The 54,757-nt window shown below is 41.8% G+C and carries 68 protein-coding genes, 1 pseudogene and 1 other annotated feature (2 of these 70 cut by a window edge); of the genes and pseudogenes, 13 read left to right on the plus strand and 56 right to left on the minus strand.

The genetic code is table 11. The features are described from left to right. Positions 1-112, plus strand: partial view of an SET domain-containing protein gene (locus AZ46_RS07170; RefSeq protein ID WP_029280620.1) — the final stretch only. Its footprint begins 278 nt before the window's first position; the window shows 112 of its 390 coding nt (coding positions 279-390); the start codon falls outside the window, past its left edge; its stop codon occupies positions 110-112. A gap of 28 nt (positions 113-140) precedes the next feature. On the opposite strand, the gene AZ46_RS07175 is transcribed toward AZ46_RS07170, so the two are convergent. The 14 genes from AZ46_RS07175 to AZ46_RS22615 form a co-directional block, all read right to left on the minus strand. After that, complete coding sequence (locus AZ46_RS07175) at positions 141-497, minus strand: glyoxalase superfamily protein (RefSeq protein ID WP_029280618.1); 357 nt, start codon at positions 495-497, stop codon at positions 141-143. 437 nt (positions 498-934) lie between these two features. Continuing rightward, positions 935-1,663, minus strand: coding sequence for a hypothetical protein (locus tag AZ46_RS07180; RefSeq protein ID WP_029280616.1), 729 nt, complete (start codon positions 1,661-1,663; stop codon positions 935-937). After that, positions 1,647-2,516: an ABC transporter ATP-binding protein gene (locus tag AZ46_RS07185; RefSeq protein WP_029280614.1), complete on the minus strand. Its 870-nt coding sequence runs from the start codon at positions 2,514-2,516 to the stop codon at positions 1,647-1,649. The genes AZ46_RS07180 and AZ46_RS07185 overlap by 17 nt, the downstream gene beginning before the upstream one ends. Before the next feature lie 24 nt (positions 2,517-2,540). Beyond that, positions 2,541-2,885 carry a DUF2178 domain-containing protein gene (locus AZ46_RS07190; RefSeq protein WP_407656364.1) on the minus strand — a complete coding sequence of 115 codons (345 nt, stop codon included), beginning with the start codon at positions 2,883-2,885 and terminating at the stop codon, positions 2,541-2,543. Then, positions 2,875-3,114 carry a helix-turn-helix transcriptional regulator gene (locus AZ46_RS07195; protein ID WP_029280610.1) on the minus strand — a complete coding sequence of 80 codons (240 nt, stop codon included), beginning with the start codon at positions 3,112-3,114 and terminating at the stop codon, positions 2,875-2,877. Before AZ46_RS07195 ends, AZ46_RS07190 begins: the two co-directional genes overlap by 11 nt. A gap of 246 nt (positions 3,115-3,360) precedes the next feature. Next, positions 3,361-5,043 (minus strand): arginine--tRNA ligase, encoded by a 1,683-nt coding sequence (gene argS / locus AZ46_RS07200; RefSeq protein WP_029280608.1) that lies wholly within the window; start codon positions 5,041-5,043, stop codon positions 3,361-3,363. A 39-nt stretch (positions 5,044-5,082) separates the two neighbouring features. Next, positions 5,083-5,303 (minus strand) — a binding site (T-box leader). Positions 5,304-5,423: 120 nt separating this feature from the next. Next, the gene (locus tag AZ46_RS07205) at positions 5,424-5,876 is read right to left on the minus strand and encodes a VOC family protein (RefSeq protein WP_029280606.1); all 453 of its coding nucleotides are present in this window, start codon (positions 5,874-5,876) and stop codon (positions 5,424-5,426) included. A gap of 241 nt (positions 5,877-6,117) precedes the next feature. After that, on the minus strand, positions 6,118-6,666 hold the full coding sequence (hxlB, locus tag AZ46_RS07210) for a 6-phospho-3-hexuloisomerase (protein ID WP_029280605.1): 549 nt from the start codon (positions 6,664-6,666) through the stop codon (positions 6,118-6,120). After that, entirely contained in the window at positions 6,663-7,280 is a 618-nt protein-coding gene (gene hxlA, locus AZ46_RS07215) for a 3-hexulose-6-phosphate synthase (RefSeq protein ID WP_029280603.1), read from the minus strand. The genes hxlB and hxlA overlap by 4 nt, the downstream gene beginning before the upstream one ends. Before the next feature lie 51 nt (positions 7,281-7,331). After that, positions 7,332-8,345, minus strand: coding sequence for a LacI family DNA-binding transcriptional regulator (locus tag AZ46_RS07220; protein WP_235728207.1), 1,014 nt, complete (start codon positions 8,343-8,345; stop codon positions 7,332-7,334). Positions 8,346-8,400: 55 nt separating this feature from the next. Continuing rightward, positions 8,401-9,066, minus strand: coding sequence for a bifunctional 4-hydroxy-2-oxoglutarate aldolase/2-dehydro-3-deoxy-phosphogluconate aldolase (locus tag AZ46_RS07225; RefSeq protein WP_029280598.1), 666 nt, complete (start codon positions 9,064-9,066; stop codon positions 8,401-8,403). Positions 9,067-9,084: 18 nt separating this feature from the next. Next, entirely contained in the window at positions 9,085-10,365 is a 1,281-nt protein-coding gene (locus AZ46_RS07230) for an MFS transporter (RefSeq protein ID WP_029280596.1), read from the minus strand. A gap of 13 nt (positions 10,366-10,378) precedes the next feature. After that, positions 10,379-11,326, minus strand: a complete 948-nt coding sequence (locus AZ46_RS21880; protein WP_029280595.1) for a sugar kinase — start codon at positions 11,324-11,326, stop codon at positions 10,379-10,381. Positions 11,327-11,332: 6 nt separating this feature from the next. After that, positions 11,333-12,082, minus strand: a complete 750-nt coding sequence (locus AZ46_RS22615; RefSeq protein WP_051865331.1) for a sugar phosphate isomerase/epimerase family protein — start codon at positions 12,080-12,082, stop codon at positions 11,333-11,335. A 259-nt stretch (positions 12,083-12,341) separates the two neighbouring features. On the opposite strand from AZ46_RS22615, the gene AZ46_RS07245 reads away from it, so the two are divergent. Then, entirely contained in the window at positions 12,342-12,560 is a 219-nt protein-coding gene (locus AZ46_RS07245) for a hypothetical protein (RefSeq protein ID WP_035319148.1), read from the plus strand. A gap of 126 nt (positions 12,561-12,686) precedes the next feature. Here the strand turns inward: AZ46_RS07245 and AZ46_RS07250 are convergent, their stop codons facing one another. From AZ46_RS07250 to AZ46_RS07305, 12 genes are all read right to left on the minus strand, one after another. Beyond that, positions 12,687-13,001: a hypothetical protein gene (locus AZ46_RS07250; RefSeq protein WP_029280592.1), complete on the minus strand. Its 315-nt coding sequence runs from the start codon at positions 12,999-13,001 to the stop codon at positions 12,687-12,689. Between the two features lie 163 nt (positions 13,002-13,164). Continuing rightward, a complete protein-coding gene (locus AZ46_RS07255) occupies positions 13,165-13,461 on the minus strand; it encodes a putative quinol monooxygenase (RefSeq protein WP_029280590.1) in 297 nt (98 codons plus the stop codon). Between the two features lie 20 nt (positions 13,462-13,481). Further along, on the minus strand, positions 13,482-14,117 hold the full coding sequence (locus AZ46_RS07260) for a nitroreductase family protein (RefSeq protein ID WP_029280589.1): 636 nt from the start codon (positions 14,115-14,117) through the stop codon (positions 13,482-13,484). Positions 14,118-14,138: 21 nt separating this feature from the next. Then, a complete protein-coding gene (locus AZ46_RS07265) occupies positions 14,139-14,579 on the minus strand; it encodes a MarR family winged helix-turn-helix transcriptional regulator (RefSeq protein WP_035206795.1) in 441 nt (146 codons plus the stop codon). Between the two features lie 159 nt (positions 14,580-14,738). After that, the gene (locus tag AZ46_RS07270; protein WP_029280586.1) at positions 14,739-15,272 is read right to left on the minus strand and encodes an NTTRR-F1 domain; all 534 of its coding nucleotides are present in this window, start codon (positions 15,270-15,272) and stop codon (positions 14,739-14,741) included. 125 nt (positions 15,273-15,397) lie between these two features. Further along, positions 15,398-16,234, minus strand: a complete 837-nt coding sequence (locus AZ46_RS07275) for a hypothetical protein (RefSeq protein WP_235728208.1) — start codon at positions 16,232-16,234, stop codon at positions 15,398-15,400. A gap of 45 nt (positions 16,235-16,279) precedes the next feature. Next, on the minus strand, positions 16,280-16,549 hold the full coding sequence (locus tag AZ46_RS07280; RefSeq protein WP_029280584.1) for a hypothetical protein: 270 nt from the start codon (positions 16,547-16,549) through the stop codon (positions 16,280-16,282). A 277-nt stretch (positions 16,550-16,826) separates the two neighbouring features. Then, positions 16,827-17,084, minus strand: coding sequence for a hypothetical protein (locus AZ46_RS07285; RefSeq protein ID WP_029280582.1), 258 nt, complete (start codon positions 17,082-17,084; stop codon positions 16,827-16,829). Between the two features lie 160 nt (positions 17,085-17,244). Beyond that, on the minus strand, positions 17,245-18,111 hold the full coding sequence (locus AZ46_RS07290; RefSeq protein WP_029280580.1) for a PPK2 family polyphosphate kinase: 867 nt from the start codon (positions 18,109-18,111) through the stop codon (positions 17,245-17,247). 140 nt (positions 18,112-18,251) lie between these two features. After that, positions 18,252-19,211, minus strand: a complete 960-nt coding sequence (locus AZ46_RS07295; protein WP_029280578.1) for an ABC transporter permease — start codon at positions 19,209-19,211, stop codon at positions 18,252-18,254. Beyond that, entirely contained in the window at positions 19,208-19,912 is a 705-nt protein-coding gene (locus tag AZ46_RS07300; protein WP_029280576.1) for a hypothetical protein, read from the minus strand. The genes AZ46_RS07295 and AZ46_RS07300 overlap by 4 nt, the downstream gene beginning before the upstream one ends. Further along, positions 19,912-20,763 (minus strand): ABC transporter ATP-binding protein, encoded by an 852-nt coding sequence (locus tag AZ46_RS07305; protein WP_029280574.1) that lies wholly within the window; start codon positions 20,761-20,763, stop codon positions 19,912-19,914. Before AZ46_RS07305 ends, AZ46_RS07300 begins: the two co-directional genes overlap by 1 nt. Before the next feature lie 116 nt (positions 20,764-20,879). Here AZ46_RS07305 and AZ46_RS20950 point away from each other — a divergent pair, with 116 nt between their 5' ends. After that, entirely contained in the window at positions 20,880-21,476 is a 597-nt protein-coding gene (locus tag AZ46_RS20950) for a TetR/AcrR family transcriptional regulator (protein ID WP_051865333.1), read from the plus strand. A 45-nt stretch (positions 21,477-21,521) separates the two neighbouring features. On the opposite strand, the gene AZ46_RS07315 is transcribed toward AZ46_RS20950, so the two are convergent. The 3 genes from AZ46_RS07315 to AZ46_RS07325 all read right to left on the minus strand — a co-directional run bounded on the left by AZ46_RS07315 (position 21,522) and on the right by AZ46_RS07325 (position 24,301). Continuing rightward, on the minus strand, positions 21,522-23,282 hold the full coding sequence (locus AZ46_RS07315; protein ID WP_051865338.1) for a M3 family metallopeptidase: 1,761 nt from the start codon (positions 23,280-23,282) through the stop codon (positions 21,522-21,524). A 105-nt stretch (positions 23,283-23,387) separates the two neighbouring features. After that, positions 23,388-24,053: an HAD family hydrolase gene (locus AZ46_RS07320; protein WP_029280570.1), complete on the minus strand. Its 666-nt coding sequence runs from the start codon at positions 24,051-24,053 to the stop codon at positions 23,388-23,390. An 11-nt stretch (positions 24,054-24,064) separates the two neighbouring features. Then, positions 24,065-24,301 carry a hypothetical protein gene (locus tag AZ46_RS07325; RefSeq protein ID WP_029280568.1) on the minus strand — a complete coding sequence of 79 codons (237 nt, stop codon included), beginning with the start codon at positions 24,299-24,301 and terminating at the stop codon, positions 24,065-24,067. A 275-nt stretch (positions 24,302-24,576) separates the two neighbouring features. On the opposite strand from AZ46_RS07325, the gene AZ46_RS07330 reads away from it, so the two are divergent. Beyond that, on the plus strand, positions 24,577-24,861 hold the full coding sequence (locus tag AZ46_RS07330) for a hypothetical protein (protein ID WP_029280567.1): 285 nt from the start codon (positions 24,577-24,579) through the stop codon (positions 24,859-24,861). 148 nt (positions 24,862-25,009) lie between these two features. Here AZ46_RS07330 and AZ46_RS07335 read toward each other — a convergent pair whose 3' ends face one another. The 3 genes from AZ46_RS07335 to AZ46_RS07345 form a co-directional block, all read right to left on the minus strand. Next, positions 25,010-26,176, minus strand: coding sequence for an iron-containing alcohol dehydrogenase (locus AZ46_RS07335; RefSeq protein WP_029280566.1), 1,167 nt, complete (start codon positions 26,174-26,176; stop codon positions 25,010-25,012). 60 nt (positions 26,177-26,236) lie between these two features. Then, complete coding sequence (locus tag AZ46_RS07340) at positions 26,237-27,658, minus strand: NAD-dependent succinate-semialdehyde dehydrogenase (RefSeq protein WP_029280558.1); 1,422 nt, start codon at positions 27,656-27,658, stop codon at positions 26,237-26,239. Between the two features lie 171 nt (positions 27,659-27,829). After that, positions 27,830-28,681: a LysR family transcriptional regulator gene (locus AZ46_RS07345; protein WP_029280556.1), complete on the minus strand. Its 852-nt coding sequence runs from the start codon at positions 28,679-28,681 to the stop codon at positions 27,830-27,832. Between the two features lie 145 nt (positions 28,682-28,826). Between AZ46_RS07345 and AZ46_RS07350 the strand changes: the two genes are divergently transcribed. Then, on the plus strand, positions 28,827-29,492 hold the full coding sequence (locus tag AZ46_RS07350; protein ID WP_029280555.1) for a type 1 glutamine amidotransferase domain-containing protein: 666 nt from the start codon (positions 28,827-28,829) through the stop codon (positions 29,490-29,492). Positions 29,493-29,607: 115 nt separating this feature from the next. Here the strand turns inward: AZ46_RS07350 and AZ46_RS07355 are convergent, their stop codons facing one another. The 4 genes from AZ46_RS07355 to AZ46_RS07370 all read right to left on the minus strand — a co-directional run bounded on the left by AZ46_RS07355 (position 29,608) and on the right by AZ46_RS07370 (position 33,023). Next, positions 29,608-30,618: an ROK family transcriptional regulator gene (locus AZ46_RS07355; protein ID WP_029280554.1), complete on the minus strand. Its 1,011-nt coding sequence runs from the start codon at positions 30,616-30,618 to the stop codon at positions 29,608-29,610. Positions 30,619-30,629: 11 nt separating this feature from the next. Next, entirely contained in the window at positions 30,630-31,835 is a 1,206-nt protein-coding gene (locus AZ46_RS07360; RefSeq protein WP_051827251.1) for an MFS transporter, read from the minus strand. Beyond that, positions 31,832-32,431, minus strand: coding sequence for a DUF1349 domain-containing protein (locus tag AZ46_RS07365; protein WP_029280550.1), 600 nt, complete (start codon positions 32,429-32,431; stop codon positions 31,832-31,834). The genes AZ46_RS07360 and AZ46_RS07365 overlap by 4 nt, the downstream gene beginning before the upstream one ends. Positions 32,432-32,591: 160 nt before the next feature. After that, positions 32,592-33,023, minus strand: a complete 432-nt coding sequence (locus AZ46_RS07370; RefSeq protein WP_029280549.1) for a hypothetical protein — start codon at positions 33,021-33,023, stop codon at positions 32,592-32,594. 92 nt (positions 33,024-33,115) lie between these two features. Between AZ46_RS07370 and AZ46_RS07375 the strand changes: the two genes are divergently transcribed. Further along, positions 33,116-33,670 carry a TetR/AcrR family transcriptional regulator gene (locus AZ46_RS07375; protein ID WP_029280547.1) on the plus strand — a complete coding sequence of 185 codons (555 nt, stop codon included), beginning with the start codon at positions 33,116-33,118 and terminating at the stop codon, positions 33,668-33,670. A gap of 51 nt (positions 33,671-33,721) precedes the next feature. Here AZ46_RS07375 and AZ46_RS07380 read toward each other — a convergent pair whose 3' ends face one another. The 8 genes from AZ46_RS07380 to AZ46_RS07415 all read right to left on the minus strand — a co-directional run bounded on the left by AZ46_RS07380 (position 33,722) and on the right by AZ46_RS07415 (position 39,598). Continuing rightward, on the minus strand, positions 33,722-34,801 hold the full coding sequence (locus AZ46_RS07380; RefSeq protein WP_029280545.1) for a HAMP domain-containing sensor histidine kinase: 1,080 nt from the start codon (positions 34,799-34,801) through the stop codon (positions 33,722-33,724). Continuing rightward, a complete protein-coding gene (locus AZ46_RS07385; protein WP_412768596.1) occupies positions 34,798-35,505 on the minus strand; it encodes a response regulator transcription factor in 708 nt (235 codons plus the stop codon). The genes AZ46_RS07380 and AZ46_RS07385 overlap by 4 nt, the downstream gene beginning before the upstream one ends. After that, a complete protein-coding gene (locus AZ46_RS07390) occupies positions 35,459-36,058 on the minus strand; it encodes a class I SAM-dependent methyltransferase (protein WP_029280541.1) in 600 nt (199 codons plus the stop codon). Before AZ46_RS07390 ends, AZ46_RS07385 begins: the two co-directional genes overlap by 47 nt. Before the next feature lie 204 nt (positions 36,059-36,262). Continuing rightward, the gene (locus tag AZ46_RS07395; protein ID WP_029280540.1) at positions 36,263-37,291 is read right to left on the minus strand and encodes an alpha/beta fold hydrolase; all 1,029 of its coding nucleotides are present in this window, start codon (positions 37,289-37,291) and stop codon (positions 36,263-36,265) included. A 70-nt stretch (positions 37,292-37,361) separates the two neighbouring features. Then, complete coding sequence (locus AZ46_RS07400) at positions 37,362-37,814, minus strand: NUDIX hydrolase (RefSeq protein ID WP_029280539.1); 453 nt, start codon at positions 37,812-37,814, stop codon at positions 37,362-37,364. 7 nt (positions 37,815-37,821) lie between these two features. Then, a complete protein-coding gene (locus AZ46_RS07405; protein WP_029280538.1) occupies positions 37,822-38,508 on the minus strand; it encodes an HAD family hydrolase in 687 nt (228 codons plus the stop codon). Between the two features lie 22 nt (positions 38,509-38,530). Then, a complete protein-coding gene (locus AZ46_RS07410; protein ID WP_029280537.1) occupies positions 38,531-38,998 on the minus strand; it encodes an NUDIX hydrolase in 468 nt (155 codons plus the stop codon). Positions 38,999-39,106: 108 nt separating this feature from the next. Then, complete coding sequence (locus AZ46_RS07415) at positions 39,107-39,598, minus strand: lactoylglutathione lyase family protein (protein ID WP_035319273.1); 492 nt, start codon at positions 39,596-39,598, stop codon at positions 39,107-39,109. Between the two features lie 132 nt (positions 39,599-39,730). Here AZ46_RS07415 and AZ46_RS07420 point away from each other — a divergent pair, with 132 nt between their 5' ends. Both AZ46_RS07420 and AZ46_RS21890 read left to right on the plus strand, forming a co-directional pair. Beyond that, entirely contained in the window at positions 39,731-40,057 is a 327-nt protein-coding gene (locus AZ46_RS07420) for a winged helix-turn-helix transcriptional regulator (RefSeq protein ID WP_029280535.1), read from the plus strand. A gap of 13 nt (positions 40,058-40,070) precedes the next feature. Further along, positions 40,071-40,223 (plus strand): hypothetical protein, encoded by a 153-nt coding sequence (locus AZ46_RS21890; RefSeq protein WP_161781202.1) that lies wholly within the window; start codon positions 40,071-40,073, stop codon positions 40,221-40,223. An 84-nt stretch (positions 40,224-40,307) separates the two neighbouring features. On the opposite strand, the gene AZ46_RS07425 is transcribed toward AZ46_RS21890, so the two are convergent. The 3 genes from AZ46_RS07425 to AZ46_RS07435 all read right to left on the minus strand — a co-directional run bounded on the left by AZ46_RS07425 (position 40,308) and on the right by AZ46_RS07435 (position 41,873). Then, a complete protein-coding gene (locus AZ46_RS07425) occupies positions 40,308-40,751 on the minus strand; it encodes a PaaI family thioesterase (protein ID WP_029280534.1) in 444 nt (147 codons plus the stop codon). Between the two features lie 131 nt (positions 40,752-40,882). Next, positions 40,883-41,452: a hypothetical protein gene (locus tag AZ46_RS07430; RefSeq protein WP_029280533.1), complete on the minus strand. Its 570-nt coding sequence runs from the start codon at positions 41,450-41,452 to the stop codon at positions 40,883-40,885. Positions 41,453-41,462: 10 nt separating this feature from the next. Next, positions 41,463-41,873, minus strand: coding sequence for a DUF2975 domain-containing protein (locus AZ46_RS07435; protein WP_161781203.1), 411 nt, complete (start codon positions 41,871-41,873; stop codon positions 41,463-41,465). A gap of 265 nt (positions 41,874-42,138) precedes the next feature. Here AZ46_RS07435 and AZ46_RS07440 point away from each other — a divergent pair, with 265 nt between their 5' ends. Further along, positions 42,139-42,921 carry a polysaccharide deacetylase family protein gene (locus AZ46_RS07440; RefSeq protein WP_029280531.1) on the plus strand — a complete coding sequence of 261 codons (783 nt, stop codon included), beginning with the start codon at positions 42,139-42,141 and terminating at the stop codon, positions 42,919-42,921. On the opposite strand, the gene AZ46_RS07445 is transcribed toward AZ46_RS07440, so the two are convergent. Continuing rightward, positions 42,898-44,124 carry an MFS transporter gene (locus AZ46_RS07445; protein ID WP_029280530.1) on the minus strand — a complete coding sequence of 409 codons (1,227 nt, stop codon included), beginning with the start codon at positions 44,122-44,124 and terminating at the stop codon, positions 42,898-42,900. The genes AZ46_RS07440 and AZ46_RS07445 overlap by 24 nt on opposite strands. A gap of 183 nt (positions 44,125-44,307) precedes the next feature. Between AZ46_RS07445 and AZ46_RS07450 the strand changes: the two genes are divergently transcribed. Both AZ46_RS07450 and AZ46_RS07455 read left to right on the plus strand, forming a co-directional pair. Next, positions 44,308-45,099: a hypothetical protein gene (locus AZ46_RS07450; protein WP_029280529.1), complete on the plus strand. Its 792-nt coding sequence runs from the start codon at positions 44,308-44,310 to the stop codon at positions 45,097-45,099. Between the two features lie 189 nt (positions 45,100-45,288). After that, positions 45,289-45,747, plus strand: a complete 459-nt coding sequence (locus tag AZ46_RS07455) for a divergent PAP2 family protein (protein ID WP_029280527.1) — start codon at positions 45,289-45,291, stop codon at positions 45,745-45,747. Positions 45,748-45,961: 214 nt separating this feature from the next. Here the strand turns inward: AZ46_RS07455 and thrS are convergent. The 5 genes and pseudogenes from thrS to AZ46_RS20955 all read right to left on the minus strand — a co-directional run. Then, positions 45,962-47,632: pseudogene (gene thrS, locus AZ46_RS07460) on the minus strand (threonine--tRNA ligase); the annotation flags it as partial. Between the two features lie 921 nt (positions 47,633-48,553). Beyond that, a complete protein-coding gene (locus tag AZ46_RS07465) occupies positions 48,554-49,174 on the minus strand; it encodes a hypothetical protein (RefSeq protein ID WP_152554729.1) in 621 nt (206 codons plus the stop codon). Between the two features lie 67 nt (positions 49,175-49,241). After that, positions 49,242-50,051: an alpha/beta fold hydrolase gene (locus AZ46_RS07470; protein WP_029280521.1), complete on the minus strand. Its 810-nt coding sequence runs from the start codon at positions 50,049-50,051 to the stop codon at positions 49,242-49,244. A 17-nt stretch (positions 50,052-50,068) separates the two neighbouring features. Further along, positions 50,069-50,752, minus strand: coding sequence for a hypothetical protein (locus tag AZ46_RS07475; protein ID WP_029280520.1), 684 nt, complete (start codon positions 50,750-50,752; stop codon positions 50,069-50,071). 30 nt (positions 50,753-50,782) lie between these two features. Continuing rightward, positions 50,783-51,580 carry a TIR domain-containing protein gene (locus AZ46_RS20955; protein ID WP_051865344.1) on the minus strand — a complete coding sequence of 266 codons (798 nt, stop codon included), beginning with the start codon at positions 51,578-51,580 and terminating at the stop codon, positions 50,783-50,785. 295 nt (positions 51,581-51,875) lie between these two features. On the opposite strand from AZ46_RS20955, the gene AZ46_RS07490 reads away from it, so the two are divergent. After that, positions 51,876-52,430, plus strand: coding sequence for a peptidoglycan-binding domain-containing protein (locus tag AZ46_RS07490; protein ID WP_051827255.1), 555 nt, complete (start codon positions 51,876-51,878; stop codon positions 52,428-52,430). Positions 52,431-52,534: 104 nt separating this feature from the next. Here AZ46_RS07490 and AZ46_RS21445 read toward each other — a convergent pair whose 3' ends face one another. From AZ46_RS21445 to AZ46_RS07500, 3 genes are all read right to left on the minus strand, one after another. Next, on the minus strand, positions 52,535-52,669 hold the full coding sequence (locus AZ46_RS21445) for a YjcZ family sporulation protein (protein ID WP_081414138.1): 135 nt from the start codon (positions 52,667-52,669) through the stop codon (positions 52,535-52,537). A 99-nt stretch (positions 52,670-52,768) separates the two neighbouring features. Further along, positions 52,769-53,551 (minus strand): GNAT family N-acetyltransferase, encoded by a 783-nt coding sequence (locus AZ46_RS07495; protein WP_051865345.1) that lies wholly within the window; start codon positions 53,549-53,551, stop codon positions 52,769-52,771. Continuing rightward, the gene (locus tag AZ46_RS07500) at positions 53,544-53,930 is read right to left on the minus strand and encodes a VOC family protein (protein ID WP_029280510.1); all 387 of its coding nucleotides are present in this window, start codon (positions 53,928-53,930) and stop codon (positions 53,544-53,546) included. Before AZ46_RS07500 ends, AZ46_RS07495 begins: the two co-directional genes overlap by 8 nt. Before the next feature lie 215 nt (positions 53,931-54,145). Here AZ46_RS07500 and AZ46_RS07505 point away from each other — a divergent pair, with 215 nt between their 5' ends. Further along, positions 54,146-54,757 carry the 5' portion of a DUF4397 domain-containing protein gene (locus tag AZ46_RS07505; protein WP_029280508.1) on the plus strand. Its footprint extends 195 nt past the window's final position, so the window shows 612 of its 807 coding nt (coding positions 1-612); the start codon lies at positions 54,146-54,148; the stop codon falls past the right edge of the window.

The following is a 54,757-nucleotide window of genomic DNA, read 5'->3' on the forward strand; positions in this document are numbered from 1 at the left end:
TTTCAGCGCCTACAAAGACATCAAAGCCGGAGAAGAAATTCTCATTAACTACAACGGCGATGAAGAAGATCAGGAACTCCTCTGGTTTGACCGGGAAGACGAAAATAACTAAAAAAACTGACTCTCAGGAGTCAGTTTTTTTACATGAATTCATAAAACACAATCCGGTTTCCAAATGGATCCCCAACCCTGACTTCACGGGTATTCCATGGCGTCTCTTCAATCCCCGGCCTGGCGTATTTATACTGTTTAGCTGTCAGGCTGGCATGAAGTGCCTCTATATCTGAGACTTCAATTCTCACAGCTGACCCCGGACAGCAGTCCCCATAGTTTTCCGAAAGTTGAAGAAGACAAGCCCCGAAGGATATTTGCATGTAAAGAGGCAGTTCTTCTTCAAAACGGTGCTCCCAGTCCACTTTAAACCCCAGAAATGAGAGATAAAACTCTCTGGCCTTTTCCTCATCAAATATGCGGAAAATAGGAGTTGGACTTTTCATTTCAAATGCTGGATTCAATAGCTTCCTCCCCTTTTTCAATTGACTATTTTCACCCGCTAAAGCTATTCATAAGTGAAACTGGTTTGGCGGTTCTTCACTGGTTGATAAGTGCCATAAACAAGAGAGATTCCTCGTTTGATGGTTCCGTTCTGCCTGATAAGTGCCATCAACAACAGAGATTCCTGGTTTGGTGGTTTCTTTTTGCCTGATAAGTGCTATCAACAACAGAGATTCCTGGTTTGGTGGTTCCGTTCTGCCTGATAAGTACCATCAACAACAGAGATTCCTGATTTGGTGGTTTCTTTCTGCCTGATAAGTGCCATCAACAGCAGAGATTCCTCGTTTGCTGGTTCCTTTCTGCCTGATAAGTACCATCAACAGCAGAGATTCCTGGTTTGATTATTCGAAGCTAGTTATGTCCCAGCCCTTTTTATTAACTATATTTCTATTTTTTCACTTTTTTTAAGGACTAGCATGAGAAGTACAATTAATGTTAAGCATCCAATAAAGTACTGCAGAGGCGAAAGTGGATTTGAGCCAACCATGACTGGATAGAAATAACCAGGGAAATTTTCAACTAATTTTGAAAAAAATACGTTGTTAGTGCTCTCCATCACATTGGACATAATATTGTGAAAAAATAGCAGGGACGCTGTCAAAATCCCATAAACTGCACCACTTACGACACCATAAAGTAATAAAAAATATCCGAACAAGAAAAAAGTCAGCACTAGAAGGAACACGTTAGCAGAGAATCCGAGAAGAAAGGAAATCTTCAACTCTCCAGACACCCCAAGTTGTTGTGCAACTAAAAGTAAGGCAATTCCTACTGTCACATATATGAAACTGACCCATAGCGCAATTACGACATTTGCCAGTACATAGTTTTTTCTGTTTAGTTTTGAGTTGTTAATCAATGAGACTGTCTTTGATGAATAGTCTCTGTTAACAAAATAAAGGGGGTGTAATACAGCAGCGAGCATTCCCAACATACAATAAAAGTTTGAGACATGCTTAATGCTAAACGATGCAGCAGTTCCTGTTAGGATGAGATAACTTATGAGTATTGCTGGCCCTAATGCTCCCAATACTCCAACAATCAAATGTCCCCTCTTTACTAACTCACTTAAATTGCAGTTAACATAATTTTTAATATCCAATTCCACGTTCTTCACCCCCAAGTTTTTTCATGTAGACATTGCGAAGCGTTTTCTTTTCACTAGTAAAATCAACTAATTTTAACCCTAATTTATTTAAGAAATGGAAAATATCAGCGTTTTCTGAAGTTGTTTCAATTTCAATTGTTTTTTCACACGAATAAATGATACTACCAAACTTTTGATGTTCAATAAAAGTGGCTAATTCATTAGGATGATCGAAAACTAGTTTTAATATATACTGGGTTTTGTCATTGAATTGCTCTTCTTCAAGAATGTTCCCTTTTTCTAAAAATAAGACACGATTACAGACTCCCTCAATATCTTCTAACTTATGGCTGGATATCAAAACACCCACATTCCGCTCCTCAGCCATTTTTTTCAATTGCTGTAATACTTGGATGGATGTTTCAATATCCATACCATTTGTCGGCTCATCCAGTACCACGTACTTGGGGTTATTCAATAGACTTATAACAATCCCCAACTTTTGCTTCATTCCAAGCGAATATTCCTTTACTTTTTTATTCAATACATCAAATAAATGTAAACTCTTCAAAAGCTCCTCGTATTCACTAAGCTTGAATTTGTTCCCGTAAATTCTCGAAAAATAAGATAAATGTGCTAGCCCAGTCTTATTACTAAACAGCTTAGGTTCCTCAATCAAGTATCCTACGTGATTATTGTCTTTAACTGATCCATCAAATTTTTGAATTGTTTGAGCAATTATCTTCATTAGCGTACTTTTTCCAGCGCCATTATTACCAACTAAACCAACGATTTCCCCTTGTTTGAAATAAAAAGACAACTCATTTAAAGCGACAGTGTCCTTGTATTTCTTGGAAATTGATTGAATATGCACTTAACCATCCCCCTGTTTTTTTCATTAATTTGATATATCTTTCCAGTATCGAACGGCAAGATATACTGCTGAAGCCATGAAAGCGATTGAATATTTAAACAAAAAGAAAATCTGCCACATATAATCTTTCGGAAAAAACATATCGCACAAAATGATTCCACCCAACATGATAAAAGAACTTTTTAAATAAATTTGGTTTGTTCTTTCGTCCTCTTTACCTATTTTGTTTCGAAGGATAAATATAAGCCCTATGCCCACAAACAAAAGCAGAAAACCGCTAACAATCAGTATGTTCCAATTACCATTTGATTGTTCCACCCATGCTTTTAATGGCAAAAAAAGTGTATTTGTTACATAATCAAACATCATTTCCATGATCCCCTTTCTCATAAGTAAAAATTTCGTTTACATCAACATCAAAAAAATCGGCAATCCGGAAAGCGAGCAGCATGGTGGGAACATAATTTCCTTTTTCCATTACAAAGATGGTTTGTTTGGAAACTCCGACTTTCTCTGCTAATTCTTGCTGGGACATTCTTGCAAGTACACGGTACTCGTAAACCTTGTTGGAAATGGAATCTCCAAAATCTTTCTTCATTCTCAACACCTCTTGAGTCAAATTATAAACTTTGTTTTTATAAAAGTAAAGTAAACTTATACAAAATAATAAAATGTTTTTATTTTTTATTTTATTACTTTGATTAAATAAAGGTCACAAAAAAAAGAACCTAACGAAGCATTTTGATTTCGTCAGGTTCAACTTAAGCGATTAATATTTTTTTTCAGTGAATACATCCTATGCCAGTTGCGTTTATTACCCCTTTAGACGTCTGGACTCTCTTTGCTACATTTCCTCAGGGGCCTGTATTCCCAGCAGACGAAGCCCCTCTTTAAGGATAACGGCAGCACAGCAGACAAGTGTCAGCCTTGCTTGTTTTAACTCGTTATCATCCAGAATTCTGACTGAAGCATAATATTTGTTAAATGATCTGGCCAGTTCAATAACGAATTTTGCAAGCAAGGAAGGATCGTATTCCTCCATTGCTCTCTTAATCACTTCCGGAAATGACAGGAATGAAGTAATAATCGGCCAAGCTTCAAGATCTGATATAATGGCCGCATTGTCCGTTTCTGCAAAGCCCCCCTTCTTTAGAAGAGAAATTGCACGCGCATGAGTATATTGAACATAAGGGGCGGTTTCCCCCTCAAATTTCAGCATATCTTCAAAAGAAAATTCAATATCATTTCGACGATAATGTTTCAGGTCCTGAAATATAACTGCCCCGGTCCCTACCTGACGGGCAACTTCTTCCTTATCAGCAAGATCAGGGTTTTTCTTGTTTATTTGATCCAATGCCAGTTTGATGGCGTCGTTCAGCACTTCTTCGAGCAAGATAACTTTTCCTTTTCGAGTAGACATCTTCTTTCCATCTTTTAAGATCATTCCGAAAGGTACATGCTCCATTCCCTGCTTCCACTGAAATCCCATCTTTTGCAGCACAGCGAACAGCTGTTTAAAGTGCAGGCTTTGCTCGTTGCCTACTACGTATAAGGATTTTACAAAGTGATAGGTTTCATGACGGTAAATGGCAGCCGCCAGGTCCCGGGTTGCATAAAGTGTCGTTCCATCCTTCTTCTTAATCAGACATGGCGGAAGATCTTCGAGCGGAACGACCATGGCGCCTTCAGACTCTTCTGAAAGGTTCATGTCTGCAAGCATTTGAACGACATTATCCATCTTGTCATTGTAAAAGGCTTCCCCTTGAAAAGAATCAAATGGGATTCCCATCAACTCGTAGATGCCTGAGAACTCCTTTAAGGATTCTTCACGAAACCATTCCCATAATAGAATGGCCTCTGGATCGGCATCCTCCAATTTTTTGAACCATGCACGAGCTTCATTTTCTAACTCAGGATTCGTTTCTGCTTCTTCATGAAACGTGACATAAAGTTTCAGCAGCTCTTTGATAGGCTGTTCTTTTACTTTCAGTTCATCTCCCCACATTTTGTAAGCGGTTATCAATTTGCCGAATTGCGTTCCCCAGTCGCCTAAATGATTAATTCTTACGGGTAAGTAACCGCATTTTTCCGTGATCAGTGCCAGGGAATGACCGATAACGGTTGAACGCAGATGCCCCATTGAAAAAGGTTTGGCGATATTAGGAGAAGAAAAGTCAATTGTCATGACACCGCCGTTTCCATGCTCCATATCTCCGTAATGGTTCTTTTCAGACACTATTTTTTTCAGCACAAGGGATGATACCACTTGCTTATTAAGGAACACATTTACATATCCGTTCACTGCTTCTGCCTTTTCAAAAAGTGACAGATTCATATTACCGGCAAGTTCACGTGCAATGTGCTGGGGTGATTTTCTTAAAGTTTTTGCAAGATCATAACAGGGGAATGCCAGATCCCCCATATGCTCATATTTTGGCTTTTCAATCATTTGGACCATTTTGTTTTTTTCAAACTGTCCATTCAGCGCCTCAAATAAAATGTCTACAAAATCATTTTTGAAGTTCATACATTCCCTCCTCAAAATAAAAAAAGCTTCCGTCTCTTAAATAGAGACGGAAGCTTTCAATTTCCGCGGTACCACTCTGCTTGTTTTTCCATACAGAAAAACCACTTTACATGAATAACGGGGTCTTAACCCGGCTTTCCCTACTAATTTCAGGCAAGCATCTCAAAAGTCCGGTTCATTACTTGCTTCATGACAGGCTCACACCATCCCTGACTCGCTTACTTTCCGCAAATAATTACTCTCTTTATCAACGATTTTATTTTATATTAATGTATATTATATCCATTCTATTATAAAAAACAATCTTTATTGAAAAAAATTCAAGCTAAGCTGCATCTCTGGATGCTGAGCCAGACCAAAAATGATCAAGCTTCACTTCCTCACTTATTCCCCAGCTGCTCCGCCAAACCGATTAGAAGCCCTTCAGTTCCGCGGATGTAGCAGAGCCGGTAAGATTCCTCGTACTGAACTACTTCCCCTACGAGCTGAGCACCCAGTTTAGTCAGTCTGGATACCATTTCGTCAATGTCTTCTACAGCAAACATGAGACGCAGATAACCAAGGGCATTCACAGGAGAATTCCGGTGATCTGATACAACTGCTGGGTTGAGAAATTGCGAAAGTTCAAGCCGGCTATGGCCATCCGGGGTGACCATTACTGCAATCTCAACACACTGATCACCCAGTCCTGTGACGCGGCCAGCCCATTCACCTTCTACAGTTGCTCTGCCTTCAAGTTTCAGGCCAATCTCTTCAAAAAAAGAGATGACGTCATCGAGGGATTCTACAACGATGCTGACATTGTCCATTCTTAGTAAATTGTTATTTTCCATAGTTTTATCTCCTTATGTAACACAGTTGCTAATAAAGTAAATAACTTCGACTTTCCAGCAAACTATTCCTTCTCTTTGCTTCATCAAATGGTTCGATTCTCTTTAAGCTCAGATAACGGGATAAATAGGTAAGAAGATTTTCATAAAAAACAGCAGGTGCACCTGGTGAATGATTTACGAAATACAGTATCTATTGGAAACGGAAGCAACAGTTCATTGTTCACTGCTTCATTGTATTTCCCTACTCCACATTACTGTGCTTTAAAAAAGCCTGCTCATTTGAAACCTTCTTCAGATCAGCGTATTTCAGGCATATTGCATCAAAAAGAAGGTGGACACATTGATCGAATAATGAACCCAGAGGCTGGACCGTCGGCTGTTCGCCTTCTTTGCGGTACTTAGTGGCTGCGGGTACATGGAGAGACATGAATGCTGTTTCTGCAAGCGGACCTTCTGAATCAGCTGTAACTACCAGAACGAAGCAGCCTAGTTCCTTTGCTTTTTCAGCTGTCCACAGAACGCTTTTCGTTTTGCCTGAACCGGATACCGCAACTAGGATATCATCATCAGACATGCCTGGTGTGATCGTTTCTCCGACAGCATAAACCTCCGCTCCCAGATGCATCAGGCGCATGGCAAACGATTTTGCCATTAGTCCCGAGCGACCTTCTCCTGTGACAAAAATCCGCTTATTATTGTTTAATTCCTCAGCGATGGCGATCAACTCACCATTGTCTATTTTGCCTAATACGGTTTCAATCTCTTTTAAAATCGTGTCCGTTCCGCTCATTGAATTGCCTCCTTTTCAAGAATCAGGGCTCGCAGTTTTTCTGCTGCAAGACCGGGATTTTCTGCTTTTGTAATAGCCGACCCTATGATGAGAATGTCAGGAAGCTCTTTCATCCCCCTGATGGATTCAGGCGTCAGTCCGCCTGCTGCAGCTGTCTTAAGTCTTCCGCCAGTAAAGGTAAGTCTTGTTCCCGTCAGCTCTTGTTCATCCTTGCTCACATGCTCGCAGAAAACCGCATGTTTAAACACAGCAAGTTTTTCCCGCTGTTCTGCCGTGGTGTTCAACAGGTCAATCATTATCTGTTTCCCTCTTTTTTCAGCTTCTTTCACGCATGCTTCCACTGTTTGAATGGGACTTGCCCCCATCACGGTCATTATGTCAGCTCCCGCATCAAAGCACAGACCGCACTCGTATACCGCGTTGTCCATGGTTTTCATGTCCGCCAATACATGCTTGTCCGGAAAAGCTTCCTTCAATTTCTGGACGCTGCTCATGCCAAATTCTTTAATTAGGGACGTTCCAGTCTCCAAAATATCAACATGCGGTGCAGCTTTAGATGCTACTTCTATTGCTTCTTCTATCGTCATTCGGTCTAACGCAAGCTGTATCTTCATTTACACCCTCCTAAACCGGTTTAGTATTTCCGTTTTAAAAAAAGAGAATCATCAGGAAGATTCTCTTACAATTAATTCGCAGTCAAACACTTCTTCGGCAGGGGCAACATGTTCACCATTGATTTTTTTCAGCAGGAGCTCTGCAGCTCTCTGTCCCATTCTGTACCCTGGCTGGTCAATCGTCGTCACCCCTGTTTCAGCCAAATGGGCAAGCGGAATATTATCGAATACGACCAGTGCCGCATCCTTTCCGATCTTCAGCTGATTGTCTTTGAAAAATTCAAGAGTTTCCATAAAAACCAAGTCATTTCCTGCAAACAGCGCGGTCGGGGGATTCTTCAGCGAGAACAGCTTTTTAAGTTCTGTTTTCATCTGCTCTCTTTCTGTATGGATCATAAACTCCTGTTTAAGCGGAATGCCTGCTTCACGAAGGGCTTCTTTGTACCCGCTCAGTCTATCGATCCTTGGACTGATGACAAGGGGCTGGGTTGCGATGGCGATTTCCCTGTGGCCGCCAGAGAGCAGATGCCTGATGGATTCCGCAGCTGCAGCTTCATTTGCCGCCAGCACGTAGTTTGCTTTCAATCCTTCCACTCTGCGGTCCATAAATACGACAGGATAGTTCTCTTTGATCAATTTTTGATACAAATCCAGATTTCTGCCGGTCGGAAAAATGATCAGACCATCCACCTGCTTGGCGTGGAGCACTTCTATGTACTTACGCTCTTTTTCCGGATCATCGTCTGCATTGCAGAGAATGGCGTGTATATCATGTTTATGGCAATAGTCTTCAATTGAACGGCTGACTTCAGTCGACAGCCTGTGCATAATGTTTCCCACGATAATGCCGATCATGGACGTGCGTTTTTGCTTCAGGCTTCTGGCCAGATAATTAGGCTGATAGCCAAGGTCATTAATCGCTGCTTCTATTTTCTTTTTTGTGTCTTCTCCCATATATTCATAGCGCTTGTTGATAAACTGGGAAACCGTGCTTTTCGAAACTCCGGCTTTTCTGGCAACATCCGCCATTGTAATACGTGCCATTTTCATCACTCTTTCAAACATGTCTTCCCCTTCATTCTATCCGATAGATGAGGGGGAATCCACTGCTTTAGCCGATTCAGCCTCCCCTGACTTGCGAGTATTTCTCCGTGTGGCGGGCTTTGTTCACTTCTTCGATAAAGGCTGCAGCTTTTTCTGTCATTTGATAAAGTACCTTATCAGTAAGCTCTGCTTTTGTATTGACAAGTGTGCTCCCCACTCCTACGGCAATGGCGCCTGCTCTGATGTAATCCCCTGTGTTGTGGAGATCAACCCCTCCGGTCGGCATGAGCGGAATATGCGGAAGCGGTCCGGCAATATTTTTCAAGTAGCCTGGTCCGACTGAATCTGCCGGAAACACTTTTATCAGGTCGGCTCCATATTCAAATGCCGTCAAAATCTCTGTTGGTGTAAAGGCTCCGGGCACGCTGATGACTCCGTATCTTTTCGCCATGGCAATCGTTTCTTTTTTGACAGTTGGCGAAAAGATGAATTTTGCACCCGACATAATGGCAGCGCGCGCTGTTTCAGGGTCAAGAACGGTTCCTGCTCCTACAAGCACATCGCTTCCGAAATGAGAAGCTGCTGACTCAATTACGCTGGAAGCTTTCGGTGTTTCCATCGTAATTTCAAGGGCCGTTACCCCTCCTGCTTTCAGAGCACTTCCGATTGATAGAATGGATTCCGGTGTAGCCCCTCTTATGACTGCTACAACTCCGCGTTTTCTGATTTCTGCTGCTCCCATATAATTGGCCTCCTTTTATTATGAAACGTTTAATGCATTGTTTTTCATCTGTTTGTTACCGGACTGTTTTGTTGCCAGAATAGTTAAGATAGCTGAGATGAGCAGCGACCCTGCCATAAAGAGATAAGAAGCTCCAAATCCTCCTGTAGAACCATTCAAATAACCCACGACATATGAACCGACAAATGATCCTAGTGCCCCCATGGAATTAATCAGGGCCATGGCGCCGCCTGCAACATTTCTTGGAAGTATCTCCGGAATAATGGCAAAAAACGGACCGTACGGAGCGTACATGGCTCCTCCTGCTAAAACAAGCAGACCGAAGCTTAGCCAGAAATGATCAGGACCGATTAAATAGGATGCGTAAAAAGCAATCGCTCCAATGAATAGAAATGGCCAGACAAACTCTTTCCTCTTTTGAAGCTTATCTGAGTAATGCGAAGCTAGAAGCATCAGAAGAACGGCCAGCACATAAGGAACAGCCGAAAGCCATCCTGTTTGGACAATGCTCATATTCGGAGCTGCTTTTATGATCGAAGGCAGCCACATCACAAAACCGTATAGTCCGACGCTCCAAAGAGCATATTGTGCAGCCAGTAAAATAACAACTTTTGATTTAAACGCCTCTTTATAGTTTTTAACCGGCTTGATGCCCTGCTGTTCCCGTTCCAAAGCATACTGCAGGTCCGCTTTTTCTTTCGCGCTCAGCCATTTAGCATCTTTTGGATGGTCAAATACGAGTTTCCACCAGAGGAACGCCCAGATGACCGCAGGCAGGCCTTCGATAATAAACATCCATCTCCATCCGTAAGCTTCAAGCAGGTAACCTGAAACAATCGACATCCACAGCACCGTCACAGGATTTCCAAGAATCAGGAACGTATTGGCTCTTGAACGCTCTGCTTTGGTAAACCAGTGACTTAGAAAGACCAGCATAGCAGGCATAACGGCACTTTCAACTACTCCTAGCAAAAAACGGATCGCAAACAAGTAGTTGACATTTGAGACCATTCCGGTCAAGGTGGCAAGAATCCCCCAGCCGATAAGCGACCAGAAGATTAATACCTTGGCACTCTTTTTTTCCGCATAATGCGCGCCGGGCACCTGAAAGAAAAAGTAGCCGAGGAAAAACAGGGAACCGAGCAGAGATGAAATGGCAGGCGTAATCTGCAGATCTTCTGCAAGGCCCCCCGCTGCTCCGAAAGCGTAATTCGCCCTGTCCAGATAAGCAAGGCTGTAAGTAATAAAAACAACGGGTATTAAGCGGATCCATCTTTGCTTTGCAAGCGGCTGATTCATGGAAACGTCCTCCTCAAATAGTCTGATTCATATAGTCAAATAAAGCATGCCTGTCAGGGTAGCCATCATTATCTCCCTGGGACTGAACAGCAAGTGCGCCAATTGCATTTCCCCGCAGAACAGCATCGTGCAGGCTGAGGTTTTCGAGCAGACCGCTGATGAGCCCGACTGCAAAACCGTCTCCCGCACCTACGGTATCGACAACGGCTTCTACCGGGAAGGGACTGACAACCCCTTCTTCTTTAAAGGTTTTGTAATAGGCTCCATCTTCTCCAAGCTTGATGACAACTGCTTTTACACCTTGATTTAAATAAAATGCAGCAATTTCCTCCGGACTGCTCAAACCGGTCAAAACCTTTCCTTCCGCTAAACCGGGAAGGACATAATCTGCTTGAACGGCCATTCTGTTCACGGTTTCAATCATTTCCTCTTCGGAAGCCCATAATGCCGGCCTCAAATTCGGATCAAATGTTATGCTTTTTCCAAGTGTTTTCATGTACCTCTGTGCTTTTTCCGCAAATGAACGGGTATGAGAAGAGACGGCAAGCGGAATGCCTGTCATATGTAAATGCGCCGCACGGCTGAAATAGTCAGGCCTGAAATCTTCTTCGTTCATATAGCTTGCTGCGGAGCCCTTTCTGAAAGACTGAACGAAAGGATCACCCGACAGAACTTTTTCCTTCAGCTGGAACCCTGTCGGATACCGCGAATCTTTAAAAACATGCTCTACATCCACTTTTTCCTCTGCGAGCCTTTTCATAATGTATGTGCCAAATGCATCTTCGCCGACCTTGCTTGCCCATCCGGCATTGAGACCAAGTCTTGCAAGTCCGATCACTACATTCGTTTCTGCGCCTGCAAGCTCTCGTGTAAAGTGCTTTACTTCATCAAGCGGTCCCGTCTCATCAGCCATGAACAGCGCCATCGCTTCACCAAACGTCACAACATCCAATGGTTTCATACCCTCTCACCCTTCCATCTGATTTTCTCTTGCTAAACCGATAAATTCTTTTAATCTTTCGTGGGGCTGTATTGGGAATTCCAGTGCAGCCGGCACAGATTTCCCCGTCCTGTTCTGAAACATCCTCCACCCTGCATGTTTTGCCGCTGACAGTCCGGCTGGGTGAAGCTCTCCATCTCTTAATGCCACTTCTTTTAAATGTAAATAGGAAATGTACTCTCGTAATCTGCTAAATGCTGATTCCGGCTTCTCACCTGTAAAGTGCCAGTTTCCAATGTCAAACGTCATCCTGACTGGAATCTCTATCTTCGAAGCGCTTTCAAAAAAGTTGGCCAGATGCTCAATTTTACCTCCGTGAGGTGTCTGATCATTTTCAATCAGGAGCTGTATCTCTTGATAATCCTTTAAAAATAGATCCAGTTCTGTAAGATCAGAAACTCCGTGTAAATATTCACCGAGAGGGAGTTTCAGCCATTTTGCCCCAACTGCAAGAGCCTCACCGAACACTTTTACTAGTTCATAAGAATTTAAGCGTCCCCCCTCACTCCATACCTCAGACGGCGCAGAGTAAACTGTGAACATAGCTAGACGAGAAAGTTCTTCTTTCAGATGCAACAATGAGTCATTTTCTGAAAGCAGCTCCTTGCGTATCTCAATTCCATCCGCTCCTGCTTCGGCTGCTTTCCGGATAAAATCCAGCTGGCCTCTCTCTAAAACTACTTTTCTGTCAAAAACATTCATTGGAATGATAATCAAGCAGCGATCAGCCTCCTAATTTATTGATAAATCGGTTTAGTAAATCGGTTTAGTGAAAGTATAATCTTTTTGAAAGCGTTTTACAACTACTATTCACAATTTTTTAAAACAATGAATCAGCCGCAACTTATTTTCATCATTTATAAACCTTGAATCCTTCCTGCAATTGTGCAGATTTTCAATATCCTGATAAGTCTTATGGAATTCATGTTAAAATCAGGTAACGATAATATGATTAAGTGCGGACGGTGATCGAAAAGTGGCTAACATTAAAATACGAGTTCAAGATACGATTATAGAAATGGAAGAAAACGAAAGATATTTTATTGAAGTTAAAGATAAGAGCTTTACCGGTTCGATCCTTGAGAATATGAATTTTGAGTTCGGCGGACGCGTATTCTTTTACATCCTCATTGATGCAGAAAACGAAGATTATCAACTAGCAGAAGACGAAATTATAACCATTAAAAAACTTTAAGTTTGCAAGAGTGGAATCATATCCAAAATCTTTACGAAAACAGACTTTCAAAAGTACTGTTTTCACCTAAGAAAGCCTCTGCATGAAGAAATTGAAAAGGGACCGCACAAATGCAGTCCCTTTATTTTATCTATAATATTTTAAGTACTTGGTTTCAAGGTATTTTCCATTTTTATCGTAATAGACGTTTTTTATGTAGTGCCATACCGCATCAAAATCTTCGTAGACCTTATAGTAACCAGCTGAATGATATTTAGTCGTAACATACGTCCAAGTATATCCTCCGCCGCCCGGATCTTCTACCGCCTGAATAGAAACGCTTTCTCTATTTGGGTTAGTTGATGCATTCAGCTGCTTTGCCGATGCGCTCTCGCCCGCAAATCCTGCAGTCAAAATCCCTACTGATAGAAAAGTGACTGTCTTTGCAATCATTTTTTTCATATCTTTCTCCTCCTCTAAAGCATTTTACTTCTTTTTCCAGTTTAATATGTTACTAAATACAATCAAAGGGCATATTATACTATTTTGTATTATTTTTCTATCTCTCTCTTATTTTTCTATTTAAAAACCCAGTCCTTCTAAAGGACTGGGTTTTTAAATAAAATTATGATTTTACTTGCTCACCATTGAAAACTTTAACCTCAGGCGGTGCAGCCAAAAACTGCATCGCTTTTCCAGAAAACACTTTAAAATGCTCGCTGCTGTTATGAAGTTCAACTGCTTCTGCATCCTTCCACAGCTCGATCATTTTGTACGCTCCTGCTGTTTCAGTGTCTTTCATTAAATCATAAGAAATGTTGCCATCCTCTTCTCTTGAAGCTGCAACAAGCGGACGAATTTCGCTTAGAAAGTCAGCTTCCTTTTCAGATAATACCTTAAAACCTGCATGTATAATGATCATTTTTATATCCTCCTCTTTCGTTATTTCCACTCTGTAATTTTTTCAACAGGAAGTCGGACAGACTGATAGCCTTCATCTGCTGCTCTACCAATTGAAATGAGCATAACAGGATAGTAGCGCTCTTTATCGAGTCCGTAAGCTTCTGCAATCTTATCTTTTTCAAAACCACCAATCGGATTTGTATCAAAGCCGTGTGCTCTTGCAGCAAGCATCAGCTGCATGGAAACGAGCCCTGCATCAATTAAGTTCATATCTTTTAGCTGATCAAATGTCATTACCTCAAAAAAGCCTTTTATGGCCGCAACCTGCTGATCGCGTACATCCGCAGGCATAAAGCCTTTTTCCACAGCAGTGCTGTAGATTTCTTCAAGATATTCATCGCTTTTCATATCTGCAAAAACAGCAATTACAGCGGCTGACGTTTCAACTTGTCTCTGATTAAATTTGGCAAGCGGCGCAAGCGTTTCTTTTCCTTCTTTAGTGTCAATGACAACAAAGCGCCATGGCTGAAGGTTAACTGATGACGGAGCAAGTGCTGCTTCTTCAAGAATCTCAGCCATTTCCTCTCTGCTGATTTTAACGGACGGATCATAATTTCTGATGGATCTGCGGCCTCTTACAATTTGCTGGTAGTCATTAATAAGTGTTTGATTCATGATGTATGTTCCTCCCTGATGCTATTCGTTTATTTTTTCAACATTCTCTTTAATGCGGGAAAGCATTCCCAGCAGGACTTTACGTTCATCTTCTGAAAAGTCTGCGAGCACATTTGAGATAAATCGCTGTTTTTCTGAGCGGTATGCAACAATTTTCGATCTTCCTTCTTCGGAAAGACTTACGTAAGTAAATCGCTGATCGTCAGGGTTTTTCCTCCGGACAACCATTCCCTTTTCCTCAAGCTGCTTAAGGTGCCTCGTCACAGCTGCATGATCAATGTGAACAAGCTTTTGCAGAGCCCTCTGACTGATCTCGTCCACTTCATAAAGCTGGTGGAGCAGATCGAGACGGGCCTGGCTGATGCCTGTACAGCGTTCAAACTTGCTCATCGTCTGTTTTGTAATTTCAAAAACCCGGTACAGTATCTCTTCTTCTTCTTTGCAGAAATGAGGCAATCGCATCCTCCACCTTATATAATTGATAAGTCAATCATTGACCTGTCAACTACTATAAACCATCTATTTTCAAAAGTCAAAAGAGAAGATTTTTGTTTTGACTTCATTAAAAATAGCGCTCCGCCAGGGAACGCTCATTAGTTTTTTCCGACTTATACATATAATTTATTTTTGACCTCTTCTCTGAATCTCCTTGTACAAGTTCACAAAAGTTGTACGGCCATTGCGAAGGTTTTCAGGTCCGTCAATTCCAATTGGATAGAGCTCAAGATTCTCCACAATAACATCAGGCGCCCCTACTTGCGGCATTTTATTGATCATGACAAGCGCCTGGGTTGTTCCAGGAGGTGCAGGTGATGCAATCCATACCCACTCTCTGCTTCTTTTATCATTCAGTCTTCCAGCAGGAATCGTTCTGATTAAACCGTGTCCAAGAAGCTTAAATGCCGCATTATAGTATGCTATGGATACACTGATCTGCGGGCTGCTGAAAGCCCCGCCATTTGATAAAGCTGCATTGAGTTCAAAACTTTCCCCCGGAAAAGCTTTAACATATTGAGTAATGAAACTGTTTAATTCCCCGCCAAGCAAACGGACAGCATAGATTCCGCTGCGTTTGGCAATGACCGCATGAAATCCTGTCCATGGTGAAAGGCCGCCTGTTTTAAAGTTGCCGTTTACAATCCGATTATCTGTCACGCTGGTTCCCCCGAATCCATCAAACTTAATTCTTATTAATGTATGTCCATTAACGGGAGTTGACAGTGCGTATGACTACTTGAGTTAGTTGAATAAAAAATAGATATAAAATCTCTGATGAGTTATTAAATCTTGGCAAGAATCCGTGAAACGGAATCGCTATTTTCATCAATCTTCATGTGAGCACACAGCCTTTTATGAACAGCTATGAATTCAGGGGTCATTTCATGAAGGACACAAAGAATTTGCTCTTTTTCTCTCCCCGTGTACCACCACCCATTTAAAAGCAACCGCTGATTTTCCGTAAGCTTACCCCTTGCCCCTTCTATTTTTGCCCAGTCTCCAGGATTATTAGGCGGATATCCCTTTTCCATATACCAGCCGGCAGCAATCGACCATCGCATCATGTCCAAACAGTGTAAAGCATAATAAATTTCATTCCTCATACATCTCCGGTAAGCTTCATGTGCATATGCAAAAAACTTGTTTCTCCAAATGTCAAATTCAGCCTCACTGGCCTTATACTTTAGAGGTTTTGATTGACTGCGAAGATTTTCCAGAAAACACTCATGATCTTTAACTATTTTTATATCTCTCAACCACACAGAAGGAGATAAATCACCGCTCTTGTAATAAAAGGAATCAACTTTAATAAAACAGTCAAAGTGAGCAATACTGTATACTGTCCACGGAAAGTCTTCAAAAAACAAAACATTTCCCCATCTTTCTGCCCGATTCTTTTTATTTTGCCGGTACTGCTCAAACTCGTCATCTTTAACCACAATACGCAGATCGATATCTGAATAGAGGTCTGTGTTTCCGGCTCCTATTGATCCCCCATAAAAGACCGCTGAGACGCTATCATCGAGAAGAAGATCCTGCTCTACTTCTGCCATCAATTCTTCCCGCCATTTTGGCAGATTTGAATCCCTCTCTTCAAATTTCATTATTGACATAGTCATAAAAAAGTACTCCCTCCCATATTATTCTTCCTTTCTGTTTAAGGATTAAACAGCGAGATAAAAACTCATAAGTATACACATTATACCCGCGGTGAGTAAGAGGATGAAAAACAGCCTGCGCCATAATCCGCCGAGGAAATAAAGTCCAAGCAAGAGATAATAAATCCCAGCTATAATTGCTAAAAACAACAAAAATTCAATTTGTTCATTTGGAGGAAGAGGATTTGTCAGGGCTGTCAACGCTGAACCTCCAATTAAGAGGATGCCAAAAAGCATCAATAGGTTCTTCATACTTTGCTCCCTGGATGTATTCATTTTATCAGTCTCCCAGTTTTTAAGTTTGCCAGTGCTGCAAAACTCTTCACTTTTCCAATTATGCAAGATAGGTGGTGTCAGGAACAATCCTTACTGGAAAGAACGGTCTAGATTCATTGAATGCGGTGTAATAATTAGCCGTTCTTAAGTACTTGGCCTTTGAAATACAAATCAAGCTAATGCTTATTTCAGCCTGTCTAAAATCGAGCAGTAAAATTGTTGATATGATAAGAAAAGCATAATAAAAAGCCACTTCAATAGAAGTGACTCTATCGTTTTATGGCGTGTTCCAAAATAGGGTAGAAGCAGTCGGGATTACAACAGCCCATAATAGCACAAACGAATTCCCAACCAGACCCACTATTTTAAGAGATGTTATCTTAGTAAGCAAGGCTGTCATGATTCCGATAATCGGCAGTACTCCTGCTATAATTATGGCTGAATTTGAGAATAAATCTTCGTTAAAAAACCAAGCTGTATACACAAGCATAGAAATTAAAAAAGCCGTAATTGATATGATGCCTGACTTTCTCATATCCATCCCCCTCTCAGGTATAAATCAATTTGTTACCCTTACTTATTTTACCACTTGTTATTTGTTATTAAAATCAAAACAACAGCAATTTTCAAAAAACAGTCTATATAAAACATAAAAGAGCCCGTCACATGGATGGCGGGCTCTTCCTGACTAAAATTCATTCTTTTTCACTTTCAAGCATCTCAATGTAGTGATCCAGCTTCTCTTTGTTCTCCTGAGAAATTTCAGGGAACTGCGGATCTATCTTTTCCAGGCATTTATTCATAACTTCAGAAATGATGTAGCGTGAATACCATTCATCATCTGCAGGGAGTATGTGCCAAGGGGCATATTCCGTTGATGTATGGTTCAGCATGTCTTCAAAAATGTCCTGGTAGCTGTCCCAATGCTTCCGCTCTTCCACATCGCTGAAGGAAAACTCCCAGTTCTTCTTTGGGTTTTTCATCCGCTCGAGGAGTCTTTCCTTCTGTTCTTTTTTCGACATATGAAAGAAGAATTTCACCACTTCAAAGCCATTTTCCGTTAAATAGCGCTCAAAGTCATTGATTTGTCTGTAGCGGACTGCCCATGTTTCTTCTTTCTCCTTCTCATCAGGCACCGATTCTTCTTTAAGCAGATCATGAACTCTCGGAGCTATAACTTCTTCATAGTGGGAACGATTCAGAATCCCGATTTGACCTCTCGCAGGAAGCGCTTTATGGATTCTCCAAAGATAATCATGCTTTTGCTCTGAGTCCGACGGCTTTTGAAAGGAAGTCGTTTTCAGGCCCTGAGCGGTTAAGTTAGAAAAAATGTAGCTGATGGCTTCATCTTTTCCTGCAGCATCCATAGCCTGCAAAACGACGACAATGCCCTTCTTCTCTTCCGCATGAAGGCGCCAGTGCAATTCCTTCAGCCTGTCTATGCTTTCAGGAATAAGCTTCTCCAGCAGTTCTTTTTCTGAGTAATCATGCTTCTCACTCGGTGAGTAATCTCTTAATTTTAATTGTTTATTGCCTTCAATTCTGTATTTGTTTACGTTCATTTTTTCCTCCTAGGTCCGCTGAACAACCATTTCCTGATGCCGCTGAAAAGCTAGCGCATTTTGTGTTCATTCCTCCATCTTTACCCAAGTTCATGAAAGCGTAAACGGGAAACGCAAATGGTATCTCTGCCTCATAACTTTCAATAAGTTTTTGCCTTCTTTATGCCATATGGCGTCCTATGCCAGTTGGCTGCAATCATGCACAAAGCAGCGGCGGATAAACCAAGGCTCAAGTATACATACGTGTAGTTCAAGTCATTCATATACAACCCATAGACTAGCTGCAGCAGCCAGTAGAATGGGTCTGCCATCGCAATATTATGCATGATTTCTCCCTCTAAAAAGAATCCCAGTCCGGGAATCGCCATTAAAAAGACAAGTGTGACAGGTTTTAATATAGCAAGTGCCTGCGTTTCAGTTGATGCGTAAAAAGCCATTGCCATTCCAAGAACGGTCCCAAGCAAAATACCGATTAGGATGATAAGTCCCGCTGTCTCCCAAACAAAAGGCAGTTTTAATAAATAACTGCAGATCACAAAATCAAATAATGTAATGAATGAGGCAATAGTTATTTTGGAAAGAATTGGTACTGACGGATGTACAGGCTGGACATTTTGAAGCTCTGTTGTTTTATTCTTCCGTTCTTCTACCAGACTGAACAAAATGATGATGCCAAAGAAAAGAAAGGACCCATAAAGGTTAAAAGCATACACTTTTTCAAATAGACTGGAACTCAGGCTGTCTGATTCAATAGGTTTTTCTTCAAGGATCCGCTTTGCTTTCTCAACCGCTTCAGCCGGTTCACGGCCGTCTGTAACCAGCTTTCCTTCAATAAAGCCGATCTTGGCATCAATATCGTTTACCTCCTGAATTAAATCTTCCTGAGTAGCTGAAATCAAAACTTGAACTCCATCCGGAATGCGAAATTGATTTTTTTCTTCTTCAAGAACGACAATTTTCGGAGTATCCGAATAGGTTTCTGTGATGCCGGAAGCCCCAAATGCCGTAATGATTGGGAAAAGGACAATAAGCCAAATGAGCATATTTCTTCTTGAAAGCGCAAAATCTTTTCTTATATAAGCTGTAAACCCTGTTTTCATAGCCTGAACCCTCTCTCGAACGTTACTTTTTTAAAAATCAAAAGACTGATAACGTAAAACACTACGGCAAAAATAGTGAGTTCGATATAAGTACCTGCAGAAGGCCCTTCCGGCAAATATAAGGAATAGTATGCCCCAATGAATGGTTCAAATGGGTTAAATGGTACAGGCTTAATATTCCACATCGGCAAAACGAGACGAATCATAACCGCAAATATGAACCCTGTCACAACACTTCCGGCAAGCATGACAACACTTTGTTTTTTAACAATCATCGCCAGGAGCACCCCGCTTGCAATTATAACGATTGAAAGAATGAGGGTTAAAAACAGGAATTGCAGCAAAAACGCGATTTGATTCACTGCAGGTATGAGTGCCAGGAAGGCTGCTGCAACAATAATCATCAAAAGCAAAACATGCTTACTGAAAAAATAGTGTGCGACCGTTCTGCTTGTTCTCATAACTTGAATCATATTTGTCTCCATATCCTCTGAAATCTGCATAGCCGCCATCCAGAATAAGAGGTCAATAAGAATAATGATATAGAAAATTGTTAAAACCGGAAGCCACGATTCAACCCATGAAACTTCCTGAAATCCAAATGCCAGAATGTTGATTCCAAGCGACATTAAAAGGATGTAGCCGAATATCAATGCGACGATATTATTCCGAATAAGCTTAATCCATTCCATTTTCAGCATCACGATTCCCCTTTCAGCCCCCGGCCGACAACCTTGATGAAAATTTCTTCCAGGCTTGCCTCCTGAGTATGAATGCTGTCGAAGTGCCTGCTTTTAATGATTTCGGTCAGTTTCGTCAAATCATCCTCTTTAGAAAAAGTTATCTTCTTTCCGCTTTGTTCAATTGACACAGTCTGCTTGCCAAAACGCTTCTTATAGTTTTCAGGAGTATCGAGTTCAACAATCTTTCCATTATTAAAAAAGGCAATTCTGTCACAAAGTTTTTCTGCTTCATTCATATCATGAGTTGTCAGGAACATGGTGGTGCCTCTTCTATTCATGTCCTTTACCACCTCACGTACATAGGCTGCAATTTCAGGATCCATACCTGATGTCGGCTCATCCATGAACAGGATTTCCGGATTAGTGACAAGCGCTCTTGCCAGAACAAGTCTTGTTTTCATTCCTTTCGAGTACTCGCCTGCTTTTTTATCTTTCGATTTATAGAGATCCATTTTTTTCAGTATGTCATAAACCTCGTCTTTCCCTGTCCCGTACAATCCTGCATGAAAAATCAAGTTCTCATAACCGGTCAATGTCGGGTAAAGGACATCATTTTCAAAAGCAATGCCGATTCTTTTGTAAAAAGAGTGATTTGCTTTTGACATATCCTGTCCCAGAATAAACACTTTTCCAGGCGGAGGTGCAATCAGTCTGGTTAACAATTTTATCGTAGTGGACTTCCCAGCGCCGCTCGGGCCCAGGAAACCAAAAACCTCTCCCTTCTTCACTTGGAATGATAATTGATCTACCGCATTGCTTTTTCTGTCATATGAATAAGTCAATCCTTTTGCTTCAATTGCAAAGGTCATCTCTCCACTCTCCTTTTTGAAACAATTTAACTAATTTGTTTCATTTGTTATAAAATCAGTATAGTACTTTTTGAAACAAAGTCAACAATTTGTTATAATATTTATGAGGTGAAGGAATGGACGGCTTTAAAGCAAGAACAGATAAAAAAAGAGAACTGATTATACAATCAGCTCTCATGCTATTTACACATTTATCTCCAAGTAAAGTTTCTATCAGGGAAATTGCTGCAAAGGCACAGGTCTCGGTCGTAACCATATACAATTATTTTGGAAGTAAAGAAGGGCTGATGCTTGAAGTTGTCAGGTCTGTACTGGCATCGCAATTACAGCTGGCAGAAGAAATCACGCAATCAAATGACCCTGCTGATAAGAAGATATCAAGACTGATTTTTACAAAAACCGAGCTGCTCAGTCAATTTCATCCTGATTTTATATCTTTTATCATGAATGACTCCAGCATGAAAAAATTAACAGAAGAAGAATTTCTCACCAGGACTTACGAGCTGATTAAGAATTTTATCCACCAGGCCAAATCCGAGGGCGCTTTTTCCAAAGAGCTGCCGGATGAAATGATCATGAAAGTGATTGAACTTTACCGAAAAGATATCTCATCTGAAAACAGTATTCTTTTTTCAAGTCAGGAAGAGATAAAAAGCCATGAAACCATATTAAAAATTCTGCTGTACGGAATAGCAGGCTATAAGAATCTTTAATATAGACAGACTTGAAACAGCCTCCCTAATAGGAGGCTGTTTCAGTTATTTCGAATGAACAGGCAACTCTTTATATTGATCAATATCTTTTATCATGTTTTTCAACGGTCTGATCCAAAAATCTGACTCTGTTAAATCAATAGCAAAATGTTTTTTTACTAGCTGTTCTAGCGGAAGTGTTCCCGTTTCACCTAGAAACTTCAGAAATTTCCCATCAAAATCCTCATCTATTTTTGATTTCTCCAAAAGACCTGCACTCAATAAGAAACCAAATGTATATGGATAATTATAAAAAGGAACATCCGCCTGATAAAACTGCCCATATTTTATCCACACGTAAGGTTCATATTCACTCAAAGCTCCGCCAAACGCTTTTTTCTGGCACTGCAGGGAGAGCTGCTCCATTTTCGCTGCATCAATGTTTTCTGTCTTACTGAGCTCGTAAAAACTTTTCTCAAATAGAAAGGCACCTCTGATTGACATAAGATAATTTAATTGACGTTCAATTTTCCAGCCTAGAATGGCTTTTTTTGTTCGATTATCTTTTGTGTTTTCAATGACGTAATCAATAAATGCTGTTTCAAATAAGATAGAAGCCGTTTCTGCAGCAGTCATTTCAAACGTCTCATCTGAAAAGTTCAGGGAAGGAAAAGCTCTCATTTGTTTGAAATGCCAGGCATGGCCTAATTCATGAGAGAGTCTTCTCGCACTTTCTAAGCTGTTGTCAAAGGAGAGAGAGATTCTTGACTCACCTTCTGAAAGAAATGGTGCACAAAATCCCCCCGGCGGCTTTTCTTTCCGCTGTTCCAAATCCACCCACCCATTGGTGATCACATGATGGATAAATTCAGGAATTTTACCGTCAATCCTTTCAAGAGACTTCGAAATTGCGTCAACAGCGTCAGAAACCGAGAATTCAAGGTGCACATCTTGTGTTGAAGTCATTGCCTCATGCCATGTGAGCTTCTCCTTATTAGCTTCCTCCGCTTTTACCAGTAAATACTCTGAAAGTTCAGCTGAACATTCATCCACCGCAGCCCACATTGCTTCTAGTGAATGCTTTGAAATTCCGTTCTGTTCGAGAGAGTGTTCAAAGAAATGAATATCTTTTACTCTATATTCATTTAATCTTATTTCAGCCATTTGGCCATAGATAGCCGCAAATCTTTCTCGTTGTTTTTCCAGTGTTTTATTCAAACTTTTGAATGCATTGGTTTTCACTTTCAAATCTGAATGAGACATGGCCATATAACTGGCTTCCCCGAAAGTGAACGTTTTTTCCCCATCACCGGCATGAATACTTATGTTCAATTGATTCCGCAGCTGTTCATAGTTGTATTGAAGCCCTCTCAACTTTTCTTTAGAAAGACGTGTGTTTTTATCTTCTTTACGATTTATCTTATTGCTTCTCAATTGACCTATAAATAAGTCTTTCTCAGTCATTCGTATGGGCAATACTCCCTTCTCCTGACGATCCTTATTGAAAAGGTTTTCCGCCAAATTGAACCGAATATGAAGCAGTCTTGTTTTCAGAGCTGAAATTCGGCTGTATACGTCTGCTAACAAAGAAGACTCTCCTTTCTCTGTAGTCAAACAATAATAAAATGACTCCAACGATTCAATTTGACGGATGCTGTTCGAAAAATCGGAAAGTGTGTCTTCATTCATATTTTCCGATCTAGAAACTGATTCCAGAAACGATACTGTTTCTTCCTTATTACCGATATACAGGCTGACCTTTTCCAGGTCTGGCCCAGAAAGAAGAGTGTCTAGATTCCAACGGGTTTTATAATCGGCGGTCTTCAATCCCAATCCTCCCATTTAAGCGTTATCATTTTCATCCAGTTTAAAAAACGCATAACACTTTATGTCATGCGTTCTTAAGAGTTGAATTTTTCCGGTCTTATACTCTCAGTTATTTCTAACAAACAAACGATTTAAAATCTGATCTGCTTCCATTAAATCGTCCACTATAAAATCCGCCTGCGCTAATTCTTCCCTGTCGGAAAAGTCAAACCTGCACCCGATTGCTTTTAGGTGATTGTCTTTCGCAGCAAGGATATCTGACAATCTGTCGCCGACAACAGCGCCTGCATTCAGATTGTATTTAAGCAGGATCGATCCTACGAGGTCTGATTTGTTTTGGGAATCAATCTGCTGGATGCTGAAGGTTTCTGTGATACACTCCGCAAGTCCATAGTGATCAACGATTGTCTGAAGGTAACGTGTCAGCCCGTTGCTTGCAATAAACAGCTGAAATCCAGAACAAGCAAGCTTCTCCAGCAATTCCTTCGCATTTGGATATAATGCCCCCTGATCCGTTTGTATCGCCACAAGCAGTTTGTCGAGAAAATATCCGTCTGCAAAATCACGGTCTTCCTGCGGATGATTCGGCAATAATGTCTCCCATACAACCGGAAGAGGCACACCCATGATTTTTCTGTAAAGCGCAATCGGAGTCTCGTTCTCCCATTTTCCAAGTTCCCTAAGCTGTACAAACGTCTCCTCAAGAGCCCATTCCAAAATAAGATCGGTTTGAAAAAGTGTTCCGTCCATGTCAAAAATCACAGCTGTCATATGTATACTCCCTAAGCTTTTTTATTTAAGTCTTCTTTTTCAGCAGCAAGCAAATACAGGATTCCTGCAATCAGTGCCAGAATGCTGAATGTGTTCAGTGTAAATCCCACACTTTTAATCATGGCATCATAAATTTTTTCATCCCATGTGGTAACTCCTGACCCGAACATGGCCGCGCTGATATACTTAGCGGCAAGCAAAAAAGCGGAAATAGCTAAAAAAGAAACACCGGCACCCCGTTTGTTCATCTCACATTCCCCCAGCACTTTTATAAAGACTTGTTTTCTCTCATTATAGCATTTATTTCCACTTTATTTTCAGAAAATTTTCATATAGAAAAAACCAGTGGCATGTCCCTGACTGGTTTTCTTAAGATATGAAAACAAGTGTTATATCGATTGTCAAATGAGTATTAGTTTCTATTCAAACGCAGGAAACTAGAAAAATATGTTAATATGATAATTGTACCTTTTAAATATGTTAGATTGTTCCGTTTAAATAAATAGATAATGGAGGCATCATGATGTGGTTACTATTAGGACTTATTGCCATTGCAGCAACATTTATTAATCTTTATATGTATAAAACAGGCAAAGATTATAAACTTGCTATGGCTGCAGGCTTATCATTTACAGCATTAACACTTTGTTCAGAATACAGCCTTGTATCCCGGTGGGTAAAAGCGGAAGATTGGTCAGCTCTGCTTGATGTAGTTCCTGGCATGGAAAGGGCATTATGGTTTTTGACAATTGTTTCGATCTTGCTGAATATAGCACCTGTTCTTTTAGAACTAAGGAATAAAAAATAATCATTTAACGGTAAATGATAACTAACTATGATACCTATATAGTAAAAGGCTTAGAGAAAAATCCTCTAAGCCTTTTTGAGTGATTTGGTTGTTTGCACCTCACAAATAAACTCTCTTAACGTGTGCTTCACTCGTTATTTTGTTTATCTTATAAGGAATTCACTAATATCGTTCTAACATCATCTTTGTTTAACGGCACATAGCTTCCAATCGTGTCTCCCACCATGGAGCGCTCAACCATCAATTCTATTTCACGGCTGTCAATCCCGTAATCTGACAGATTTTCAGGGGCGCCAATTGATGCCCAAAACTCTTTAACACGCTGAATTGTTTCTGCTGCAAGATCATTCAGTGATTTGCCTTCAGTGTTCAAATCAAATACACGAATACCGAGCTGAGCGACTTTTTCAGGCTTTGTCTGTGCGACAAACTCCATCCAGCGCGGGAATAAAATGGCTAGTCCCCCTCCGTGCGGAATATCATGAACAGCAGAAACCGCATGCTCAATCATGTGGGTAGCCCAGTCTGTTTTGACTCCCATTGTTAAAACCTTGTTTAATGCAAATGTCGCATTAAGCATAATCACTTCACGGTAGTCGTAATTTTCAAGATCCTTGATCAGTTTAGGCGCAACATCAATGGTAGTTTTGAGAATAGACTCTCCGAAACGTTCCTGAAGTGGTGCGTTTTCTGATGCATGGAAGTATTGTTCAAATACGTGTGACATCAAGTCAACAATCCCGTATACCGTCTGATCTTTAGGAACAGTATATGTGTTTTGCGGATCCAGGACACTGAATTTAGGGTATGTGTGGATGGAGCTGAACGCACGCTTGTCTTTTTCCTCCCAATTTGTGATCACGGAATTTCCGTTCATTTCTGTTCCTGTTGCAGCCATAGTCAGAACCGTTCCAAGCGGCACAGCTGATGCCGGAGCTGCTTTTCCGGTCACAATGTCCCAGACATCTCCATCATAATGAACGCCTGCTGCGATTGCTTTTGCACAATCAATGACGCTTCCGCCGCCGACAGCAAGGATGAATTCCAGATTATTTTCTCTGATTAACTGGATTCCCTTGTTTACTGTTGAAAGTCTCGGATTTGGTTCAACTCCGCTCAATTCAACTATTTCCGCTTCTGGAATGGCTTTCAGCTGCTCCATGACGGTATCATATAAGCCGCTTTTTTTGATGCTGCCTCCGCCATACACAAGCAGAATTTTATTTCCATACTGAGCTGCCTCGTCCTTGATGGCAGCTGTCTGATTTTTTCCAAAGATAAGTTTTGTAGGGTTTACATATTGAAATTGATCCATTTTTTATTCCTCCAACGGGTATTTTTTAGTGATTGGCGTTGCATAAAACTTTGAGATTTTTTAAAAACCAAGGGATACATATTTTACTTCCAGATAATCATGGATGCCATGATCTCCGCCTTCACGGCCAAGTCCGCTTTCTTTATAGCCTCCAAACGGAGCCTGGGCTGTTGAAGGAGCACCATCATTTACACCGACTATTCCATATTCAAGCGAGCCTGACAGTTCCATGATTTCAGCAATGTTTTCTGTGAAAACGTATGCGGCAAGCCCATACGGCGTATGGTTTGCACGGCTGATTACCTCATCCATTGTTTTAAAGGTTGTAATCGGTGCAAGCGGGCCAAATGTTTCGTCATACATGCAGAGCATGTCATCTGTCACATTGCCAAGGACGGTTGCTTCGTGGAAAAAGCCGGCTGAGGATTTACTTGATCCTCCTGTAAGCACAACAGCTCCTTTAGCGGTGGCATCTGCAATGTGTTCTTCTACTTTTTCAACTGCCTTCTGATTAATAAGCGGCCCAAGAGTTGTGCTTTTCTCCATGCCGTTGCCGGTGCGGAGTTTTTTCACTTCCTCAACAAAACGGTTTGTAAACTCCTCTGCCACACGTTCATGTACGTAGAAGCGGTTGGCAGCAACACACGCCTGACCTCCATTGCGGAATTTCGAACTCATGGCCCCTTGCACAGCTTTATCAATGTCTGCATGTTCTGTCACAATAAACGGCGCATGTCCGCCAAGTTCCAGTGAAATTTTTTTCATGGTATCGGCAGCGTCTTTCATGATTTGCTTGCCAACTGGTGTAGATCCCGTAAATGTAATCTTTCTCACTCTGCTGTCTGCCTGCCACACACAGGTAATCTCTCTTGAACTACCTGTAAGGATATTGATGCCTCCTGCCGGAACGCCTGCCTGCTCAGCAAGTTCTACAAGTCGGATTGCTGTTAGAGGTGTTTCCTGTGACGGTTTGAGCAATACCGTATTTCCTGCTGCAAGTGCAGGAGCAAGCTTTCTTGTAATCATGGCAGCCGGGAAGTTCCATGGTGTGATCGCAGCAACAACTCCGACAGCTTCCTTTTGCACGAGAATTCTCTTATTTTTAGAAGAAGCTGGGATGATTTCACCTTTTATCCGGGTTGCTTCTTCTGCGTAGAATTTTACATACTGATTGGCATAATCCACTTCTCCGAGAGCTTCATCAAATGGTTTTCCCTGTTCCATCGTCATAATCTCTGCTATCTCTTTCCTGTGCTCCGTTATGAGCTGATGCCATCTATATAAAACATTTGAACGGGTTTCTGCTGTTTCTTTTGACCATTTCAAAAAGGCTTCATAAGCTGCATCGGCTGCTTCAGCCGCCTCGGCTTCTCCGCTCAGAGGAACGCGGGCAAAGACTTCTTCAGTAGCTGGATTCGTCACTTCCATGTAATCAGAAGTGCTGAACCATTTGCCATTTATTAAATTGAATCCTTGTTTCATTTCGTTCATCTCCTTCGCTTAATTACACTCCCTATTAAACACCCGAAAAGCCTTCTTTTGTACTTCCAAGATATTTGAAGGGTAAAACAGAACGTTATGGCCCATTATTCCATGTGGTGGTCTTTGCCGTTTTTAGGTGCCATTAAAAAGAGACGCCCCAATTGGAACGTCTCAGTCTTTCAAATAGTTTTTGATGATTTTACCTGTCTCTTTATTATTACTGATTAGAGAAATATGACGGTTTAACGCAATATCACTGATTTCAACAGCTCTGATTTCAGGAGAGATCATCCCGGAGAATAGCTTTGGCAATAGGGCAATTCCAAGGTTTGCGGAAATGAACCCCAAAATACTCTGCCCGAACTCTATTTCTGAAGCCACGTTATACGGTTTTCCTTTTTCTTCAAATGCTTTTTCAATAATGATCCTGCAGTCACACCCCTCAGGAAGAGATAAGAAGGATGCTTCTTCAATATCAGAAAACGTTACTTCTTTTTTCTCGGCGAGGGGGTGATCTTTATGAAAATAAAGCATAATCGGCTCGATAAAAAGCAGCTCCGAGAGAAAGTGATGCTCTACAAACCGGTCGTCCATTAAAATTCCGTCATAGACATTCTCTTTAAGTCCCGTCATTAAATCGGAGAACGTGTGGGACGTTTTAATGCTGATTTTTTCTGCCCTGAAGTTTTCAGACTGCCTGAATTTCTGAGGAAGAAACGAAGAAGCAATACTTGGCCACGAGCCGATGACGACCTGCTTCTCTTCATTAAGCTCAGCCAGTTCCCTGTGCGCTTTCTGCACTCTTTCTACAATCTCATTTCCCGCTTTTATTAAAAGCTCGCCTTCTTTTGTCAGGACCACGCCGCTTGCTGAACGGACAAAAAGCTGACAGCCGAAATATGATTCAAGGCTTCTGATCTGTTTACTCAAAGCAGGCTGGCTCATGTGCAGCTGTTCGCTGGCCTTTGTAAAGCTTTTCGTCTCAACGGTTTTTTGAAAGGCTTCAAGCCACTCAATTCTCATCTTCTCACTCCAGTCAAAACCTTTTGTTATATCCGCATAACGATGCGGAAGTACTCCTCTTGCCGTTTACATTGTAAGCTAAGTTTGTGCTTAAAAATGAGCATTTTGCTCAAAACAAACGAATTTTATTTGAGGAGGAAATAGAATGGCAAACGTATTGATGGTTGTCTCAAATGCAATTAAAGTAAAATCCTATGAAACAGGGTACTGGTCTGAAGAATTTCACGTGCCTTTGAAGGCGCTTGAGGATGCAGGCCACAAAGTGACCATTGCTTCTCCTAAAGGCGGAGATGCTAAAGTGGACACATTCAGCTTAACTGACCAATGGGATCCACATGGCGTATCCAAAGCTTTTGAGGAGCTTGGACGCTGGAAAGAGACAAAACGTCTGTCAGATCTGAGCGGCAAAGACTTTGATGCTGTTGTTTTTGTAGGAGGCCACGGCCCGATGTTTGATGTTGCCTATGATGCCCATGCACACCGCATCATCAATGAAATCTATGATAATGGAGGTATTGTGGCAGCAGAATGCCATGCGCCTGCTGTCCTTGCATTCACGGTAAGACCTGATGGAACCTCGATTATCCAGGGCAAAAAAGTAACATCCTATCCTGATGTGTATGAGCCGGAAAATGTCCTGGAATTCCTTCCATACAGTGTGGAGCAGGAACTAAGCAAAGTAGCCGAGTATGTAAGTGATTTAGATTCTCCCCAGCTTGCCATTTGGGCTGATGACCAAATCATAACTAGCCGTGACCCGGTTTCTTCAGAAGCGATTGCAAATGAGCTCCTGAAAGCATTGGATAAATAATGAAAAATCTGCAAGAAAAGACGGGCATCTATGCTCGTCTTTTTTCGTTCTTATTAACTGATTCTTGCCATGCCGTTAGAGTATAATTCCCTTCTGCGTTCATTCTTTCATCCAATTATAGATCTGTTTCAATTCCAAGCAGATCGTTTCTCCCTTTTTCAAGTAATCCCTCGCTGTAGAGCTGATGATAGTCTGCAGAAAATTGGATCTCCGGGACGGCAGCCTCCGGAATCCTCTGTTTACACGCATCAACAATATCCGGAATAAGTTTTCGGACTGTTTCTTCTCCTGATAATATAAGAGTTTCGGGATTCAGCATAATGGAGATGACAGAGATAAGATATGCACCATTTTTGACAGTCTCTTCTTGTGTTTGAGGCTGTGTCATTTTATCCTGCAGCGTGTCCCCCTCTCCAACCTGCAAAAATCCGACTTCGCCTGCGAAAGCAGAAAAGCCCCTCAGGATTCTTCCATTAATAAGAGAAGCAGCACCTGGACCGTCATCCGTAAAAATTAAAAGTGATGCATTTTTCGTTTTCTCGCCGTCAGCTCCAAGCACCCAGCCCTGCAGCATGGCATTCACATCACGTTCCACTGAAACCTGCACGCGGAATTCTTCTTCCAGGATCTTCTTTACATGCAGTCCCTGCAGATCATCATAGTAGTTCATATATTTGATTTCACCATCCATCACACCAGCCGGCACACCGATGGAGATGGCGTTCAAATTTGTGAACCTTGTTTTCATTTCATTTATAATGGCTTTTATCGTAGACAGGTAATCCTGTCCGATCATCCGCTCCTCTTTAAAGAGAACGTCTTTTTTTGCATCAGCGACTAAAATCCAAAAACGGGAATACTGAATATAAAGGACAAGGATTGTTCCATATTCGGGGTTGATTCCGTAAATAGAAGCCCGCCTGCCATTGCTTGATGAAGCCATTCCTGCATGCATAATCACGCCTTTTTCTTCCAGATCATCCAGCACTTTGCTCACAGTAGGAAAGCTGAGTCCAAGCTTTGAAGCCAGATCTTTTTTAATGAACGTCTCCTGCTGCACAAGCTCTTTTAAAATAAGCTGTTCATTTGACCGTTTTATGAGATGTGATGAATCGTATGGCGGCATTTTTTCACCTCTTAAGTTAATTGATTTAATGTTTTTATAACGAGAGCAAGAGCTGCTACGCTGACTGCAGTAAACACCGGAATAAATTCAAGAGTCGTGCGGCTTGCGATATATCCGATCAGCGGAACAAATGTCAGCAGGCTGATGTAGGAAAAAGCCACTTGATAGCCAATGATTTTTTTCGCCTGCCCGCTTCCGTAGCGCTTTGACGTTTCATGCATCATGGCCGGATAGAGCGGAGCAAAGCCCAGGCCTAATAGTATGATTCCCGTTCCATAAATCATCACGTTCTCCTGATAGAAAAAAGCTGCTGACCCGGCTGCAGAAATAGCCAGCCCAAGGAAAATCAATTTTCGGTTTCCAAGTGCATCTGCAATAAACCCCATCAAAAACCGGCCAATCATGATGCTTCCGAAAAAGGCTCCTGCCAAAAATCCTGCAGCCGAAAGTTCAAGCCCTCTGCTTTCAACCAGCAAAACGCTCAGCCAAAGACCAATTCCGCCTTCAACAGCTACATAAATGATATAAGCCATTACAGATAGGTATGGAGCTATCCCGCAGATCCAAGGTTTATCCTCTCTAACTTCTTCTCTTGCACCGCCTTGCTGTTTTTGCTTCCAAAAGGACAGGGTCATAAATAAAGACACGGATAAACAAAAAATAACCACACCGATAAAGCCATACCCGGCCTTCCAGCTCCCAAATTGTGTGATGCCGATTGTCAGTATAACCGGGCTGAGTGTTGCACCGATCCCCCAGGAGCTGTGAAGCCAGTTCATGTGTTTAGAAGAAAGATTTTCAGCGGCATAGCTGTTCAGGCCGGCATCAACCGCCCCGGCTCCAAGACCGAGAGGAACCGCAAGCAGAAGAATCAGCCAGTACGATTCGCTTAAAGAAAAGCCAATGATGGCAAGTGCAGTCAGTGTACAGGAAACAGCAGTCACCCTGCCTGTTCCGTAGCGTGCCAAAAGCTTCCCGTTCAAAAACCCTGATATAGCCGAACAAACCGTGATTGTCATCGTAATAAATCCTGCGTACTCAAGGGGCACACCAAAGTCCGCCCTCATTTGGTTCCAAGCCACACCAAGCCCCGTATCAGGAAGGCCAAGTGCAATAAAGGACAAATATAAAAGCAAAAGAAACAAAAAAGCAGGTTTATGCTGGACGTTTTGGCTCATGATCTGATCTGGACATGCCCTCTTTTCTATTTGACTCATATATGACTCTCCTCTGACCAAACGGATGGTTCGAGCTTCATGCATGAGAAGACTGTCTGAAATGAAGAGTCTTTCGGACTGCAGGCATATAATCCAAACTGGATTTCATTTGACGCTCTGAATAGATGGGACATTCGAATCTGCCTGAAGGATTTTCCGTCACGGGAAACTTCTGTGAGAAAGTCGTTTTGTTTTCTTGTCAGCCTGTACCACATAACCGTATCCTCATCTTTTTCTTCCTGAGAAATGGCCCAGTCGGAATAGCCGTGATTTGTCACTACTGATCCAAGCAGCCATTCTCCTGATTTTCCTTTTTCTACTGATGCTTTCAGCCAGTTTTCCGAATCCATGAATACCATGATCCCGCTCTGGTCATAAAGTTCTTTGCCGCTAAACTGAACTTTGACCGTAAAAGAAAATTCCTTTTCCCCAGTAGAAAACAGGTACGCATGCCCGTTATCAGTCCGGTATCCGTAATTGGTGCGCTGCCAGAAATCCGTAAACGGCATGGACGTAAACGACAGGCTGTGATTGCTGATTTCAAACTCGTCAGGGGCATTAAGCCATTTTCCATCTTTTATGTTTAATGTAAGCATGGTAATCTCCTTTATTAAAAAAGTTATTAAAACCATTTTAATAACTGTTTAAGGAAATGTCAAAAACAGATTCTGGTTCTATTCTGCCGGAAGCATCTATTTCTATAACAGCAATAAAAAAATGATCTATCACTAAAAGAGACAGATCATTTTTTAGCAGTTAAACGAGCTTTATGCCTCTCCTCCAGGCTTCAATAAAGGCACATGCAAGGAATGTAAATGCCCCCCATAGAATCCAGGCTGCGCCAAGCCCGATCAGGCCTTCATCTGTACCGTACAGCTGCGATCCCCACGTAAGAACAATTCCGTCTAAAAAAGTAGCAGTTAATAAACCCAAGCTGACGCCGGGAATTATTTGCTCACCCTTTAATTTTGCTGCTTTAATGATAAGCAGCACAGAAATCCAGGATACCGGCAAAGCTATAAGAAAAGAAAAGAAGCTGCCTGTTTTTCCAAACCAGCCGAAGCCTGAACCAAATCTTACGGCCATCGCTCCGCAAAACCAAAAAGCCATTCCAAGCAAGATCAAAATGAAGGTTTGCTGTTTAGTGAATAATCGCTGATTTTGACTGTTTTCTGTATTTACAATCATACTGCTCATCTCCCCTGAATAAATTATGTAGCACTTGCTACATAATAAAAATGTAGCATATACTACACAAAAAAAGCAATGAGGAAAATGCAATGAAAAAAGGTGAACTTCGCAAGCAGACGCTTAAAAACAAATTGGCAGAATACATCCTGCATCATGGGCTTCAAACAGCAAGCCTGCGGAATCTGGCAGAGGCAGCAGAGACGAGCGACAGAATGCTGCTGCATTATTTTCATGATAAAGAACAGCTTCTCACAGAGGTTCTGACGCTCATATCCGATAATCTGATCACGATTCTAAAAAAAGCGCCAGCAGATCCCATGCCTTACAGCAAGCTGGTTCCTCATATGTACCATTTGATGAAAGAACCGGAAGTAAAACCATTTATGAGACTATGGCTGGAATTAATTGCGTTTGCGTCAAAAAAAGAAAATCCCTATTACTCGGTTGCAAGAATGATAGGAGAAGGCTTTAAGCACTACTTTGCTCTTCTTCTCGATGCGGAAGATGATGAACAAAAAGAACGGCTGGCAGCTTTGACACTGGTCACCGTTGAAGGAATTGCACTGCTTGATGCCATAGATTTTGACGCAAACATCGAAAAAGCAATTGAGAGCATTACTTCCAATAACGAAAAATATTTATAAAATGGAAAAAGGGTTTCTGCTTAAAGTAGAAACCCTTTTTCAAGTTTATGTCTATTCTCCAGTTACAGGAAGAGTTAAAGTAAATGTCAGCCATCCTTCCTCAAAGTCCGCTCTCAAATGCCCCTCATGCAGTTCTGCAATTCGCCTGGCAATGGCTAAACCAAGGCCTGTACCACTATCCTCTTTTCTTGACTGGTCTCCCCTGTAAAATCGTTCAAATAGAGTATCCAGGCTTCCTTTGGGCTTTGAGTTTACACGGTTTGCCAAAGTAAATACTGCCTGTTGACCGCTTGTTTCAAGACTCAGTTGTATGACAGACGGCTTAAAACTGTAATTAACCGCATTTGACATCAGGTTTTCAAAAACCCTGATGATCTGTTCAACATCAACTGATACAGTCACTTCTTCTTCCGGAATGTCCACCTCTATTTTAAGGCTTTGGTCCTCAAGAATCGGAATATATTCACCAGCAAGCTGTCTGATGATTCCTGCAAGATCCACTTCCGTTTTCTTTACCTGCATATCTGGACTTGTCAGTTTGTTATACGTAAACAATTCGTCCAGTAAATGCTTGAGGCGCTGGGATTTAAACCGAAGAATGGTCAGGTATTCCACTACCTGCTGCTCAGTCAACCCTTCCCTGTTCATAAGAAGATCAAGATAACCAATAATGGAAGTCAAAGGTGTTCTGAGATCATGAGAAATGTTTGTAATCAGTTCATTTTTATTTTTTTCAAGCTCCCGCTCACGAAGAAATCTCGCTTCTAGCTCTTTTGACATCTGATTGATGTTTTCTCCAAGTCTTGCAAGTTCATCCCTTCCCTTAACTTCAATAACGTGACTAAGGTTTCCGCCGGCTATCAATTGGACCCCGTCAGAAATTTCATTCAGAAAGATTATTTTTTTCTTAATAAACAGCCATAAGCTGATAATAAAAAGAATGATAGCACTTGAAAAAATAACGATAATCAGAACGTTGTAAAGAAAAATGTTCATTTCTTCTACAGGTTCAGCAAGTACAAACCTTACAAGGATATTCGAAAGAACCGATACCCCTGCAACTGAAACAATAAAGCTGACAGCCACAGCAAAAAACAGCTTTACACTGAGTTTATTCCAAAACCGGATCATATTTTGTAGCCAACTCCCCAAATCGTCTTAATATAAATTGGCTGTTTAGGATCCAACTCAATTTTTTCTCTGATTTTTGTAATATGAACCATTACCGTACTGTCTGATTTGAAAAAGTCTTCTTTCCATACAGATTCGTAGATCTTTCGTATGCTCATGACCGTTCCTTTATTTTTAGCAAGCAATGAGAGGATATCAAATTCTTTCGGAGTCAGCCTTACCTCCCGACCTCTGGCCATGACCTGCCGTGTGGCTGTATTGATCTTTAAGCCGTCAAGTTCAATTACAGGAGTGTCAGACCTGTTCTGATCATTGTATTTTGTATATCTCCTGAGCTGCGATTTGACTCTGGCCATCAGCTCGAGTGGATGAAACGGCTTTGTCACGTAATCATCCGCACCGGAAGCAAGTCCTTGAATTTTATCCATATCCGCAGACTTTGCTGACACCATAATAATGGGCATGTTTCGTTCTTCGCGGATTCTCATGCATGCCTCAATTCCATTCATTTCCGGCATCATAATATCCAATATCACTAGATCAAATGATTCTCTTTCAAGCAAAGTAATAGCTTCTGAAGCCGTTTCCGCCCCCACAGAACGAATCCCCTCATTTTCAAGATAAATCGTAATCAGTTTTCTGATTTCCCTGTCGTCGTCAACGACTAATACATTTGAAGGCAAAGCTTTCATTCCTTTCGCCATTTGTGCACGCCAGTACATAGGCAGGCGGCAGGTTCATATATACTTTCGATATGTGTAAAGCAGAAAAATACTTTTTAAAGAGACCTTTTTTTAAAAGCGTATACTGAAACGTAATAAATTTCCCCTCTGCACCAAGAATGGATGCCGTTTCTGATAAAATCAAATCTGCTGTATCACTTGGAATACTTGCAAAAGGGAGTCCTGATAGGATATAGTCTGCCCTTTTAAACCCATACTTCTTCATATAATATGATGTGTTCTCGGCGGATCCATTTACAATGACAAGATCTTTGACATCGAAGAATCTATCCTTAAGAAGCCTGCTGAACACTTCATTTTGCTCAATTAATAGAATTCGGGTTCCAATTCTTCTCTTTTTAATTAGCTTTTCTGTAAAAACGCCTGTACCAGGACCATATTCTATAATAAAATCAGCGGTTTGAAAATCAATGGCTTCTGTCATGCATTCTGCAAGTTTTGGGGAACTTGGCAGCAGAGCACCTGTCGATCTGGGCTTATTTATATATTCTAAAAAAAAGGCTAAAGAATTCATCGTTATCACTCCGTGTTATTTCGTATGATTCGATCATAGAGACAAAATCTTAACCTTTTCACGGGGAAATTCTTAAGAATTCTTAAGACTATTGATTAGAAGGTTCCTGAAATGTAACATAGGGTACCTTTTTGAAGCCGGTCATAACTCAGACAATAGGGTTAAAAAAAGACCGATATGATTAATCGGTCTTCCGTTGACACACTAATTTTTAATTTTTTCAGCAACAGACAAAATAGCTTCAGTCAGAATCTCAGGCTGATCATGCATGATGGAATGGCTGCTTTCAGAGATTTTTATGAGTTCGCTGTTATTGGATAGAGAAGTTAGCATTTTCTGTGCATCAAGCCATTTCCCCTCAAGTTCCTTTTCTTCCAGTTCTGTAAATCCCATCGCCTTTGCCTGCATGTCCGGTTTCTCAGGTGTAATGACTGCAAGAGGTTTTCCTTTTAGAGAAGTTGTCTCGGCAAGCTTCCTTTCGAGAAGATTCATTTGCTTAATTTCTTCATTCATCACACTGAAGAAAGGAGCATCCCAGTGTACTTGAACATATCTCTCAGGAGAAAGAAATTCTGGTGCGTTATCTGAAAACATCTTCTCTCCCAATAGTCTGACAAGCCCTATCCGTGCTAAAAGGCCATTCATAGTTTGATCTTGAGTTTCAAAGAACACAGCATTGTAAGCTTCAGCCTGGACGGCAAAAAACTCATTTCTGGCATCTACCAGCACCATGCCCGCTACTTTTTCTGGATATCTTTCTGCGAAATGCCTTGTATAAATACCTCCTGCTGAATGTCCTATTAACAAAATGGGTCCCTTTATTTCTGTTTTTTCTAAGACAGTATATAAATCCTGAATAGTGGAGTCGACCGAAAAACCATCTTCTGGAGAATCACTATATCCGTATCCTGCACGGTCATAAGTAAGAACTTGGGTATATTTAGACAGCTCCTTTTGAATGTTCTTCCAGTCATATGACCATTGTCCGGCACCTGATTCGATGACAATCGCCGGCAGGTCAGTCTTTTCTCCCCTGATCACTGTATGAATGGACCGATCCCCGATTTTAATCATTTGCCCATTCGAAGGATAATTGTTTTTTGCCTGGCTATACCCATACCATTCATAAATTGAACCCATAATACAAGACAAAAGAATGATTCCTGCCGCTGCAAAAGCAATTGGTATAAGTATCTTGCGCTTTTGGGATCTAGTATCCTTTTTAGGGTTCATGACCCATCTCTCCTCGAATGTGTGTTTTTATAAAGGCATTTATCCTTGCAATAAGATGTTAATGGATTCATCAGTTGTTTCTTATAACTGCTCTCAAAAATTTTATTATGTAAGACGTTTTAACTGATTCCTTTACCATGCCTTCTGCAGACAAAAAGTCTCTGATTTGCCGTTTTCGGTTCGGTACCATAAGGAGCGGCAGTTGTTTCGGATCAAACCAGCCTGTCTGAGCTGTTTCTGGACCGTGAGCGATCAGTTCACCGCCTTCCTGTACAGCGGAATAGATATGCTGTATATCATTTTCATCAGACATATGATATTCACCTATTTTTGCTTCAATTCTAATGCAGCACCCTGTTTCCTCTTCTGCTTCTCTAACCGCACATTCCTCCAGGAGTTCGCCCTGATCAGCCCTTCCCCCTGGCAGATCCCAGATTGGATAATCGCGGCGCTTAATTAATAAAATGTTTCCTTCGTTATTTTTGATGATTGAAAAACATCCTGCTGTTGCACTTGCTTTCAAGTCGTTTTCATCTCCTTATGTCCCTTACCTGTTTGTTGAGTTTGCTGATTATAGCCGGAAACTCTTTCAAATGTTGAATGGTATGCTCTGTATAACATTCACCCCAACCATCATCTTTCTTCCATACTCCATGCATCCCCGAATTAACGGCAGCCTGTACATCATTCCATGGATGATCACCAAGGAATATACATTCTGCCGGAGTCACATTTAAGTTGTCTGATGCTTTTTTAAACAGACGGATATCGGGTTTTTTCATCCCTTCCCATTCAGAAATAAGGATCACATTAAAATATCGTTCGATGCCTAATGACCGAATTGAATTCATTTGAAAATCCCCATACCCATTTGAGATGATACCAAGAGAAAGATCCATGCTTTTCAGTTTTTCAAGCATTTCAATAAGACCGCTAAATGGCTTACAGCAATCTTTGAAAGATTGTATATAATCCCGCAAAAGGCATTCCCATTTTAATCCTGTCACTCCAAACTCGCTGACAAGCTGCTGAAAAACTTTGTCTTTCCATACATATCCCCGCTCTTCAAGTTCTATAAATCTTGAAATATAAGTTTCTCTGGGAATATGATTAAGATAAGAATAGAACTTGTCATATTGCCTTTCTATAAAAACTTTAACTGAATCCTCTCTGTTTAAAAGTGTCCCATCCAGGTCAAACAGAACAGCCCTGATCATATAATCTGCCTCCTTTCCCAGCTTATTTAATGATGGGTGGTGCTGTTCCTTTTATCCAATCCTCTATAAATGGTGCCTGATGAGAGTTCAGCTGTTTAGGGAGCTCGAGTTTCTCTAAAAAAACAACTCTCTTACTCTCTTTATTTTGAGTTAAATGCCCAGAGAATTTTTTTGTAAAAAAAATGACTTGCACGCTGTAAACCTTGTCTCCATTTTCATATTCTGCAAATCCCTTTTCCCCTGAATAAATGCCAAATAAATTCAGGTCTTCCAAGGTTAATCCTGTTTCCTCCCACACTTCTCTTTTTACAGTTTCTACAAAGGTCTCTCCCAGTTCAAGCAATCCCCCGGGAATGCCCCATTCTGAATGATCTGTTCTTTGCTGCAGTAGGATTCTGCCTTTATCATCTTCAATAATGGCTCCGCATCCCACGGTTAATAACGTCTGGTTGCCGATTAAATTTCTCATCGTTTGAATATAGTTGCTCATCATCATTGATTCCTCTCAATTAGCATTTATACTTCCAATTTTAACATAAATATCCAACTGTTCATTTAAAAAAGACACATCATATTAAATGATGTGCCACAGTGTTATTTAATAAGCTCCTTCTGAATAGGTCAGCTCATAGCTGTGTGTATAAATTTCAAAAATATTACCGAACGGATCTTCTACATAAACCATTTTGAACGGCTTTTCATCAGGATAGTATTCCCGGATCGGCATGCGCTGTTTCCCGCCATGTTCAATGATTTTCTTAACCATGCCCTCGATATCAGGATCCTGGATGCAGAAATGGAAGATGCCCGTTTTCCAGTATTCAAAATTGTTCTCAGGCTTTTCATTATGGGGAAACTCAAACAGTTCAATTCCAATTTTGTCTCCAGTTGAAAGATGGGCTATGCGGAATGTTTCCCACTCGTTTCCGAAAACGTCCCTGCACATTTGTCCAATTGCAGAGTCATCGTTTTCTACTTTAGAAGGTTCCATTAGGACATACCATCCGAAAACCTCTGTATAAAATTTGACTGCCTGGTCCAGGTCAGGAACAGAAAGTCCGATATGTGAAAATGATCTTGGATACGTCAGCATTGATTAAATTCCTCCTCAATTGTACGATAAACTTTTGGTACAAGATTAGTGTAACGAAATACGCTGAATGATGTAAGTATGCACTTTTATGTCAGATACTATCATTGAGGTAAGAAAGGAAGAAAATAATTGGACACAAATAAAGGTAAATTAAAATGTTCTATTGAATATACACTAAATAAAATAGGAGGAAAATGGAAAACGGTCATCCTTTGGCATCTTGGCACTGATGGAACGCTAAGATACAGTGAAATCCAACGGCTTCTGACAGGTGTCACCCATAAAGTACTGAGCCGGCAGCTGAAGGAACTTGAAGATGATGGGTTTGTAGAGCGCAGACAATATAATACAATGCCTCCGAAAGTGGAATATACCCTCACCTCAAAAGGAGAAACGCTAATGCCAATCCTTCAGCACATGCATGTGTGGGGAAAAGAAAATTGGGATGCTGAATAAAGGAGGAATCATGATGGCCTGGATTGCTGGATTACTTGCCGTTGCATTAGGGCTTGCTTACTTCATTGACCAAAAAAGAACGAACAGAAAAACCGTATCTCATAATCCTGGTGAAGAGAAAAACTTTATGATGGGCGACAATCGTTATTCAGGCGGCGGAGAATAACAATTGCCGCCCATTGTTTATTTTAAGGTGTTTCAAAAAGTAAAAAAACAGCTCCTTTCTTCCGAGCTGTTTTAACTGCTGAATTTATCGCCTCACTCTTTTATTGCCGTCCTTTTCCCGTATGATCATACATGTACTTGTTGAATGAGCTACAAGACTCCCTTTTTCATCGTAAATGTGGCACTCCAGCAGCCCCATTGTTGATCCCTTTTTAATGAGTCTGCCTTCAGCTCGAAGTACTGTATCCCAAACAGGCTTCAAAAAGTTTAATTTTAACTCTACCGTTGTAAATAATTCATCGTCGGCAAGCGTGCTTCCAAATGCATAACCCATAGCTGCATCTGCGATGTCACCTAACACTCCGCCGTGAAGAGTGCCCATTGGATTATGGTGTCTCTCTTGAGCCTTCATTTCAATTGTTACTCTTCCTTCTTCCACACCTATGATTTTAAAGCCAAGAAGCTGCGCAATGGGTGCATCCGGAATCTCACCCTTCATCATCTTTTTCAAGCCTTCTAACTGATTCATATAATCGCACCTTCCACTATGTAATACTTAATAATAAGGATAGATCAAAGACTATTTCAAGATTATTCTGTTATTTAACTTATAAATTTACAATTATAGCAAAGACATCTATTTGTAATATCAATAGAAACCTATTTTCCCCCTGTTATCTGCACCCTTTTAAACCAGTATTCCAAAGACTCCATCGGCTCTTCCCTCACATGCGCATAATAGATCTCCAATTCCTCAGCCTTAACACCATCTGGCAAAGTAAATGAAAAGTGAAAGTCTTTCTCTGTTTTCACATCATAGATTTGAGGCTCCAGTTCTGACAACCCTTCCCTTTTGATTGCATGCTCAACATCTTCCATGAGATATTTCCAGTCCATCTTGGTGTTCATATCCGTCCGGCTGCGGGAAACGGTGCCCGCACTCTTATTATCAGGAATATAGAAAATGAGATAATCGGTTGGAAAATGGTAGTAATCAAGTCTTTCTGACCAGCTTCCGCTTACATGCACCCTGCTGTTTTCGATGGATGTTTCAAAAATAAGTGAATCTGGCTTTACCCGATCAATGGAATGAAACAGAAAGAAACTGACAAATAGGATGCAGATGACTATTGGACTGAACAGCAGGATTGCAGCCAGTTTGTTTTTCTTCCATTTGCGGATGCCGGTTACTAATAAAAGAATCAGTATTAAAGCTACTATCAATGTCATTGTATAGCCCTCAAACTGTCATTTCATTTTCGTATTTACATTCGAGAGCATGGACTAACTGAGCATTAAGTACGTCTGCAAAAAAGCCAATTGAGAGTGAAGCGAGAAAAATAGTGCCCCCCATTAAGGCTAAACTAGGGTGAAGAATGCCAATGATTATAAAAAGCAGAATCCCTGCCGCATAAATGGAAGCAATCATCCAAGCGCACCCTTTAATTCTGCTGAGACCTGTTAAAGCCGCTTCTGAAAAAGCCTTCCTTTTCTCGATAAGACTAAGTAAGTGCACAGCCTGCTGCAAAGCGATGGCAAAAGGGATGACAGTCAAATAAATTCCAGCCAGTACGATTCCTTTTAAATAGGCAAACTCCGGAAATTGCTCAGCAGACAACTCAGCGAGACCTGGAAGCCAGAAAAAACTCAAACAAAAAACAGCCACCCCTACCAGGAGCACAGAAGCTTTCAAAAAAAGGATATATCCATTTTGCATAATGCACCTCATTCCAATGTTTTCCTATATATTACCCTGTTATTTATTGTAATTCAATAAATTTTTGTTGTTAAAACAAAAAAACAGCCAACTTCCATGAAAAAGAAAGCAGCTGTTTTATGGGATGAAAGCTTATGCATAAACACATCTCCTCAGTGAAAAATAAGGAAAAATCAACTAAATAGAGAAGGAGAAGTCCATGATTATCCTTTATATTCTTTTGGCATGTATTTCTATGCCCCAATCGATTGCCGGTGATTTAAATTCTTTGCAGACACATTCCTCAAATACTCATGAGAATTATCAACTAACCGAATTTTTCTATCATCATAACCAGACTGCCATTTCCTACCCCCAGCTATCCGGTATGAAGGATTCTTCTAAGCAGGAAAAATTAAATAAGAATATCAAAACCGATGCCTTAACAGTCCTTCACTATTATCCTGATGGAGCCATGACGGATGGATTGACTTTAGACATCATGCACACGATTAAAAGGATGGACCGTGAACTGCTGAGTATACAGTATGATGGACTCGGCAATGTATCGGGCACAGCCCACCCCTCTAATCATTTTTATACCTCAACGTACCTGCTGACTGATGGAGAGCGGGTAAAATTAGATCAGCTCGTAACTCTGAACGAAGCTTTTGCCGAAACGCTTAAGAAAAAAAGCAAGGCATTATCCCCTGCCATGGAGGGCTACCTTGATGGATTTTCGAATCAGGACCTGCTTGCTAAACTTCAAACTGCCGATCAGCTTGAAAGGATTGGAGAAAACGATCAGTCTGATGTTTTCAGCTATTGGACAAAAGATTCCTTAGGCATCAGCATCGGAGTAAGCCATGCACAGGGAGACCATGCGGAATTTGAAGTGCTAAAGAAAGAAATCGTTCCTTTTTTTAAAAAAACCTATAGCAGAATAAAAAATTGTTTTGATTTGCAAGGTACGTTTCCATTAAGCATTTATTGTACGACTTGATTTTTCATCAAAATAAGAAGCCTTAGAGGGCATCATCACAGCAACAAGCAGACCTGCCGCAAACAGGACGCTTGCACCTGAAAAGACAAGGCAGACTGTCTGCAGGGTGAACCATTCTGCTGCTAATCCTAATAGGAGCGTCAGGATAATTTGCACGATTCCCTGAAGCATATCAGCAGCGCTTCCAAACCTGCCCATAATGGCGACAGGGACATTCAGCTGAAAGAAAGTCGCATAGCCCGAATTGGCGAACGCCATAAAAAAGCCGAGAAAAACAAAAGACAGTGTAGCTGTCATAAATCCGTTTGAGCTGTAGAAAAACAAATACCCGACAGAAGTCATCAGCATGCCTGTACCCATATAGAAGCCTAGCTTCATTTTGGAAGCAAGTGCTGCTGATGCGGCAGCGCCGGCGAGCGCACCTAGTCCTGTCAGACTGACGATTATTCCGTAATCCTGATCTGTCAGCTCAAGATGCTGCTTAATAAAGGTTGCCTCCTGAGAATCAAGGGCAAAGCCAATCAGCATGGCTGCCTGAAAGAAAACGTATACCGCCATAAAATAAGATGCCTTTTTTCCAAATTGAAAGACAGTCCTCCAGTCATCGACAATCGTTTGAAATCTGCCGCGTTTATTCGATTGATACGGCTCTTCCTCTAGCTCCGGCAGGAAAAAGAGAATAAATCCGCAGGCAATAAAGGATACAGCATTGATAAAAATGCAAATGTCTGTTCCAAAATGCATAATCAGAAACCCTGCAACTGCAGGACCGGTCAAAAAAGCTCCGGAGCTTGCCATTCCCATTATAGAATTAAATCTCTTTCTCTTTTCAGAAGGAATCATTTTCGTTATGTAAACAGAAGAACTTGGACCAAAAAAAGAACCTGCCATATTAATAAGCAGAACAGCCAGATAAATGAACCAAAGCGAATCCAAAAACGGGATGACAGCCACCATTCCGCCTCTGAAAACGTCAGTGTAAATCATCAGCTTCTTTTTATCCATCCGGTCAATAACACTGCCGGCCCATGTGTTTGTCATCAGCATGGCAATCGGCCTGATTATATAAAGTCCTGCAACCGCCGCCGCCGAACCTGTTAAGTTCAAGATGGATAAATTGATGGCAATCAGGTAGATCCAGCTGCCTAAATTTGATATGCCGATTCCTGAGATCAGCAGAGACGGCACTTTCCATGCATTCATTAACCCACCCCATATAAAAGAATTATGTAAAGATATCTTACCACTTTTCACCAGTCGTTTTTTCTTCAATTGTGAATCTTCTCCAAATTTTAGAATTTTTTCAAACAATTCTTGCCGGCATTCTCAATCCCTTTTTTTCATTCAAAAGAGAAGGTACAATAGACCAAGAAAGGATGTGCTAAAATGGCTGTCGTTCTGCCGCATATTGAAGATGCCAACACAACGGGCTATATCCCTCCTGCTGGAGATTATGAAACATTTGAAAATGAAACGGATTATGAAAAAAAAGTAAAAGAATGGGGTCTTCGCGTAAAAAAAGAGTACTGGTATAAGGAACGTACACACCAGAGACTTGTTGCAATTAAAGGATACCAGTCTTCCGGTGCAACACATACAACGCTTGTCATCCAGTTTCAAGACGGCAATCTTTCGTGCATTCACCCGGCTTACTTGAAAGAAATGCAGTCGGGAAATTTCGGCAAGGAAGTAAAAGAGCCTGCTCCTGATGCTGCTCCTGCTATGAGTACAGAAGAAACGGCATTAAAGGCTCCTTCAGAACCTGCCGTGACACTTTCTGCCAAGCAGGCTGAACCCTCTGAAGAACCTAAAAAGCCTGCAGCTAAAAAAGCAAAGCAGCCAAAGCTCGCTCTGCCTGATGACAAGGTCCAATTTACGGCAAAAGTAAAGCAGCTGGCGCTCAGCTGGAATCATTTTAATGAAGAAAACGACGAAGTAGTGATACTTGAAGATGTAGTAATTGGAGGCGAAGATCCCCTTGAAGTCGGACTTGCCTGGTGCTCCCACAGCAAAACCCTGAAAAAATATGAGCTTGCAGCTGGTGACAGCCTGAACTTTAACGGGAAGATCGTCAAAAAAACAATGCCTAAAGGGAAAGATGTAGAAGATGAATCCATGCTGCTCGACGTTTCTGTACCTTACAAAATCAACAATCCGTCTAAAATCGTCAAAGACTGATCAGCGCACCATTATTGGTGTGCTTTTTCTTATTTTGCCTCCTCTGCAATGGCTGATTTTTCCCCGGAGAGCTTGAAATATTTCACCTCCAATTGCGGATACTAACGTTTAGAAAAGGACGCGAGGGGTATTTATGCTACATCAATGCTTCCGACTACTATTTCAAGAGGTGACGACAAAAAGATGAGCATGAATCGAGGAATCATAACAGCAGTTGGTGCGATAGCCATTGCACAGGGATTAAAAATATTCACCTACAAACGTCTTTCAGGAAAATGGGATGTGAAGCAAATTGTCACGACTGGCGGAATGCCGAGCTCCCACTCAGCAGGTGTAGCTGCTCTTTCCACTTATGTTGCAGCCAAAAATGGGACAACATCCATTGAAACCGCAATTGCCGTCATTTTCGGCATTATTGTCATGTATGATGCCCAGGGCATCAGGCGGCATACAGGCGAAATCGCCAAACTGATCAATGACATTGACGGAGAGATGGCCGTTATTTCGGAGCACCTTCCAGGTCTTGGCCACATTAAGCGCGAAGAAGAACTGAAAGAGGTGCTTGGACATCAGCCTCTTGAAGTTGTTGGCGGAGGTATTTTAGGTGTGGTTCTTGGGTTAATCAGTGCAAAACTTGAGGATAATTAAGAGAGAGAGCAAATAGCTCTCTTTTCTTTTTGTGAAGAAAGATTTCGTTAAGAAAAAACCTTACTTACATCGTTTACTTCCAACTACCACTGTTTTACTGCCAACTTTGGATTCTTTACTACCAACTTTCATTCGTTCACTGCCGACTTTTACCGAATAACTACCAGCTTCATTGGATTCGTTGCCATCCGGCTTCTGCTAAAGGATGATTATTTCAGCTCAATGCCCGCTTCTCAATCTTCTCCATGAGATGATCCACCAGCTGATCGATCTCCATCGACAGAGACTGTTTCTCCCCGTGTTTCCTGACATTAACACTTCCCGCACTCTTTTCCTGATCGCCCAGCACAATCATGTACGGCACCCTGCTTTTTTGTGCCTTTCTGATTTTATAGCCAAGCTTTTCCCCGCTTGCATCCAATTGAACGCGTATGCCCTTTTCTGCCAGCTTATTTTTGACTTCTTCTGCATAGCCCAGGTGTACTTCTGCAACTGGAAGAATCACAGCCTGAACCGGGGCAAGCCACAAAGGAAACACACCTGCAAAGTGCTCGATAAGAATACCAAGAAATCTGTCAAGAGAGCCTGCAATGGCGCGGTGAATGACAACTGGACGTTCTTTTTCATTTTTTTCGCTGATATAGCTGCATTCAAACTTCACAGGCATCTGAAAATCAAGCTGCACTGTCGCACATTGATGACTTCTCTTCATGGCATCCTGGATGTGAAAATCAATCTTTGGTCCGTAAAAAGCTCCGTCGCCTTCATTTATGCGGTAAGGCATCCCCATTTCGTCCAGCACTCCCTGCAGTGCCGCTTCCGCATCCTGCCAAAGCTCATCATCCCCCATTGAATTTTCAGGTCTAGTTGAAAGCTCGACCGAATAGTCAAATCCAAGAGTACTGTAAACATAGTCAATCATCCCAAGAACGCTTTTTACTTCCTCCTGTATTTGATCCGGACGCACGAACAAATGAGCATCATCCTGACAAAAAGTCCGTACTCTCAGCAGGCCGTTTAAAGCCCCGCTGTACTCATGCCGGTGGACCTGACCGAATTCCGCATATCTGACCGGCAGATCTCTGTAAGAAAAAAGCTGCTGGTTGAACATGATCATGTGTCCTGGACAATTCATAGGCTTCAGCGCAAATGTTTCTTCATCCACATTTGAAAAATACATATTTTCGTGATAATGATCCCAGTGGCCGGACTGTCTCCATAACCGCTCATTCATCATAAACGGGGAAGAAACCTCCTGATAGCCTGCTGCACCCTGAACCTCCCGGAGCAGCGACTGCAGCTCGTTGCGCATCATTTGACCGTTTGGCAGGAAAAAGGGCATGCCGGGTGCTTCTTCAGAAAACAGGAAAAGCTCCATCTCTTTACCAATCTTGCGGTGATCCCGTTTCTTTAATTCCTCCTGCTCTTTTTCAAACAAAACCATTTCTTTTCTGCTTGCAAATGCTGCACCGCTTATCCGCTGAAGCACATGTCCTGACTTGTCACCCTTCCAGTAGGAGCCAGCAACTGCGTGAAGTTTAAAGGCTTTAATGTCAGAGATGAAGAGGGATTCATTCGATATGTTCATATACTCCCCGTGCCTGCAGACGGACACACTCTCCCCGTCCATTTCACGCAGCTGCTCCGCTTTTAAAAACTCTCCCTTTTCAGAAAATAAATCTGCGGCGTCTTTTGGGGATAAAGAAATGCAATCCCACTTCTCTCCCTGATCTAAGATGCGTTCCATTTCCGCTTCAATGTCTTTCAGTTCTTTTTCTTTTATGCTGTGCGGAAGCAGAAACTCTGCATAAAAACCTTGCTGATGAGAAGCCTCGCCCCCAAGAACCGCTCCCGGATACAGTCTGCTGACTGCCCTTGCGAGAAGCTGTGCACTTGAATAATTGATGACCTCCTGATTTTTTTCCTTTTTCTGATTTTCCATCATAATCCCTTCTTTCGCAGAAATATAAAAAAGCGCACTCATCCCTATAGCAGGGACGAGCGCGCTTTGCCCGTGGTTCCACCCAGATTCCTGATTCAGAAAAGCGTAAGTGCCCGTTCAGCTCCGACAGACAGATAAAAAATCCGGCAGAGGAGTTGGGCACTGAAGCTGGACAAAGATGCTAGATCATTTACCCATACTTCTCTAAAAACAGCTCCAGAGCTTTAACGCAGCGGCTGCGGCACGGCATTTCCTCCGTGCGGTTCAAAGGCGGTAAGTTCATGCTCCTGCGCCGGGAAGTTCTCAGCCATCCTTCCCTCTCTGTTGCGCGGCGTTCATGCCTCGTGTCCTTTTCGAAACCTTTAAAATATAAAAAGCGCACTCATCCCTATGACAGGGACGAGCGCGCTTAGCCCGTGGTTCCACCCAGATTTCCGTTAGAGAAGCGTAAGTGCCCGCATCGATGTGCAAACCTTTACCCAAACTTTCCCAAACAACGGCTCCAGAGCTTTAACGCAGCGGCTGCGGCACGGCATTTCCTCCGTGCGGTTCAAAGGCGGTAAGCACATTTTCCATGTTGGGAAGTTTCCAGCAGTCCTTCCCTCTCTGGCAACCGGTAAAAATGGCTCGTGTCCTTTTCATCACGTTTTCTAAATTAACATGATTTTACAATGTGAGTGAAATGATTTCAACTGTTTTTTTAGTTTATGTAAAAAACTTCTGATCAGTGATGCGAATTTTTTACTGTCCAGCCAGTCTTTTCAGGCATGTTTTTCTGAGGTTCACTGCCCTTTTACAAGGAAATAAATCTCAACGATGGAAGTTTTTTTAAAAAAAGACGCATGTCTGCGTCATTTTTTTCGGCTAGGAAGCCAGATACGCTTCAAAATTTTTATAAAGGATATATCGCTGAAGCCCTCTTGTCTGCTCGAATGCCATGGCGGCGCGCTCTTTGGCTTCGCTCTTTTTTCCTTGTTTTTCTGCCATTTCTGCAAGGATGCTGTTTTTCATCCAGCCCTCCTGCAGCCTTTCTGCATGGTCTCTGGCTTCTTTAAATTTTCTGCTTTCAGCTGCAATCAGTCCCTCATAGTAGGTTCTGTATGCCGGAGATTTAATCAAATGGAGGTATTTTTTCGCTTCAGACGGCTCCTGTTTATATAAAGCATATGTCGTTTGAATCAACGCCCGGCGCTCTGAGTTTTTATATTTTGACTGGAATTTCCCCATAGCCTCTTCGGCTTCATCATCCAGGTTGTTCGCGACTGCATAATAAAACTGATACATTGGATTACTCTGATGCTTGAGAATATATGATTCAGACTTTCGAATGTCCTTTGAAAAGAGGACCGGACTTATCTGGACATACATGTACCACCCCATTGACAGAGTAAGCAGTAATCCGATCAGGTAAATAGGCGCTTCAAAAAATCCAAGTAAAAAGCATCCGAGAAAGATAACCGTATAAAAAATGATGTGCTGTTTCAACATTGTGCCTCCCCTTTATGTACACTAGCTTCATCATAAAGTGTGACCGAAAGGGAAGCAATAGCTTTTATTCCAAAAATCGAATGAGTTCCCGGTTGAACTTTTCCAGCTCATCATAGAATAGGCCATGGCCGCTGTATTTAAACGGAATAAGTTCAGAATCAAGAATGCCTTTATGCATCAGCTCTGCGAAAATAAACGGGCATATTTGATCTTTCATGCCATGGAAAATAGCTGTCGGAACGATGATTTTCCCTAGATCCTCTCTCAAATCTTCATCACGGAGAGACTCGGCTGTCTGTGCCGTCCCATGTCCTGATGCATCAAGACCAAGGCTCTGGAACCAATTTTTAAAGCTTTCTGAGATGTACTTGGCGAAAAAAATCTGCCCGAATCCTGTCAGCATGTCGGGTCTGTCGGTATAGGTCTGCTGAATCAGTTTGGTGACTTCAGATTTGGCCATTCCATGCGGATAGTCAGGCCGCTTTGTAAATGATGGAGCCGCTGCCCCAAAAAGGGCGAGCTTCCTGACCCTGTAACCTGAATGCCTCGCCATATACCGGATGGCAATGGCACCGCCCATTGAAAAACCGCCCAGTGTAATATCTTTTAGCTGGAGGATTTCAATGACGGCCTTAACGTCATCAGAAAGCCGGTCATAGGAATAACCGGTATAAGGTCTATCTGATTTTCCAAATCCACGCAAGTCTATGAGAACGCACCTGAAACCAAGCTTAGGAAGCTGATTCAGCTGATATTCGTACATCCTGTGGTCAACCGGCCAGCCGTGGATCAAAAAAAGCACCTGGCCATCACTTGGCCCCACATCTTCAACGTAGATTTTTACAGCATCATCCGTCTGAATAAAATATCCCATGTTTACACCCTTCCCGCTTACGAAAAATACCCTTTTTCCTCATTCTCCAGCGCGATATGACTTGGATAGTTCTGCTCTGTCATTGTAATCCAGTCGGCGACTTCATTAAGCATTGCCTGAACCTTTTCCCGCGTCAGTCCTTCTTCGGCTGCACGGTACCAGATATCCTCCATGATGGTGCTCAAATTACGCGGGTAAGAAACTTGGTCATATCTGAGAACGTAGCTCAGAATCGGCTCAGCATCCCTTCCTCCCTGTTCTGTTTGGGATGAGTGCCTGACAAGCCATCCCTCCTCATTCCGGATCAGAGTATACCTGTCACTCTTGCCCCATTTGCGGGTGAAAACATTTAAATAAAACGTCTCGCCCAGTGTCTGATCACACGGTTCATCGTTCGCCTGCTGATCATTAAGGTAATTCAGCAGTTCCTGAACAGGCCGGATGTGCTGGTAAAACTGGGGATCTCCCGGTGTCATCTTGCGCAGCCGGACTGTTTTTTTCAAATGTTTTGGTTTTGGATCCAGGGATAGATAAAGAGAGTGGGCGGCTATTCCCATTTCGTCATAAACCTGTTCAATATGACGGTACGACTGAACCTGTCTTTTTTCTCTGGACAGCGAAAGAAAGTGAAGGATTTCCTCAAGCTTAGATTGAATCCTGTTTTTCAGCTCTGATTGTTCGGCACTTAATTCTACTTTCATCCAGTTACCCTCCTAACTAGCAGCAGCTCGCTACCAGACATCTCTGCTGAATTTCAAATCAACCGTTTCCCTCTGATGGATATATGGCTCGTAGTTTGAATCACCGATCTCAGAAGATAGAAAAACGATTTTATTTTCCTTGCTGTAAAGCTTCAGATTTGCAGGCTGCAGTGTTTGCGAAAAGGTTTCACCGTTTTCATCCGCTGCCTCAATTTTTATGACATCGACCCGGATATCAAATTCTTCCGGATTTGAAAGCCTCAGCCTGAACTGAAATTTCCTGCCGTCTTCTGGATCCAGGCGGATGCCTTCAAGGGTGCAGCCGGCCATTTTCCTGTTTCTGCGTTCATCATCTGCAAGCTGATTTACATGTTTGACTGCCTGCTCGCAAATTTTCACAAGAAATGTGCCGGACTGCTTTTCGACCTTAAACACATCCCTTGCATTTTCAAGAAATTCATACAGCCTGTCCAGGTCGTTCAATTTGAAGGAAATCTGATTTGGATTAATGGCACCCTTCATCTCTTTGTAGTCAAAAGACGGGGTCAGAATCGCCGTGTATTTTTTGTTCAGGATCCAGCAGGCTCCCATTTCATTCAGGCAGGCAGGACTTTTATAATAATGTTCAGACAGCACATAGATAATCCACGAATTTCCGCTCAGTTTTTGATGAAGATAATCATAAATGTCTTCATCGTTAGGAATGTGATAGCCGGGATACGAACTGCAGACAATATTCGGCACCTTGATCATTGTCAGCAGATTAACAAGCTCTCTGACATATGCCTCATCACGGTGCGCATGACTGATAAAAATGGTATCGATCAAGTGCAGTGTCTCCTTCCTCCTAAACTCTTACATGCAGTCTTCTTCACATTCTATTCCTCTTTTCCGGCAGATATGAGCGGAAATGGACATGCCCGGGACAGTAAAAAGCGCTCTCCAGTGACAGGAAAGCGCACATAATTTGAACGGCAATGATGAAATTTGAGGATTATGCTCAAAATTTGACCGACCGCCGGTTTGTTTTTTATATTTTTTCTTCTTTTTTACAATTTTATGAAACAATGAATCTCTTCGCTCCGTCTCATACATGTAAAACGAAATAAAGGGGAGAGAAATAATGAAAAAATGGAAAGTTGTATCAGCATCTGTCGTAACCGCCGCAGCTCTATGGATGTCAGTGCCTCAGGCAAGTGCACAGGAAAATGTACCCTACATCTTCACACTTCCTGAATCAGGTATCATCAAAGAAGGCGCAAGAGGAGAAAATGTAAAAATTCTGCAGCGCGGTTTGAACGAAGCAGCGGAAGCTTCACTCACAGTTGACGGTGTTTTTGGGCCGAAAACAACCAATGCCGTATTCTTTTACCAGAAAGCTAAAGGCCTCAAGGCAGATGGCGTTTATGGCCCCAACACTCACAAAGCATTGTCCATTGACGTTAATACATTCGGACTGCCAAATACTGTACTCAAGCTTGGAAGCAAAGGAAGCGACGTCCTGAAACTTCAGCAGGGATTGAATGATATCGGTTCTGGACTGTCTGAAGACGGCATCTACGGTGAAAAAACAAAAGCCGCCGTCCTTAAATTCCAGCAGCGCTTCCCTGATCTGGCGGATGACGGAATCTATGGACCCAAAACACGCAGTGTGATGGAAAAAGTGCTGAATAGCTGATTTATGAAAAGCAGAAATATATTTTCTGCTTTTTTTCATTGGTTTTTTGATTAATAATGTTCATTGAATTGAAAAAAAGCCTCATACAGAGGCTTTTTCAGGTACTAGCAAATATAAGCAGAACCGACGATGATAAGCAAAATGAATAGAACAACAATCAATACAAAGCTGCTTCCTAGTCCGCCTCCACAATGAACCGGATAAGAAGGATATGAACATCCGCAGTCATAACCGTACATGAATCAAACACCTCTTCATTTTGTTTTTCTTTACATCCTTACATTATGAGGTAGGTGGCTGTCCTGTATGTGCATTCGCCCATTTTTCTTAAAAAGCTTTTAAAGTAAATTTTTGAAAACATTTTCCTGTTCAAGCACCTTTACAAAACCAAGCTTTTCATAAAAGGCTTTTGATCCCTCGTCGTTCATGGTGACAAGATAGGCAGACTCTGCCCCGAGCTGCGCCGCCTCCTGCAGCAGGCACTTCATGAAGGAAGAACCATAGCCCATCCGCTGGTATTCATCAAGAATGGCTACTTCCTCAATTTTTGCAATTCGTGTTACAGGTGAAAGATACAATTCCGCACTTCCGATTGGTACGCCGTTTTCATAGCAGACATAAAGACGCACAGTCTTAGCCAGATAATAAGGCTTTTTGCGCTGAAGCTTGGATTTTGCAAAAGAAGCACTTATATGGCGGGCATCGTACAGCTCCATGGCGAAACAGGCATCCTGCAGCACATCTCCTTCTCCGAGCTTTGTCATGACCCTTGAACATGATTCAATATCTTCAAGCGTATGGAAATAATACAAGTCCAGATCACAGTAATACTCTTCTTCATGCAGATAAGACCGGGTCCGCTTGTCCACCCTGCTGTTAAACGGAAGCTTAACATGGACAAAGCTCCTGTTCAGGGCTGATTTGGAGTGAGCAAGCACTTCTTTTAGCAGGATCGGGTGATAGGGTGTCGTCATTTTGGCGAAATGATGACTATACATGCCTTTTAATGCATCGTCTGTATATGCTTTGTAAAGGGCCGTTTTTTTGACCTTGCAAAACAATTGCAAATATTCATCTTCTGCGGCATCAAGCACCTTTTCGAAATGGACGGCCTTATTCATTCATCGGTTCGAAATATTCAATCCATTCCCCGTCTGGCCCTTTGAAGAACAGATATTTCGCTCCATTCGGCAGAGTTGTAATATCATCATAGATCAGCTCTGCACCTAATTCCTTCAGCCTTTCCTCTTCCCCCTCAATTCCGCTGACCTTTAAGGCAACGTGGTGAACCTTTCCTTCTGCAGGAAGATCTGGGTTGTACCCTTCAATCAGTTCAACAATAATGGATCCCTCCACTCCTAAAAAAGCCAGTTTCATATTTCCATCTGTATGTAAAAATCGGTCAATCAGCTGCAGACCTGCAACCTGCTGATAAAATTCAATCGATTTCTCAATATCTCTTACTTGTATTCCCACATGTTCAAATCCTTTGACTGCCAAAGTGATTCACTCCTATTCTTGGATGATGTCTCGATTATACCAAATCTTCTGGTAAATTCCTTTGTTTTTCTGTACATTCAGCGCCAGAAAAACTGGAAAAAACTTCTCCAGCACATTCAGTGCATCAAAACTGTATACATTTTGTATAGGTTTTGTTTATATTTAATTCAGGACATACGTCCAAATAAAAAAAACAAAAAATGAGGAGTGGAAAAATGAGAAAGATTTTTTCAGTAGTAGCAGCAATGGTTTTATTATTGGCATTTGGGGCAGGTGCTTCTGCAGCAGAGAATGACGCAATGGTCAGAATTGTTCACGCTTCTCCTGATGCCCCGGCGGTTGATGTTGTTGTCGACGGCAAAACAGTTGTTGAAGGCGCTGAATTTAAAGCGGCAACAGACTACATGATGCTTCCTGCAGGCGACCACAAGGTTGAAATCTTTGCAGCCGGTACAGTTGCTGACGGCGAACCTGTCATCTCAGCAGATTTGACAGTTGAAGCCGGCAAAGCTTATACAGCAGCAGCAATCAACACACTTGATTCTCTTGAACTAAAAGTTCTTAACGACGATCTGAATGTAACTGAAGGCAAATCAAAAGTGCGCGTTGCCCACTTCTCACCTGATGCACCTGCAGTTGATGTAGCTGTTAAAGGCGGAGATGTCCTTTTCCCTGGAGCTGAATTCAAAGGTGTAACAGATTACTTGGAAGTAGACCCTGGATCATATGATCTTGAAGTCAGAGGCGCTGGAACAGAAGATGTAGTACTTGACCTTGCAGGCACTGAACTTAAGGCTAATATGTCTTACACGGTCATTGCAGTTGGA

Origin of the sequence: Metabacillus indicus LMG 22858 (genome assembly GCF_000708755.2) — a bacterium.
GTDB classification, from domain to species: domain Bacteria; phylum Bacillota; class Bacilli; order Bacillales; family Bacillaceae; genus Bacillus_P; species Bacillus_P indicus.

What these genes read in the sequence shown, in the direction of transcription:
- AZ46_RS07175 (WP_029280618.1), bottom strand. Translation starts at nt 497, where the DNA reads ATGAAAAGTCCAACTCCTATTTTCCGCATATTTGATGAGGAAAAGGCC.
- AZ46_RS07190 (WP_407656364.1), bottom strand. Translation starts at nt 2,885, where the DNA reads ATGATGTTTGATTATGTAACAAATACACTTTTTTTGCCATTAAAAGCA.
- AZ46_RS07195 (WP_029280610.1), bottom strand. Translation starts at nt 3,114, where the DNA reads ATGAAGAAAGATTTTGGAGATTCCATTTCCAACAAGGTTTACGAGTAC.
- argS (WP_029280608.1), bottom strand. Translation starts at nt 5,043, where the DNA reads ATGAACTTCAAAAATGATTTTGTAGACATTTTATTTGAGGCGCTGAAT.
- AZ46_RS07205 (WP_029280606.1), bottom strand. Translation starts at nt 5,876, where the DNA reads ATGGAAAATAACAATTTACTAAGAATGGACAATGTCAGCATCGTTGTA.
- hxlB (WP_029280605.1), bottom strand. Translation starts at nt 6,666, where the DNA reads ATGAGCGGAACGGACACGATTTTAAAAGAGATTGAAACCGTATTAGGC.
- hxlA (WP_029280603.1), bottom strand. Translation starts at nt 7,280, where the DNA reads ATGAAGATACAGCTTGCGTTAGACCGAATGACGATAGAAGAAGCAATA.
- AZ46_RS07220 (WP_235728207.1), bottom strand. Translation starts at nt 8,345, where the DNA reads ATGTTTGAAAGAGTGATGAAAATGGCACGTATTACAATGGCGGATGTT.
- AZ46_RS07225 (WP_029280598.1), bottom strand. Translation starts at nt 9,066, where the DNA reads ATGGGAGCAGCAGAAATCAGAAAACGCGGAGTTGTAGCAGTCATAAGA.
- AZ46_RS07230 (WP_029280596.1), bottom strand. Translation starts at nt 10,365, where the DNA reads ATGAATCAGCCGCTTGCAAAGCAAAGATGGATCCGCTTAATACCCGTT.
- AZ46_RS21880 (WP_029280595.1), bottom strand. Translation starts at nt 11,326, where the DNA reads ATGAAACCATTGGATGTTGTGACGTTTGGTGAAGCGATGGCGCTGTTC.
- AZ46_RS07250 (WP_029280592.1), bottom strand. Translation starts at nt 13,001, where the DNA reads ATGAAAAAAATGATTGCAAAGACAGTCACTTTTCTATCAGTAGGGATT.
- AZ46_RS07255 (WP_029280590.1), bottom strand. Translation starts at nt 13,461, where the DNA reads ATGATCATTATACATGCAGGTTTTAAGGTATTATCTGAAAAGGAAGCT.
- AZ46_RS07260 (WP_029280589.1), bottom strand. Translation starts at nt 14,117, where the DNA reads ATGAATCAAACACTTATTAATGACTACCAGCAAATTGTAAGAGGCCGC.
- AZ46_RS07265 (WP_035206795.1), bottom strand. Translation starts at nt 14,579, where the DNA reads ATGCGATTGCCTCATTTCTGCAAAGAAGAAGAAGAGATACTGTACCGG.
- AZ46_RS07275 (WP_235728208.1), bottom strand. Translation starts at nt 16,234, where the DNA reads ATGACTATGTCAATAATGAAATTTGAAGAGAGGGATTCAAATCTGCCA.
- AZ46_RS07280 (WP_029280584.1), bottom strand. Translation starts at nt 16,549, where the DNA reads ATGAATACATCCAGGGAGCAAAGTATGAAGAACCTATTGATGCTTTTT.
- AZ46_RS07285 (WP_029280582.1), bottom strand. Translation starts at nt 17,084, where the DNA reads ATGAGAAAGTCAGGCATCATATCAATTACGGCTTTTTTAATTTCTATG.
- AZ46_RS07290 (WP_029280580.1), bottom strand. Translation starts at nt 18,111, where the DNA reads ATGAACGTAAACAAATACAGAATTGAAGGCAATAAACAATTAAAATTA.
- AZ46_RS07295 (WP_029280578.1), bottom strand. Translation starts at nt 19,211, where the DNA reads ATGAAAACAGGGTTTACAGCTTATATAAGAAAAGATTTTGCGCTTTCA.
- AZ46_RS07300 (WP_029280576.1), bottom strand. Translation starts at nt 19,912, where the DNA reads ATGCTGAAAATGGAATGGATTAAGCTTATTCGGAATAATATCGTCGCA.
- AZ46_RS07305 (WP_029280574.1), bottom strand. Translation starts at nt 20,763, where the DNA reads ATGACCTTTGCAATTGAAGCAAAAGGATTGACTTATTCATATGACAGA.
- AZ46_RS20950 (WP_051865333.1), top strand. Translation starts at nt 20,880, where the DNA reads ATGGACGGCTTTAAAGCAAGAACAGATAAAAAAAGAGAACTGATTATA.
- AZ46_RS07320 (WP_029280570.1), bottom strand. Translation starts at nt 24,053, where the DNA reads ATGACAGCTGTGATTTTTGACATGGACGGAACACTTTTTCAAACCGAT.
- AZ46_RS07325 (WP_029280568.1), bottom strand. Translation starts at nt 24,301, where the DNA reads ATGAACAAACGGGGTGCCGGTGTTTCTTTTTTAGCTATTTCCGCTTTT.
- AZ46_RS07330 (WP_029280567.1), top strand. Translation starts at nt 24,577, where the DNA reads ATGTGGTTACTATTAGGACTTATTGCCATTGCAGCAACATTTATTAAT.
- AZ46_RS07335 (WP_029280566.1), bottom strand. Translation starts at nt 26,176, where the DNA reads ATGGATCAATTTCAATATGTAAACCCTACAAAACTTATCTTTGGAAAA.
- AZ46_RS07340 (WP_029280558.1), bottom strand. Translation starts at nt 27,658, where the DNA reads ATGAAACAAGGATTCAATTTAATAAATGGCAAATGGTTCAGCACTTCT.
- AZ46_RS07345 (WP_029280556.1), bottom strand. Translation starts at nt 28,681, where the DNA reads ATGAGAATTGAGTGGCTTGAAGCCTTTCAAAAAACCGTTGAGACGAAA.
- AZ46_RS07350 (WP_029280555.1), top strand. Translation starts at nt 28,827, where the DNA reads ATGGCAAACGTATTGATGGTTGTCTCAAATGCAATTAAAGTAAAATCC.
- AZ46_RS07355 (WP_029280554.1), bottom strand. Translation starts at nt 30,618, where the DNA reads ATGCCGCCATACGATTCATCACATCTCATAAAACGGTCAAATGAACAG.
- AZ46_RS07360 (WP_051827251.1), bottom strand. Translation starts at nt 31,835, where the DNA reads ATGAGTCAAATAGAAAAGAGGGCATGTCCAGATCAGATCATGAGCCAA.
- AZ46_RS07365 (WP_029280550.1), bottom strand. Translation starts at nt 32,431, where the DNA reads ATGCTTACATTAAACATAAAAGATGGAAAATGGCTTAATGCCCCTGAC.
- AZ46_RS07370 (WP_029280549.1), bottom strand. Translation starts at nt 33,023, where the DNA reads ATGATTGTAAATACAGAAAACAGTCAAAATCAGCGATTATTCACTAAA.
- AZ46_RS07375 (WP_029280547.1), top strand. Translation starts at nt 33,116, where the DNA reads ATGAAAAAAGGTGAACTTCGCAAGCAGACGCTTAAAAACAAATTGGCA.
- AZ46_RS07380 (WP_029280545.1), bottom strand. Translation starts at nt 34,801, where the DNA reads ATGATCCGGTTTTGGAATAAACTCAGTGTAAAGCTGTTTTTTGCTGTG.
- AZ46_RS07385 (WP_412768596.1), bottom strand. Translation starts at nt 35,505, where the DNA reads ATGGCGAAAGGAATGAAAGCTTTGCCTTCAAATGTATTAGTCGTTGAC.
- AZ46_RS07390 (WP_029280541.1), bottom strand. Translation starts at nt 36,058, where the DNA reads ATGAATTCTTTAGCCTTTTTTTTAGAATATATAAATAAGCCCAGATCG.
- AZ46_RS07395 (WP_029280540.1), bottom strand. Translation starts at nt 37,291, where the DNA reads ATGAACCCTAAAAAGGATACTAGATCCCAAAAGCGCAAGATACTTATA.
- AZ46_RS07405 (WP_029280538.1), bottom strand. Translation starts at nt 38,508, where the DNA reads ATGATCAGGGCTGTTCTGTTTGACCTGGATGGGACACTTTTAAACAGA.
- AZ46_RS07410 (WP_029280537.1), bottom strand. Translation starts at nt 38,998, where the DNA reads ATGAGCAACTATATTCAAACGATGAGAAATTTAATCGGCAACCAGACG.
- AZ46_RS21890 (WP_161781202.1), top strand. Translation starts at nt 40,071, where the DNA reads ATGGCCTGGATTGCTGGATTACTTGCCGTTGCATTAGGGCTTGCTTAC.
- AZ46_RS07425 (WP_029280534.1), bottom strand. Translation starts at nt 40,751, where the DNA reads ATGAATCAGTTAGAAGGCTTGAAAAAGATGATGAAGGGTGAGATTCCG.
- AZ46_RS07430 (WP_029280533.1), bottom strand. Translation starts at nt 41,452, where the DNA reads ATGACATTGATAGTAGCTTTAATACTGATTCTTTTATTAGTAACCGGC.
- AZ46_RS07440 (WP_029280531.1), top strand. Translation starts at nt 42,139, where the DNA reads ATGATTATCCTTTATATTCTTTTGGCATGTATTTCTATGCCCCAATCG.
- AZ46_RS07445 (WP_029280530.1), bottom strand. Translation starts at nt 44,124, where the DNA reads ATGAATGCATGGAAAGTGCCGTCTCTGCTGATCTCAGGAATCGGCATA.
- AZ46_RS07450 (WP_029280529.1), top strand. Translation starts at nt 44,308, where the DNA reads ATGGCTGTCGTTCTGCCGCATATTGAAGATGCCAACACAACGGGCTAT.
- AZ46_RS07455 (WP_029280527.1), top strand. Translation starts at nt 45,289, where the DNA reads ATGAATCGAGGAATCATAACAGCAGTTGGTGCGATAGCCATTGCACAG.
- AZ46_RS07470 (WP_029280521.1), bottom strand. Translation starts at nt 50,051, where the DNA reads ATGGGATATTTTATTCAGACGGATGATGCTGTAAAAATCTACGTTGAA.
- AZ46_RS07475 (WP_029280520.1), bottom strand. Translation starts at nt 50,752, where the DNA reads ATGAAAGTAGAATTAAGTGCCGAACAATCAGAGCTGAAAAACAGGATT.
- AZ46_RS07490 (WP_051827255.1), top strand. Translation starts at nt 51,876, where the DNA reads ATGAAAAAATGGAAAGTTGTATCAGCATCTGTCGTAACCGCCGCAGCT.
- AZ46_RS21445 (WP_081414138.1), bottom strand. Translation starts at nt 52,669, where the DNA reads ATGTACGGTTATGACTGCGGATGTTCATATCCTTCTTATCCGGTTCAT.
- AZ46_RS07495 (WP_051865345.1), bottom strand. Translation starts at nt 53,551, where the DNA reads ATGAATAAGGCCGTCCATTTCGAAAAGGTGCTTGATGCCGCAGAAGAT.